The sequence below is a fragment of the Ruegeria sp. HKCCD7221 genome, assembly GCF_013031225.1.
Taxonomy (GTDB): Bacteria; Pseudomonadota; Alphaproteobacteria; order Rhodobacterales; family Rhodobacteraceae; genus Ruegeria.
Genome location: NZ_WPZE01000004.1, coordinates 228,060 through 284,873 on the forward strand (window position 1 = coordinate 228,060; position 56,814 = coordinate 284,873).

Here is a 56,814-nt window from a genome sequence, read left to right on the forward strand (position 1 = left end):
CCCGAAGCCCAGCAAGGTCAGGCCGCCGTCGAATACCAGCAAGAGCCCAACCAGTCTGAGCAGGAGCGAGATGCTGCCTGTAGGCCAGAACAACGCGGCGATACCAAGCACCCCGGCCAGAATGCCGCGCAGCAGGAAGGTCCACCACAGGTCTGCCAATTGATCGCCAAGCGCGTCTCGGCCATCCGGTCCCTGATCGTCCAGAATTTCGCCTTGTTGGGTATTGGGATCGGTCATGGGAGCCCCTTTGAGAATGGTTACGCCTAAAGCCTGGCCTGCCCGAATTGCAGAAAACCGCATTTAACCCTTTGATACAAATGTGAAATCATGTGAGATCGCCGAGGGGTGAAAGGGGCCGGGGTATTCCAGACTTACCCCAGAATATATCACATTTTCTCACCCGTAATCACCTGTTTCTGGAAAATTCTGGAAAGTTTCATATGCTATAAAGGCGGTCCGGCGCGCTGTGTGCGCAGCAACGCCAGACCTTGAGCCACCATGACCTACGCAAAGGAAACATAATGGCCCGACGATTAAAGAAACACGAAACCGAAGCCGTGGAAAGCCTGTGGCGGGTCCATGACGATCTGAAACGTCACAAGGGAACGGCCCCCGCTCGGGTTGCTATTGAAGGCGTGATTTCCCTTTTGCAGTCCGACAGCACACCAGAACTGACGGGCTTGCAATATGACGCCCTGCCAGTTGGGGCCGCCCCGATGCGTGACCCAAACCGCAAAGGGCTGATCATGCGCCACGGTTCGACCAAGGGCATGTATTGGCTGTTCCGTACTGAGTGCCCAGAAAGCCGGAAACAGGTTGAGGTGGAATTGGGTATCTATCGGCCCCGCAAAGGCGGCGACGTGATCACCAGCTTGACGGATGCGCGCTCGATTTGGGAAGTGCTGGACGCACGGCGCAAGCAGGGGCTTCCCTTCACCAAGGAAGGCAAAAAGCTGGACCTGTCCGACCTGGTAACTGTTGGTGCAGCCGCCAAAGCAGAACGCATGACCGTTGGCGATCTGGCCGCGCGTTATCTTGCCGAATACGCCTTTGCGCTGAACGTGAACGGCGAACCAGTCAAACGCAGCGCTGACTTGGATCAATACCTGCTGGACAAGTACATCTTGCCGGAACACGCCGACACGCCGTTGTCGCAGTTCACCGCGCAGGTGATTGACGATCTGATTGATGAGGTAAGTCACGCGCCCCGCACACAGCAAAAACTGTATAGCCTGCTTTCGATCATGAACCGCGTTGCGCGCAAAAAGGTTCCAACCCGCGCCAAGATCAGGATCACGAAACGCTGGATTGATCGCAGTATTCCGAACCCTATGCCGGACGTGACGCCGCCGATTGTGCCAGACGCAAAACGCTATGCCAGCACAAACGACGAAATCCGCGACTATATCGCCAACCTGCATAAGCTGGGCGATCCTTGGTCCGACCTGCTGACCTTGCAGTCGCAAACCCTGTGCCGCATCAATGAGGCCGCCGCGCTGCCGTGGTCTGAACTGGACCTGCAAGCCGGAACGTGGACGCTTCCCGCTTCAAGGTCGAAGAACAAGCGCTGTTTCACCTTGCAGCTTTCCAAGCAATCGCTGGACCTGCTGAACCGTCGCCGCGAAGCTGACCCAGATGGAACCTGGGTGTTTCCGTCCAATCGGTTTCCGACTGAGCATGTCCACCTGAATTCTGTAAGTTCTATGGTCCGCGAAAACCGGGAAGCGCTGGGGGTGTCCGATGAGTTCGCCACACATGCCGCAAGACGGCGGGCGCTGACATGGATGCGTGAACAGGGGATCGCCAAGGAAGTCAGGGACGCCTGCAGCAACCACTTTGACGGCGCGTCAGTGGATGGGCGCTACACAGAAAGCGCGAATATGGCCGAACATGCCGCCAATGCTGTGCAGGCTTGGTGCAACTTCCTGCACCGCCTTGAAGTTGAAAACGTGGTTTCGCTGACCGGATAAGTCCCGCGCGAAACTCGGCCGATGTTGAAAAAACCTCACTATGTTTGCCGACATGGTGAGATTTGTTCATGTTAAGTGTCTCATATGTTCTCAAATGGACTCAAAGTCAGAACCCGCAACTTGAGCGTGTGGAAACACAACATCTGATCTTCATCAACTATGTTTTAACCACATATGCCCCTGCGGTATTCCTTGAGCAGTAACGATTGCAAAGGAGTACGCAAGATGAATAAGCCAATCCTGCCCATTGCTGACCGTCTGATTTCGGTTGACGAAGCCGTTGAACTTGGACTTGGCGCACGGGCAACAATCCACCGCCGCATTGATGATGGAACCTATCCGGTTCTGAAAGTCGGTAAGCGCGTCATGCTGATCGGCAACGATATTCTGGACGTGCTGGAAGCCAACCGGAAACCCCCCAAGAACAGCGCGGCATGAGCGCCCAGCACCGCACCGCCTTGGCGAAAGACAAAGTGCGCTGCGCTCAAATGCTGGGGGCCGGGTCACCATCCGTTGCTCATCCAAGGCAGAACAGGACGCAATCAATGACGTCCTGCGCACCACAAATCCGCCAAAGGGAAGCCAGATCGCCGCGCTGTCCACAAGCGGAATGACCGCATGGGAACCGCCAAAGCATATCCAGCAGGTCACGTTGTTGGCTGACCTGGACGAAAGCCGCGCGGGAGAGATTGCCTGCCGCAAGACCGCCGAACGCCTCGAGGGGCTTGGCCTGACTGCAACGATTGTCCAGCCGAAAGCAGGCGGGGATTTCTGTGACGAACTGATGGGGGTGGGTGATGAGTGAGACGCCGAAAGATATCAAGTATGAGTTCAAAAAAATGGATGCCGATATTCTGGAAGGCCTGACCGAACGCACCAAGCAGGACGCAGGCGCGCCGTTTGAAGCTGACGTACTGGAAGCCTTGAAAGCCCTCCGCGTATCCGACCCGGCGAAGTGGCACCGCATCAGATCGGAACTGAAAGCCCTCCGCGTTCAGGTGACGGAACTTGATCGCCTGACAGCACCAGCCGCCAAAGATGAAGGGCCAGCCAATACGGTCAATGTTGAGTTCGTCGCGCCGTGGCATGAACCCGTCAGCGGTGCGGAGGTTGCGCACATCATCCGGGGTACGCTGGGGCAACACATCAAGTTCCAAGACGATGAGGAAGCCGACGCCGTGACACTTTGGATCATGGGCAGTTGGCTTATGGATCGCTGGGCGCTGTTCCCAAAGTGCCTGATCACCTCCCCTGAAAAGCGGTGCGGCAAGTCTACGCTTTTGGAGGCAATCGAAGCCTTTGCGTTCAAGCCGATTTACGCCGCGCAGGTTTCCCCCGCGTCCCTGTTCCGCATGATTGAAGCCGTCAAGCCAACTGTGATGATGGATGAAGCCGACCAGACGCTAAAGAACAATGACGATCTGATCGGCCTGATCAACGCAGGGCACCGCAAACGGCAGGCAAATGTGATCCGGGTTCAGGAAGTGAACGGGGACTTTATCCCGGTCATTTTTTCGGTCTGGTCGCCGCAGGTGATCGCCGGGATCGGGCGCATCAAGGACACGCTGGAAGATCGTTCTATTCGGATTGAGTTACGCCGCAGGCTGCCTGCCGAATACGTGGAAAAGATGCCAGCCGATTTGTTTGAGCGGCACAGCGTAACCCGCCAAAAGATCGCGCGGTGGGCGTCTGACTTCCCGCAAGCGCATATTGAAGCCGACGCCATGCCCGAGAACCTCGGAAACGATAGGGCGCAGGACAACTGGGAACCGCTGTGCAAGGTCGCGCTGAACATTGGCGGTGAATGGCCCGAACGGGCAGACCGAGCGTATCGCCTGATCGAACAGCGCCACGCTGACGATGATTTGCCAATTCCCGTGCAACTGGTTTGCGATATTTGGTCCCTGTTTGAGCCGCGCCCTTACACAAAGCATATCCCGACCTCATCCATAGTTGAGGATTTGAACGCAATGGAGGATCGGCCTTGGCGGGAAATAAACCACGGGCGCGCACTAACCCAATCGTCTTTGATGCGCCGTTTGACCAAGTTCGGGATCAAGTCCATTGCCATGACGCCGGAAAGCGGCGGCGGCAAGGTCAAGTGCATCCGGCGCAGAGATATTGAGGAAAGTTTCGACCGCTACGGAAACCCGAAATACGACCTTCCCGACCCGCCAAAGAAAGGCGACCCATATGACCCGTTTTAACCCTATACCCCGGGGTTTACCCCCGAAAACACCCCTCAAAGCGTTGCTATTCAATGATTGCAAAGGGTTAACCTATGACAGAGCGTTGCTCAAAGCGTTGTTTCGATACGCTGCAGCAACGCTTTTAGCAACGCTTTGAAGGGGGTCAAGTAATTGAAAAAAAAGGAAAGCAACGCTTTGAGGGGCAAAATCTACCCCCAAGCCCCGGATATAGGAGGATTTCGGATGAAACTACCACCAATCACACAGGAGGAAACATCATGATTAACGGGACCGTGACAGGCAGGCTGGACCGTGACGACGAACTGAGGGAACACAACGGCAAGCCCGTGCTGAATATGTCAATCGCTTTGCGGGTCGGGAAAGACCAGACCATCTGGGTTTCAGCATCGTTCTGGGGCGTGCGCGCCGAAAAGATCGCCCCGATGCTGACCAAGGGGGCAGCGGTTGCCGTGGTTGGCGCAATGGACCTGCTGGAACGGGACGGCAAGACCTATCTGCGCTGCGATGCACGCGACGTGGACATTTTGGCGACCGCCCCCGCACAGGATACAAAGGGCGCATACGCGCAGTGATCAGGTTACCAGGGGGCCGACACGTTGGCCCCCACAGCGATGTTTTACAAGTTTGGGAGGTTTACCCCATTACAGAAAAGAAACACCCCACAGCAGACGCCAACCATGAAGCGCGCATTCTGGCACTGGAAGCGCGGGTATCCCACGATCTGCGCAGAGGTCATCCTGAAGGAATGGATGTTTCTTGATTGCAGCATCCAATCGGTGACCCAAGAACTTAGTCTCGTTCCATGTTCTGATGAACTGGCTGGGGTGGTAGGAATCCTTGCCGTCCGATGATTATTATCGGCTTTTTGGCGAAGCTCGAGAAACTGGGGCGGTTTCGGGGGCATTTTGCGGAGCGAAGCGATGGCGGAACGAGGGCGAAGGACAAGTGAGCACGGGGTAATTCGAAGGTGAGTGCCGGCTAATTAGAGCCTCTATATCTAGTCCAACGTGCAATTGTCAGCGATGCCTTCGCACTACGACTTGGTTGCCGACAGCTCGAGCAATTTGCCAAGAGGCTGCATTTTCTCCGAGAAACGTATTTAGTGCGCGCACAACGCCATCGTCCCACCATCGTCCTAGAACGTGATCGTCGAGCATTATCATCCCCTTAATTCTGATTTTTGGCGATAAGAAATTAAGGTCCTCAAGAACACCATGAAAACGGTGGTCGCCGTCGATGTATGCGAAATCAAGTGCTCCATCAGGAATAGCCGCCGCGAGTTCTTTTGACGTGCCTCGCAGCACCTCGACCTGCCCAGCCTCAATTTGTTCCTCGAAACGCCCGCAAACGCCTTCGTATATCGCCGGCATATCGTTCGATGACTCAGCGTGATACCAACTGTTCTTTACACCAGTGTCATCGAGGTTCTGCCATGGATCCACCAAGAATAACTTTTTGGGATTAGTAAGCTTAAGAAGCTTCTCGGAAAATGCTCCTTTGAAAACCCCTATTTCTGCAATTGTCCCCTCCTTTGGAGCCATTTTCTCTATTATCTTTTCTCGCAGTTGAGCCCTGGCCATAAAGCTCTATCCTTTTACTTGTGCTAATGTGATGGAACGTAGATATACCTATCTCAGGCTTCACTACTGTGCTTCGTACGCTCATTCCACACCATTCTGCAATGTTTCAGGGCAATGATTCAATTCATATTGCCGCAAGAAAAAAGAAAAATTTCCGTTCACTGTCAATTGGTTGTGCAAAGGTCAGAATTGAATTTTTTGTATTGTCCGACTTTATGTCCTTGAAGGATATGGGGGCCAGCTCATCCGCACGAGGGAAACTCTATCAGGCAGTTCAAAGGTCCACCTCCGTCCAAACCGAGCAACTTCCTGCATCTAAATAAAGAAGCAACTGCAGGAGTTTGATCCATGAAGTACCTGTCTGCCCTCGGCGTTCTCGTCGGGGGCTTTCTTTTGCACCCACCGCCCAAGGCCGTCCTGACGACGATGCTCTGGGTGGTCTGAGTGCAGGGGTTCAGAAAGACAGGAAAAGCTACGTCATTTGAGGTGGCTTTTTTTCGTTTGGGGATGTCCTGTCACAACGTCAGTGCAGTCGCCAAGGGGTGAAACGCTCAGAATTCCATGCGTGTTCCAGATTTGGCGGAAATAATAACATTCGGCCCATAACTTAGACGGTCCATAATATTAGACGCGCCCTAATATTATTCCGCAGCCTTTGCCGTGTTCGCCAGATAGTTTGCACGGTTACGGCAGGCGGCGCTGCAATACTTCGCCGTTGCACGCTTTGGCGTGAAGGCTTCACCGCAACAGGCGCAGGTCGCGTTGCGCGTACCGCTGACAATGCCTAATCCGTTGGCGGCACGGTAACGGGCTTTTTCCGCGCAGGCATGGCCGCAGGTAATGACACGGTTTTTCTTATCGTCCAGCCACGCAGGGTTTTGCACCCCTTCGCCTTCATGACCATACCCAGTTACATAGCCAGGATGGGCGCGCGGTAACGGTACGCCACGAAACGAAACCCCATCAGGCAGCGCTACGCCGCAGACACCGCAGGCTGCATCGTCCTTTGCTTTCCAACGACGCCCCGGCCCACGGGGTTTACGCCCGATAATCGGCAGCCATGCAGACGATGAATGTTTAAACCCACACAAAGAAGGGCTATCGCCCCAACTGTCACGATGCGCGCAGACAATGCCGTTGTAGCCATGCAGAAACCACGGGGTATCGGTGACACGTTCCGCGATGTATTCCGCATGACGGTCTGCGTGCCCTTCCTCAACACCACGGGCGTTGATGCGAACGCTGTAAGGGTCAACGTCATGGAAACGGTAATAGACACCAGCAGGCAATTCAGCGGTGATACGCGCGAAGAATTCACGGTCAGGGCCAATCGTGAAGTAGCAACGAACCGGGTCAACGGTCAGGTCCATAAACGATACGGCGACAGGGTTATGTGCGGTTTTTTCCATACCTTCCACATGGAGGCTGATTGCTGGGTTTCAACGGTTGTTTTGGCAGAATAACCCTAAAGGTCTTTTTGCCAAGGTATCCGCTTAATGGGGTGCCCCGCCCACGTTGAGGATGGGCATGACTTTGAGGTTTTTCCTAATTCGCAGGTTTACTTGCTTTCAGGGAACTTCATGGGCGTGTCATCGACGCTTCCACTTTTCCAATCGAACTGTTGAAAAAACCAAAAATCCAAAGAAACACCCAGCAAACAAAAGCGGAAAGGCAATTTTTCCAAAAATAATAATCAGCATGCCAAAAAAACCCAATGGGAGCGACCCGAAGTGCTGTGTCCAAATATGCCAACACATCCACGCCCAAAAAAATGACAAAACAAAAAAACCAACCGCCCCAACCCAATCTTGTTCACGCTCATGCTCCACGGTTTCACGAAACGCGACACCAAATCCGAATAGCACCAAGAGATAAACAATTGAAACGGGGACGCTAATCCAAAGCGGCCAATCCCAAAAACTTTGTGAAGCCACTGTTTGAAATCCTTCAGAAATGGAATGTCCGATTGTTCTAAGCGTCATGAGTTCCTCTCTGCCCACACAAGCGGGCTCGTACTGGCGATTGCGGTAGACCAGGCAGGCGCGGCCAACTCAGATATTGACGGGCAAACCTTGAGCGGCGGCGGGGGAATTTGAGGGTGAAGGTCTTCATGTCAGGACATTTTTAGCTATAGGGCGGAGGGTCTTGGATGTCTGCCATTGTCGCCCAAACGTCATGCAGGGCGTTGATGTATTCGGGGCTGTGCCCCTGTTCGCTGGACGCGTCTTTAAAGTTCGTGTGCGTCATGGAATTGGCATAACGCGCGATCCATTGCGCAAACGCCCAGCGCGGCATTTCCAGCCGATACGCATAGTCAGCACCGGGGATTTGCTTAATCTCAGGTTCAATGTTCCCGGCAATGTCCACGAATGACTTGCGCAGATGGTCTGCATCACGGGCACGCACAATCACGGTTTCGTAATTGTCTTTATGGGTTACGACGGACAGAAAGCCGCCGTGCGGTGTAAAAAGCCACATGTTCAGGTTCCTTTCGATCAGTTGGTGAAGGCGCGGCGAAGTGAGCCGAAGCCGCGTCCAAGCCAATACAGCCCGCCGTGAAAACAGATGTCCCAAGCGGTTTTGATGACCACCGCGATGGCCAAGCCGCCTAGCCAGATAGCCGCGATAGCCAGAAATCCACCAATGATGATCAGCAAAACGCCGCCAGCCATTCCTGCAAAGGCAGTGAACATTTCCCACTCAAGCGCTGGCGAGCGATAGGCGTTTTCGACAGCGCGCAGTGCGAGCCATTCAGCGTATTGCGCGGCAATGAAGTCCGTAAGGGATTTCATAGTCTAGTTCCTTTCGTTTGGAAAATCAGCGCGCCAAGGAAAAGCCCGGCGAAAAACCACAAGACGCAGCTTCCTTGATTTGACGCGCGCTTTGGTGGTTGCGGTTTGAGCGGGTCGTTCCACACTCCACGGCTATCAGGCACTTTTGCACCTTTGTGTTTGTTAATCAGGCCTTTATTGCGCCGATGATTGCTACAACGGCTACGCAAACCAAAAGGATGGCTTGGGGGTTTTTGAATAACTCAAGCATGTCAGTCGCCTTTACAAAGCATGACCGTAAAGCCGACTTTCCTGCTACTTGTCGGCCATACTTTCGGTTAGCAGATCAGCTACTTCTAATGGGGTGAATTGGGTTGGACTTCACGTAATCGCTAAGGTCGCGTTTTTCTTGTGATTTCACGCCAATCTGTTGTGAGATGCAGCACAAAAAGTGCAGAAGTATCGCTTTCGTATAGCCGCAAAGTTGGAAAAACATGGCAACAAACAAAGAAGTCTCATCGAAAGAACGATGCGGATCGCGTCCATGTTTACGCTTCGCTTCGCTGTAAACGGGCCTGAACGCGATTTGATCGGACGTTTCCAGTTTAGATACCTGAAATTGTGTCATAGTCTTTGGTCTCAATTGACCGAAAGTCACACTTGTTTGGCAGGCAATCGCAAAAAAGCCCCTTAGTATTTTGTTAAATCGCTGCGCGAAAGGAACCCTTTGATGTGTGCGGGTTAAGGAACGTGATGAATACAAAGCTAATTTTTGCAGTGCTTTCGGGGTTAGTTTTGGTTGCTTGTGGAAGCACTGGGAACAATTCACGGGCTAATTTGGAAGATGCCGGTTGGCTTCTTGTCGACAAAACAGTCGATGACGCGGAGTTTTATTTGCGCAAGTCAAATGAGCCGGGAACAATTTATTGGATTGCTCGTCGTTCGCAAACTAGGGAATTCGTAACCAAGACGGAATATGATTGTCGGAATAGTCGTTTTCGCGATCTGACGGCAACACTGGATCGTATGTCGGGAATGCAAGTGCCAAACAGATACAAAGACTGGACCCCTTTTTCAAATCTGGTGCCCGATAGCGTGCCTGCTTACATAGCTGAGATGGTTTGCAGTGGTCGAATTGTGCGTTACACGGGAGTTTAGATTTCGCGCGAACTGTTCCCTGTATTTCCGATGTTGGCTTTGAAAAAGAAACGAACGGTTCTTGGCTTTTCCCTGGGGTTTGAGGGTCACACAGCCTCACGCAAGCCATGCAACAAAGGCCCATGCGCCAAGCAATCCAGTTGTGTTCCAGATTGGCTGGGTTGGCGGCCTGTATCTGATGGGGGCTTTTGTTTGTAGATGCCAGTTGACGCGAGCTGGAACAAAAATAGAACTCATAGCTATGCAAAAATGGCCACGCACAATCCCCTTTGATCTACGGTGCAAACTGGAACGCCTCCGCGAGTATCGCAGCGCACCGAGTTTGCAGGATGATTGGGGGGCAATCTTCGAGTGGCTTAACGAGCACGGCGTCGAACCACCTGATCATGTCCTGCCGACAGAACCAGAACTACGCGAGCCGATCGGTCATACATAAAGCCCGCGCTGCCTGTTTCGCTGGAGGGGATCTCGACAGCGCGGGGCGTCCGTGAGTGGTAACATGTGAAAGGTAGTGCACGCGGATTACTCATCACCGTGCCACAACGCCGCAAGAAAAACTCGCGCCGTCTACCCCGCGCTCATGCGAGACTTTTTCCTCGGTGAAGAAAACCATGTCATACCTTCCATGTATTCTTGAGAGGGGCACATCATGGTAACGAATTTTCGGGCAACTATAGAAGTTGCTGAACGGCTGATTGTAATAGCCGCCGCAGCTATTGCGGTGTTCCCGCTTTACCAATGGTATAGCGAGGCAGAGGATCGAAGACTTGATAGGGTAACGGGGTTCATATCCGCAGGCGCAGAGTGTCAAAACTTTACTGATCACGCAGAACTGGTGAAATTGATCGAATACGAAACGCAGGTTCCGCAGAAAAGAAATACAATTTGGTACAGACTGAACATGGCAAACATGTGCAGCGAATTGCTCGACAGTTTGTGGGACGAGTTTGGAGGCGGTGACATGGATACTTATCTCAATAAGGCGCTGTCTTGGGGCACGGACAAGGACTTCGGACAAAGTTTGAAGTAAGAACGCCAAGATTTGAAAGTTACTTACAACTCGGGCCATTTTTTCTGGCTCGGTTGAACTGGATTGACCAAAAAAGAACCCCGCGCTGAGGCGGGGCTAGTCAGTCCACGTAGGGTTTCAGTGGGAAGCTGAACCCATAGTAGATACGCGTCATGTTGATGATTGGATGACCAAATAAAAGCACCCCGCGCAAAGGCGGGTGAAGTTGGTCCAAAAAACCGGGTGTCTCGGGGAAGAGACATAAAACAATACGAAGCAACATGAGCCGTGGATCAGATTGCCCATGGGTGTTTGTGTCTCATTTGATGCTGAAGTACCCCCAGTGATTGGATTGAGCTTGTTCGTGAAGGGTTACGAAGCAGCACCAATGGGTGAACCAGCGTTTCCAAAGATTTATGTTTCAATTGGTGGACACGCATCTTCATTCTCCGCTATTGATAAGCATCGACCAACCGGTAAGGTATTGAATGCAGAGAATTATTGACTTCCTAAGGGAATACATCTTACCAATAACAACTATCGCCTCATTTTTCCCGGTTTACTGGTGGTCTTTCGGGTTTATGATGCCAGCAGAGGTCAGACGGACTCTCAGTCCAGCTTTTTACACAAGCTTAAGTTTTGAACTTACGATAGCTATAGTTGCATTCGGTTTTCTGGCTAGGCTAACAGCCTATCAGACTGTCCCCATTATTCGAACTTTAGTTAATGTTCAACGCCGAACACGCAAGTACAAATTGGCTACTGGTTCTCACGACTTTTTAACCAAATTTTTAGCTAAATTTGATACCAAACTGGCGAGTGAAGTAGTTCTCCCTGTAGTATACTTTGGGTTATTTGTACTACTCTACTTCGTCGGGCTTTGGGGGATTTTTTATTTTCTTGTGAGCGTTCTCATTTTGGGTTCGGCATTTGCAATGAATGAGAGATCAAAGCAAGTAGACGAGGGTGACGAAGACGCAATTTTTAAGAGTCAGTGGCGCATCTTGGCAGAATATTTTTCGGGAAGTCACGACGCTTCTGCTTTTGTAAAACGTCACCTTGTGTTCATTTCCTTGGCTGTGCTGTGGATACCCTTTATCTTGGGTCCTGCTTATTTCATGGGCCTTACTCGGGCAAATGACGTGGTTCCATCTAGCAAGCTCAGGCCCTTTCAAACAAAACTAATTGCTCCCACTGACAACGGCTTGCTGCTTCTAATGAGTGAAGATGCAACTTTATGGAAATTGACCTTCCGTAAATCCAATTTTGTGATCGTTCCGGAGAATGGCGAAATCATCTGTTTTGGGCCCGAAAAAGCTCCGTGCCAATGATCGTGAGCTTATCTGTCATGTTCCTGCCATTGGATTTGTTACTTCGGCAAGCTTGAACCGTAGTTACTATACGACAAGTCGAAAGTTGCACTGAAAAATTATATGCACCCCGCACGAAGGCGAGGTGCAGTCACTCATGAGACGATCCCGGCTGGGTGTTCGGGATCATACATATTACGGCAAGTGTTTAATATTGGATCAGATTGCCCGTACCGCAGTTCAGAGGCTGCGAACTAAAGTACGGGCATTGTCCGGTCGAAAAAAACAGACGATACGATATACGGCTTAAAGTCGTTGGCGGATGATAATCGCAATGGGCGAGTGAACACTACGTCAAGCCCAATCGCCGCCCAATTGAACGAGTTGCGGACCGTGCTGGACGCTAGGACATTTCAGCGATCTTGGAGATTGCGAAAAAGTAAAACGGCGCAACCAGTACACCGGAGGTTAAGCCATTAGAATGCTTGATCTAATGAAAAAATCGGGGAAGACTAGGTTAATGGTCCTTCGACTTTGGGAAAATAGTGGATATGGCTTCCTTAGATTTCACGTCTTCCTTTATATACGAAGAGGCGGGTTTTAGCGCGAATTACAAACAGGGTTCAACTGATCCAACAGACGGAGTTCTTTCCGACGATGGCTCAAACAATGCCTTTGAGTTTGGTGAGCAATTGTTTGAAAACGGGAGTCTTATCGGAACATTTGCTGGTACCTTCACAGTCGGTGGTAGCACTTGGATAGTGGTTGAAACCGTTCCGAGCACGGGTCCTAACACTGGGCAATGGAAAGTTTATACTCCGGAAGGAGTGGTAGACATTCCGCCAGGAACTATCAATGAAGGCGACCTTGACAGGGGAGATTATATTGTACCGTGCTTTGTCGCTGGTACGCTCATCCAAACAGACGTTAACAAACGGCCAGTTGAGGAATTAAATCCTGGAGATTTGGTTCTCACAGCGGACCACGGACTCCAACCAATTCGGTGGATAGGTTCGCGAAAACTCGACGCTATTGATCTAGCCTTGAATCCGAAACTACTTCCAATATGCATCTCTCAAGGAGCATTGGGCAATAACGTGCCGTCGAGAGACCTGTTTGTTTCCCCGCAACATCGAATGGTAATTAGCGGGTGGCAGGAAGAATTACTTTTCGGCGATCATTGTTTTTTGGCGGCGGCAAAACACTTGGTGAACGGTGATACGATTTACAAATGCAGTATTACTGAAGTGAAATACTATCACATACTATTCGACCAACACGAGATCATTGTAGCCGAAGATGCGCTCTCAGAGAGTTTTCATCCAGGGGATTATGTTGTCGATGGAATGGCAGAAGAAACCCGCAATGAGATTTTTGAAATATTTCCCGACTTACGAAACAATGTTGGAAAATTTGGTCAAACAAGTCGGCCTACTCTTAAACGATTTGAATGCATGCTACTCCAAGCCACAAAGAGTCGGCTGCACTAAGGCATAGAAAGCCTAGTTTTCCACAAGCAACAGTTTTAGATTTTTAGCCGTTTTGGTATAGAATTTTTTCGGCAAACGGCTTCTGCTAGAACGACCTTTGAACACAACTGCGTTTTCAGTTAGGCGCCATTGTTCAGTTTTGCTTCCTTGGAACGCCCAATTAGTTTCGCAATTGGCCTAATGCGACCCACAATACTACGCGCGGATGCATCTTATCATCTTTTGTGTCGGGCAAAGAATTGACCATTGCATCAATTCGACACAACAGGTCTTCAATCTTTTGTTTATCAAAATCCAATTTTGTTTTCCTCAAGAAGTGTAATTTTCATACGGCTGGAACCAATCTGACTTTGATGTTGATGGGATCGCGCTTGTTCTTATCTTTTTCGGAGCAGCAATAGTATTTTTTCTGGGCCGGTGGACCGTTCAATGGATGGTTCGACAGTTGCCTTCTCTGGCGCGCCACTTCTCGATCCAACATAGGTCTGCACGAGAAAATCCGTAGCTATTCGAACTTAATTGGTTGAATTCAAGGGCTCTATGAGAATTGCTGCGTTCTATGGCAGTTTCCTACGATTTTCTGCCAATTTCGACTTTCTTTGCCATAGCTTTGTTCTTCGACTATATACCGTCACGGTTTTGGCGTTGTGGTTATGCTATTTCCAAACGTTTACATATGTTTATGTGGTATTTTGTTGCGCAAGTTACCCCACGCCGATATCGGGGATGAGATTGGCGTGGGGTTGCAGGATAGCCCAAGCGGTAAATTAACCTGGTTTCCTCCACTCAGACGGAAACTACTTGAGCTCACTACGAAATTTGACGCTATACGAACTTAAGAACCAAACATGAGTCCAGTTTACACCTTATTTAGCGCCACCACTGATTTGCACGTTTACTGCTGTCGCCACGCCTTGCTTCTGCAACTCCCACTGCAATAGCGGGCAGTGCGTTTGGCCAACGGAAACAACACCTCCCCACATTCCGCGCAAATTCGCGTACCGATGGGAAGTGTTTGTCCTTCACTTTGGACACGTAACAAACGGCAGTGCTCCTCAAAAGCCGCTTCGTGTTTCGCCTGCGTCTTACGCCATCGGTATTCCGCGCTGCGGCAGGCATCAGAACAAAATCGCCTTGAACTACGCCATGTGAAAACCATTGTGCCGCAACTTTCGCACACGATTAGCCGATGTCGTTTTCTACGAAACTGTAAAGGCACCGGATTACCTCCACATCCTTATATTCCGCATAACACACAGCGCTCCATCTATATCTTGGCTGCCCATAAACCGCCTTTCAGTCGAATGCAGCCGTTCCTTTGCTGCCCTTTGGTATAGCCCGAAATTGGCGTTTTTTCTGAAAATTTCTGGAAAGTCTGTAACAAAATCCCTTTTTTTAAGCCGTTGCGCTTGGTTGGTTACTACTTAAATGTTAACGATAATTCGGGCTCTTGTCTGCCGGTTATCGTGGCCCCAGCAGGTCGTCCACCCAGCGAGGCACGGTTTCTGACGCCGGGCCAAGTATCACATCATCGAAGCTGGACGCCCCGGTCGACGGCTCAAGGTTAAGCTCAACGGTGCGCGCCCCGGACATGGCGGCTTCGTGCACGAACGCGGCGGCGGGGTAGACCTGGCCCGAAGTACCAATGGATGCAAAGACCGAAGCCCCGGCCAGGTGGTCGTAAATCGTGTCCATGTGGTAGGGCATTTCACCGAACCATACCACGTCCGGCCGTGCGTTGAGGGCGGCGCAAGCTGGGCAGGGTTCACCCACGGACATCTCTGGCGGCGCGGTCCAGCGATGGCCGCACGCAGCACAGAGCGCGCCGGCGAGTATACCGTGCATATGGATTACATACTGAGCTCCACCCGCTTCGTGCAAGCCGTCGACGTTCTGGGTTACGATCACGACTTCGCCCGGCCAATCGCGCTGAAGGCGTGCAAGCGCGCGATGGGCTAGGTTCGGTTCCGCTTTTGCCGCCTGCGCGCGTCGGGCATTGTAGAACCCCTGCACCAGTGCAGGATCGCGGGCAAACCCTTCTGGTGTTGCCACGTCTTCGATCCGGTATTGTGACCACAAGCCCCCTTCGTCGCGAAACGTGCCCAGTCCGCTTTCCGCAGAAATCCCGGCCCCAGTGAGAATGACGATCTTTTCCATCTTTGTCCTTCGCGCTACACCTTGGCCTATGAGCCACCGTATCCTGTTTGTCTCCCTAGGCAATATCTGCCGTTCCCCTGCCGCCGAGGGCGTTTTTCGGGCGCGTGCGCCGCACCACTCCAGCGACAGTGCCGGGACGGCGGGCTGGCATGTTGGCAATCCCCCTTACGGCCCGATGCAAGAGGCCGCTCTTGCGCGTGGGATCGCCTTAAGCAATCTGCGCGCCCGTCAGTTTGCGGCCGAGGATTTCCGCAGGTTCGACCTGATTATCGGAATGGATGCGAATAACATCGCGGATATTGAGGACCTGCGCCCTGAAGGAAACGACACTCCCGTGCGCCTGCTAACCGATTTCGCACACCACTTGGGGGCCGATCACGTGCCCGACCCGTATTACACGCGCGATTTCGACGGTGCGTTGGACTTGATAGAGGCCGCCGTTGATGGCTTGAATGAGTACTTGGGCGGTTAACCCATGACCTTGAGCCGGTCACTGAGCCATGGCAATTGCTCCAAGGTTGGATCGACGATCTGAGTGCGCATGAGGCGGCGCATCATGCCAGCGACCTCTTGCGGTACCTGATCGGACCAGTCGGTGCGGGTGAACAGCGAGATCATGCGCGCGTATTCCCCGAACGGGACCGGATGTGCTTCGAGCCCGTCGTGGAAACGTGCCGCACGCATGTACCCCAGCGGGGTCGTAATCGCCCAGCCCAATCCGCGTGCAACCATCGCCATCAGTGCAAGGTGAGATCCGATTTCAAACCGTTCCTCAAATTCAAGCTGCTGCCGGGACATGTGCGCTTCAATCTGGCGGCTTATCAACTGTTCCCGCGCATAGCGCAAAAAGGGCAGGTCCTGCATCGCGTTTGAGGCCCCTTTGGGGGTCACAAGAATAAATGGGTCCTGAACCAACGGGTATTCCACAACGCCTTCAAGCACCTCACCGGAATGTGCGGATACGGCCATGTGCAGGCGCTGGGCCTCGAGGTCCGCAAACAGGTCAAGGCTGGGCAGCGTGATCAGTTTGAACTTTGACCGGGTCAGGCTGTCAGCCAGTAACGTTGCCAACCGCGGCGTCAGGTCGTTGTCGAAGTCGTCGATCAACCCGATGGACAACGTGGTCAGATGGCCAAGGTCCATCACTGTCAGTTCGCTTTGGGCCATCTGGAGTTCGGCCAGAATGGCCTCGGTACGGGTCAGGAAACTGCGCCCGGCCTGCGTCAGCCGCATAGGGCGACGTCCATGGTCGACCAGTTCGGTGCCCAAGGCATTTTCCAGATTGCGCAATTGTTGCGAGACCGATGGCTGGCTGAGGCCTGTAATCTCGGCAGCCTGAGCTACCGAACCTGTCCGCGCCAGCGCTTCGAACACTTCGAGGCCGCGCAGGGTAAGCCCTTTCATAACCATAGAGTACACCTTTCGATGCGCCTTTTCTGGGGCGCAGGGCGTGTCAGGTCAAGGCGTAGGGCTGGCTTAGCTGCAAATCGCCTGAGCCATCTGGCCAAAGGCCCGATACCTGTCCCACAGGGCATCGTCCCGCGCAGTCTGAGACATCTTTAGCTCTTGCGCTTGGTGTGGGTCGGTGAACCATTTGGCGACAGTTTTCTGGTCGCTGCGTGTAAGGGCTTGATTGGCCACGCGCTGAATGCAACTGCACCGGTCTCGTGTGGCAGCCGAACGGTCGGACGCCAGACATGCCTGTTTGATCTGAGCCGCATCTGCCACCGGAGCCACCGCCATCAGCGACGCGGCGCATATTGCGATCAAGAGGAACTGTTTCATACTCGAGCCTCGTTTTTGCCTGCTCGGAGGGGTCTTGCGCCCCTCTCGATATGCGCGTGAGTATGAATCAAAGTGGATTCGGGATCAATCTCACGATGCAGAAATGTGATTTCTTTTATTATGGCGAAAAGAATGGCCAAATTAGGGCCACAGGTGGCTGCGCGCGACCCGACGGGTTATTCCAAGGAAATAAGGATCGCAGGCGGCTTTGTCCCACCTTGACCAGCGCCCCTTTTCGAACCATATCCCGACGCTATGACAGACCTAGCTCATATCCGCAATTTCTCCATCGTCGCGCATATCGACCATGGCAAATCCACCCTTGCTGACCGGCTCATCCAAGAGACCGGAACGGTCAAGGATCGCGACATGAAAGAACAGCTGCTTGACAGCATGGATATCGAGCGGGAACGTGGCATCACCATCAAGGCCAACACGGTGCGCATCGACTATACCGCCGACAATGGCGAGCAATACGTGCTGAACCTGATCGACACACCCGGCCACGTAGACTTTGCCTATGAGGTCAGCCGGTCCATGCGCGCGGTCGAAGGCTCTCTGCTGGTTGTGGACTCGACCCAAGGGGTCGAGGCACAGACGCTGGCGAATGTGTATCAGGCCATCGACGCTGATCATGAGATCGTGCCGGTGCTGAACAAGATCGACCTGCCCGCCTCCGATTGCGACCGCGTGGCCGAGCAGATCGAGGATGTGATCGGCATTGACGCGACCGACGCAATCCAGGTTTCGGCCAAGACGGGGCAGGGCATCCACGAAACGCTTGAGGCCATCGTGCAGCAACTGCCCGCGCCGCAGGGCAATCTGGACGCGCCGCTTAAGGCGATGCTGGTGGATTCGTGGTACGATGCCTATTTGGGCGTGATCGTTCTGGTCCGCATCATGGACGGCACGCTGAAAAAGGGGATGCGGGTCAAGTTCATGTCGAACGGCACACTGCATCATGTGGACCGCGTTGGCGTCTTCCGGCCTGAGATGGAGATGGTCGACAGCCTCGGCCCCGGTGAGATCGGCTTTCTCACCGCGTCCATCAAACAGGTCCGCGACACCCGCGTCGGCGACACGATCACCAATGACCGCAACGGGACTGAGGACGCGCTGGACGGCTTCAAACCAGCGCAGCCAGTGGTGTTTTGTGGTCTCTTCCCCGTGGACTCGGCGGAATTCGAAGACCTGCGCGATGCGATCGACAAGCTGGCGCTGAACGACGCGTCGTTCTCGTTCGAAATGGAAACCTCGGCTGCGCTGGGCTTTGGCTTCCGCTGCGGCTTCCTCGGCCTTCTGCATCTTGAGGTCATCCGCGACCGGATCGAACGCGAATATGATATCGAGCTCATCACCACCGCACCGTCGGTGATCTATCACGTCTACATGAAAGACGGCGAAATGATCGAGCTGCACAACCCCGCCGACATGCCCGATCCGTCCAAGGTCGACCATATCGAGGAACCGCGCATCAAGGCGACCATTCTGGTTCCCGACGAATACCTGGGCGACGTGCTGAAACTGTGTCAGGACCGTCGCGGCATTCAGTTGGACCTGACCTATGCCGGGTCACGCGCGATGGTTGTGTATGACCTGCCCCTCAACGAAGTTGTGTTCGACTTCTATGATCGCCTGAAATCGGTAACAAAAGGATACGCTTCGTTCGACTACCAGATGACCGGCTATACCGAGGATAATCTGGTCAAGATGTCGGTGCTGGTGAATGACGAACCCGTTGACGCGCTGTCGACCATGGTTCACCGCGACCGGGCCGAGATGCGGGGCCGGGCGATGTGCGAAAAGCTCAAAGATCTTATCCCGCGCCACATGTTCAAAATCCCGATCCAGGCCGCCATCGGAGGCAAGGTCATCGCCCGCGAGACCCTCTCGGCGCTGCGCAAGGATGTGACCGCGAAGTGTTATGGCGGCGACGCCACGCGGAAACGCAAACTGCTGGATAAGCAGAAGGCGGGTAAGAAAAAGATGCGCCAGTTCGGGAAAGTGGATATCCCGCAGGAGGCGTTTATTTCGGCACTCAAAATGGACAGCTAAGGCTGTCCATTTTTTCGACTTCGGATTGACCGCTTCTATGAGGTTTCTGGATCGGCGTCCGATTTCCCTAGGTCAGCGAGTTCGGTCCAGGCTGTCTCTGGAATGTCCCAATCCGCCCATTCAAATGTCTGGTTCACGTGCTGCGGCCAAGTCACCCCGCACACTGTAGAGGCAATGTTTTCGTCTTGCAGTGAAAACTGTAGCGCCAGCGCGCCCATGGGAACGTCATGGCGTGCACAGATATCCTCGACAGCGCGCACTGGGGCGAGCGTTTCTTCTGTTGCTGTTTGATAAACGTAGAATTTGTGGACTGCGCTGCCTCTTGCCAGAATTCCTCCCGCGTAGGGCGCGGCATTTAACACAGTGATGCCCTTAGAGGCGGCTAGTTCGATTAAGGGCGATGCATTCACGTTTACAAGCGTGTGCCGATTGTGCGTCATTACCACGTCGAAGTCCCAGTCGCGTAGCATAGGCACCAAGACGTCCAGCCGCCCGCCGGCCAAACCGACGGCCGTTGCGAGGCCCTCCTCTTTGATTTTGAACAATTCGTCCAGCGCCCCTCCGCTGCGGGTGATCTCCGACACGTCCTCAGCGTATTCTGGATCATGCAAGTGAAGGATATCGACGCTGTCTACGCCAAGCGCCTTCAGGCTTTGTTCGAGGGACCGCCTTGCTTGGGCAGCGTCAAACACGTTTGTCTCCATGTTACGGTCGATTTTTGTAGATAGTACGCGACCCTCTGGCAGGCCGCCGAGTTCGCGTATTACGCTCCCAATGCGTTCCTCACTGCGGCCCATGGCATAGCCGCGAGCGGTGTCGATAAACCCGTCGGGGCGTGCACATATTGTGCGCAAGGTTTCTCGCGCCCTGTTCTCATCAACTTCATAACCGTAAATCTGAGGAATGCTGCCGATTCCGGTTGATCCAAAACCAATTCGTGGAATTCGTACTCCGGTTCTACCGATTTCGTAAAAAGATGTCATTGTTTCCATTCTCCACGTCACATTTGAATGTGTGAATTTTTTCACGGATCAGCCATTCACTGCAAGATTGGGATCTCAATAAACACACGAGGAGAACCGAGTGTGCGAGTCGAAACTGTGACCAATCTCACAGCCGCAAAACCTCCAATCTGCAATAATTGACCTAATGGCAACCTCAGGAGGAGGCCTCTATGTCAACATCGCTCGTCCCTCTCATCGCATTCGGATCAGCAGGACTCTATTCCGCAGCCATGATCGCGATGAAGTTCTGGTGGAAAATCCCCGGGATCGGCCTCAGCCTGTTAATCGTGGCAACCCTGCTGGCCGCCGCAACGCTAGAGCTTGCCGCCCTGCGCGAGGAGCGGTTGGGTATTATCTATACCGGCATTCTCGGGGGCGAGGCTATTTTGATCGCCATCGCATCCTACTTTCTGTTCGGCGAGAATTTTTCGCACCGCGAGGTTGCGGGGATCGGCCTTGTCTTGGTTGGAACGGTACTAGCATGGGCCTGATCGGGTTGCGCATCCTGACCCAGATCAAGGACCACCCGCAGCCTCAGTTCTAGTCTCCACCAAAACACTCAGAACACACGAGGCCCCTATGTCACCGCTGACGCTGATCCTTCACATTTTTCTTGGCTCCACCCTTGCCGGGTTCGCTGTGATTGCGGTTTTGGTCTTGGGCTATGTCTCGTGGACGGCCATGTTGATCGCTGCGGTTGCGGGCTTTGTTGCGGCCTTCCCTGCCTCGTTCATGGTGGCGCGCAGGCTGGAAGGCTAAGGCCCGGTTTAGACGCAAAGTTCGGAATGTGTTATCCTCCGCCCCAGGGGGACCGCGTTCAGGCGGCCTTTTTGATTATATGCTTGCAACGCCAAACCCTCAGAAATGAGAGGTTATTATGCACAAGTTCTTAACAGCGACCGCAATCACAGCTCTAGCCATCGGCCTGTCCAGCACATTTGCTATGGCCGAAAGTTATGACGCCGCCGGCAAGGGGTCGGGTGTCAGTTCGAACCAGGTCTTCGGCATCTCAGACGGGCATGCGGTGATCAAATCTCAGACCGACTATGACAGTTTCGAGGTTTCCGCCGGTCACCCGTTGGAAGGGGCGACGGGGTCGTGTTTTGGTTCGATGCTGATCAATGGGGCCGAGGTGTCGGGCGCGGGCAATTGCGTCTTTGACACAACCTCCGGCGACAAGGCGGTGATGAGCTGGACCGCCACGGGGATCGGTTCGGACGGCGCATTGACCGGCGACTGGTCGGTATCCGGCGGCACGGGCGGTTGGGCCAACGCCACGGGGGGCGGCACGTTCTCGTCCTTTACCGATCCGGACACGCAGAAATTCGTCAATACGATTTCGGGTAGCTTTGAGCTGAACTGAATCACTATTTTTAACAGGTGCTTAGGAAAGGGCGCTTTGGTAAGAGCGCCCTTTGCGCTGCGTGGCAGGTAAGCGTCACCTAAACCCTTTATGAAGTTTCCCTTAGGTTAGTTGCAACCGGCCCTCTCTCTTCCAATTTGTTCAGCAGGCCGGAAACGGCCCAGACCTTTGGGAGGAGAGCCCATGACCAGATATATGACTGCCGGAGCAGCCGCTTTGGCCACGACACTCACCCTTGGAACGGCTGCGATGGCCGATACCACGCCCGATCTGCGCGGCACATGGGTAGGGACTTATACGACCGTACAACCCACGCATATGCAGCGCGGGACTGAGCCGCGGTTCAACAAGGCCGAATGGATGCTGGATGTTCAGGTGCAGGAAGACAACGTCTTTTGGGGGCCGAGCCTGTGGCGCCGGGACGGTGACACGGACTGGAACCAGAACGAGGCCACCGGGACAATAAGCCTGGATGGATCCGGCAAGATCGGGATTGTCGATACCTCACCCATGGTGATTGGTGCAAATGCGCTGATCGACGCCCGGTGTGAAGACGGAAAGATCTTTGCGGATTTCCGTAGCCTGAGAAACGGAACGACCTACAGCACCGTTCTGGAACGTCAGGTGAACTGAAGCGTTTCCGGCCCGGTTGGGCTGTAGGGGGTACTGGCTGCGATTGTTTGCAGTACGTAATAAGTAACTCCGACCGGGCTGGACGCTTCTCAAAAATGGAACCAATGTCTCCACAGGGAGGAGACGGGTCGGGCGGCAATTCCACCGTCAGCGGCAGGGTTCGGTTCAATCCATGCTGGAATGCGGCGTTTCTTGGTTTGGGTTAATCGGATCTGGTGAGCTTCAGCGCAGCATCGCAGACGGTTGCAGAAGTGTCGCCCGGCCCCGGTGCCTTTTGTGTGGCTCCCCATTTGAGGCGAATCCGCAGGTGTCGATTCGACGGATCGCGCGTCCGAAAGTTGAACGTCCCGCTCCACTTTCACGTTTCCAGATGTTTGCACATGCAGAAACAGCAGCAAATTCGGGGGCTGCCTAAAGTCTGGACTTTTCCTTGATCAAACCTACGTCTGGGCGCGTTTTCTGGAGTTGTCCACAAAACGCTCCCTGCGGATATCAACACGTTATCCACGGCTAATTTTCATGCTGCAGTGCTATTTTCTTGTCGGGTTACGGTCTGAATGTAACAGTCGCCTTACCGCAGCGGTTCTTAGGGGCCACGGCGGGACGCAAAGGCCAAGGGGGTCTGAGTGAAAGGTGGTAAATCTTAGGATATACCAGCGTTCACAGAGGCTTACCGGTAGGTGATTGATCGAGTTGAGCCGAGGCTCGGATCGTTTGATCAACTTCTCAGAAGGTCAATGCGTGCTGTAAGGCGTCCGCAGGCGCCAAGCAGCAGTCGCGGCTCTTGACTGGGTTGTGACAACTGGATCGGGGCGTCCCTCGGGCGTGTCGACCCGGCAAGGCGTCAGGGGTGTCCGTTCGGGCACATGCAAAGACCGCGTCTGCGCACCTGACGCCTTTTCCTTTTGCCGGTTCCCGGGATTTTAAAGGCTGCCACTCTATCCCCCTTTATGATGGGATCGGGGTTCTTGCTATTGTGCAAGAACCCCGAAGTCGTGTCAGAAATGCAATGCCGCGTCTATGCACCTGTAAGGCAACGATAACGCGGAAGGCTCAGACGATCAACCATATGTAGGGGGTGCGTGTCGCCTTTGCGCAACATAAGGGTTGCGGTCAAAGGGCTTGCTGTACGTCGCTGGCCGTATCCGAAATCGCATCGCCCGCTTTTTCAATATCGCGTCCAACGCCTTTTGCCGTTTCGCAGGCAGTCAGTGCAAACAAGGTCAATCCAAGCAGAATTGTGCGGATCATTGCTTTCTCCATAGGTGTTTATGTCGACGTGCGTAGCAGTTTTCCAATGTTGAAACCAGCGTTTTGCTGACGGTTGATGAGCCGCTCAAGCCGACGCGAAACGGGCGGGTAGTCGAGAATTCGGCATGTCGAAACAGGCGGTCCCCGAAGCGGGTCAGAGGTGCTGGTCAAAAGGAAACCCAGCAACCCATGAACCGCGTTCGAACTGCCGATTAACAGAGGTCGAGATTCTTGCGCCGGTTGAATGGATGTATCAAAACGCCCGGGGCGTGCGACTGCGTCAGGCAGTCTCTTCGCGGCAGAAAATCTCGTAGACAACTTCCAACATGCGGCGGGGACGGTCATCTGCCAAACGGTAGAAAATAGCTTTCCCTTCGCGGCGGGGCGTTACCAACCCTTCAAGGCGCAGGCGCGACAATTGCTGCGAGACCGCCGCTTGGCGGGCGGATAGCAGTTCCTCTAGTTGCGTAACCGATTTTTCACCCGACACCAGATGACACAGGATCAAAAGCCGCCCTTCATGGCTGATCGCCTTCAGAAAGTTGGATGCGCGTGCGGCGTTTCCTGCAACGCGCTCGAGGTTTTCAGAAAATGAATCCTGTGAAAGCTCTGATAGTGCCATATGCGTTTTCCTTTTGGGCCGGGCATGTGCGTGGTTGGCGGATTCCAAATCGCCGCCAAGAGCGGACGCTTTATCTATTTTGGCGACGAATTTCTATATGTAAGAATCAAAATGACGTGATGAGAAAAACTCAGCCTGCCCGCATGACGGGTCGCGGCTTTCAAGGTTCAGGTCATGCCTGGGAACCGGACAGTTGCGAAGTGCGCTTGGTGGGGGAAACGCCGCGTTCACGGCATAAGTATTCAGCCCCCCTTGCAGCCCCCCGGTGCCGACACTAAGACTCGGGTAATGTTTCTTCGGGTAGTATCCCGATCCATAGCAAGACAGGCAGGTTCCTAATGTTCGATCCCGTTGATACCTATATGAATACGCTCGTCCCGATGGTTGTTGAGCAGACCAGCCGTGGCGAACGCGCGTATGACATTTTCTCGCGCCTTCTGAAAGAGCGGATCATTTTCATCAATGGCCCGATCCACGACGGGATGAGCCATCTGGTCGTGGCGCAATTGTTGCATCTTGAGGCTGAAAACCCGAACAAGGAAATCTCGATCTACATCAACTCACCTGGCGGTGTTGTGACCAGCGGATTGTCGATTTACGACACAATGCAGTATATCAAGCCGAAATGTTCGACTTTGGTGATCGGTCAGGCGGCCTCGATGGGGTCTGTTTTGCTGGCTGGTGGCGAGAAGGGGATGCGCTTTTCACTACCAAACAGCCGGATCATGGTTCACCAGCCCAGTGGCGGTTATCAGGGTCAGGCGAGTGATATCATGATTCACGCGGCCGAGACGCAAAAACTCAAGGATCGCCTGTATGATATATACGTGCGCCACACCGGGCAGACGAAAAAGGCGGTTGAAAAAGCCTTGGATCGCGACAACTTCATGAGCCCGGAAGAGGCGAAAGACTGGGGTCATATCGACGAAATCGTCGAAAATCGCGCCAAAATGGATGGCGATGAGGCCTAAAAAATAGTCCCCGCGTTAAGGGCGCGGGGTACATTTTTGACATTGTAGCGGCCCCGGCGGTGGCCTAAGCTGCAGGCAAGAGCGGCCCAAAGCGGGCCGCAGGGACGAAGCCCGAAAGGTAGAACATGGCGACGAATTCAGGCGGTGACGGCAAGAACACGCTCTACTGTAGCTTCTGCGGCAAGAGCCAGCATGAGGTGCGCAAGCTGATTGCCGGCCCCACAGTTTTCATCTGTGATGAATGCGTCGAGCTGTGCATGGACATCATCCGCGAGGAAACCAAGGCCAGCGGTCTGAAATCCACGGATGGGGTGCCGACGCCCAAGGATATTTGCGAGGTTCTGGACGATTACGTGATCGGCCAGGCGACGGCCAAGCGGGTTCTGTCGGTGGCGGTGCACAACCACTACAAACGCCTGAACCATGCCCAGAAAGCGGGCGGCGACATCGAATTGGCCAAGTCCAACATTCTGTTGATCGGTCCCACCGGTTGCGGCAAGACCCTGCTGGCGCAGACCTTGGCGCGGATTCTGGACGTGCCGTTCACAATGGCGGATGCAACCACGCTGACCGAAGCCGGTTATGTGGGTGAGGATGTCGAGAATATCATCCTCAAACTGCTGCAGGCGTCGGAGTATAATGTCGAGCGTGCGCAGCGCGGCATCGTCTATATTGACGAGGTCGACAAGATTACCCGCAAATCCGAGAACCCCTCGATCACCCGTGACGTATCGGGCGAGGGCGTGCAGCAGGCGCTGCTGAAACTGATGGAAGGCACCGTGGCCAGCGTGCCGCCACAGGGCGGCCGCAAGCATCCGCAGCAGGAATTCCTGCAGGTGGACACCACGAATATCCTGTTCATCTGCGGCGGTGCGTTTGCCGGTTTGGACAAGATCATCGCACAGCGAGGCAAGGGCTCGGCGATGGGCTTTGGCGCTGACGTTCGCGACAATGATGAGCGTGGCGTCGGTGAAATCTTCAAGGATCTGGAGCCCGAAGATCTGCTGAAATTTGGCTTGATCCCAGAATTTGTTGGCCGTCTGCCGGTTCTAGCAACGCTGGAAGACCTGGACGAAGATGCGCTGGTGACGATCCTGACCAAGCCCAAGAACGCTCTGGTCAAGCAATACCAGCGTCTGTTCGAACTTGAAGACGCAGAGCTGGCCTTCACCGATGATGCGCTGAAAGCGATCGCCAAGAAAGCGATTGAGCGTAAGACAGGTGCGCGTGGTCTGCGATCAATTCTGGAAGATATCCTGCTGGACACGATGTTCGAACTTCCGGGTCTGAAAAACGTGACCGAGGTTGTTGTGAACGAAGAAGCGGTGTCTTCGGACTCGCAACCGCTGATCATCTACGCGGATGCGGCTGAGTCTGCCTCGGCTGGGTAAATTCAAAGTCTCCTGACATATTCGGCGCGGTTCCTCCGCGCCGTTTTCTTTTGAGGGCACTATGGCAATTAGACGTATTTCTTCAGGCGGGGAATTTGAGGCCAAAGTCGGATATTGCCGTGCCGTGGTGGCGAATGGATTTGTCTTTGTTGCCGGAACCTGCGCTCAGGGCGACGACATTCCCAAAGATATTGTTGGTCAGTGCAGGTCCTCTCTTGATGCAATTGGAAAAGCACTGGCTGAGGCTGGGACGGATTTCGCGCATGTGGTCCGTGTAAACTATTACTTGCCGGACATGAGTGAGTTTGAACTGTGTTGGCCTTTGTTGGTTGAGGCATTCGGAGCCAACCCGCCAGCGGCAACAGTTACCGAATGCAATCTCATCACGCCTGAAGATCGCATTGAAATCGAAGTGACCGCAGTTTTGCCGGAATAGGGGCTGCGGTCTTAGTGACACTGGACCTTGGCGAGCCTTTGGTCCATATCTGCAGGAGCAGAAATACCGGAGGCAGACGATGGGAATCCTGAATAATCTTTTGCGAGCCGTAACCTGGTGGAATGGGGCCACTCTGAATACGCAGCTCTACACGGCGCGTAAGGGAACCAAGGTTGGCGAAGATAACGAAGGTAATGTTTTCTATCGCAATGCCGACGACAGCAAGCGCTGGGTTATTTTTAATGGTGAGGCCGAGGCCAGCCGGATCGACCCTGACTGGCATGGATGGTTGCATCGGACTTGGGACGAGCCGCCGACAGACAAGCCGTTGCAGCATAAAACCTGGGAAAAACCACATCAGGAAAATTTAACAGGTACGGCTTTGGCCTATGCTCCTGCAGGTTCGTTGCGCCGACCCAATCCGGTCGAACGTTCGGACTACGAGGCTTGGACCCCAGAATAAGCGAGGCGAGCAATGTCGAGCTATAATGTAACCGAAGTCCTGGTGGGCGGGGCCGTGTTGGCCTGTGCTGTGGCATTTGGCGTTTATGCCAGCCAATCGACTGGCCTGTCGCAAAGCGGACCGGGATATGAATTGGGCGCATCATTCAGATCGCTGGAAGGTGTTGGCGTTGGCACTGACGTTCGTCTTGCTGGTGTCAAGATCGGGACCGTGACAGGCGTTGCGCTGAACCCCGACACGTATCGCGCGGATACAACGTTTTCGATTTCTGATGGAATATTGGTGCCCGACGACAGCGCGATCGTCATCTCATCCGAAGGATTGCTGGGCGGAAACTTTGTCGAAGTGATGCCCGGTGGATCGCCCTTCTTTTTCGAACCTGGTGATCAGGTTGAGGATACGCAGGGTGCGGTCAGTCTGATTTCGCTGCTGGTCAAATTTGTGGCTGGGGATGGTGGCGAATGAAGCGCCTGTTTCTGATAGCAGCGCTGCTTGCATCCACCGGCGCAGCGGCCCAGCAAAAGGTTCAATCCGGCCCGGGCGCGATGCTGCGTGGTTTGGACAAGGTGAACGGCCACACCGTTGACGTCGAATTGCAAAGCGGTCAGACCGAGGCGATTTTTGGATTGGATGTGGCTTTGGGCGATTGCCGTTATCCGGCTGATAATCCGACCGGGGACGCCTTTGCCTATCTCACGATTTGGGAAAAAGGCAAGACAGATCAATTGTTTGATGGATGGATGATCGCCACATCCCCGGCGCTGAACGCGCTGGATCATTCACGTTACGATGTCTGGGTAATCCGCTGTATGACACCGTCCGGCAACTGATCCAATTCTGCGGTGAAGTCTGCGCTGGCCTCGATCGCGTCTTCCAAAGCCTGTCTGTACTGAGCGCGCGGAACTTCGATCGCGCCTAATGACGCCAGATGAGCGGTCAGAAATTGCGTGTCAAATAACTGAAATCCGGTGCGGCTTAGCCGATCAACCAGATAGGCCAACGCAATTTTAGAGGCATCCGTTCGCCGTGAAAACATGCTTTCTCCGAAGAACGCAGCACCCAAGGATACTCCGTAGACGCCGCCGACCAGTGCCTGTCCATCCCAGATTTCTAATGAATGGGCATGGCCGGATTGGTGCAGGCGTTGATACAGATTTCTCAGCTCTGCGTTGATCCAGGTGTCTGCGCGATCGGCGCAGCCGTCGACGACGCCAGAGAAGTTCTGATTGATCGTAACTGAGAAACCGCAGTTTCGGATTCGCCGCGCAAGGCTGCGGGATATGTGGAACCCGTTCAGAGGGATAACGCCCCGAAACTTTGGGTCGACCCAGAACAAATCCGGGTCGTCGCGGTGCTCTGCCATCGGGAAAATACCGATGGAATACCCATGCAGTAGGAGTTCGGGAGAAAGGCTCATACAGACAGTCCGACGTTCGAAGGGCCGAAGCCCTTCGAAGTGGTGGTGTTACTCGGCCATGTTCTCCGCAAGCCAATGCTCCAGCCAGTGAATGTTGTAGTCGCCGCTGTGAATGTCGGCTTCTTGGAGCAGAGCATGGAACAGCGGCACCGTGGTGTCGATTCCATCCACGATCAATTCACCCAGGGCTCGGTCCAGACGCGCCAACGCCTCGGCCCGGTCGCGGCCTTGCACGATCAGCTTGGCAATCAGCGAGTCGTAATAGGGCGGGATCGAGTATCCGTCATAGAGCGCCGAATCCATCCGCACACCCAGACCGCCGGGCGCGTGATAGGCGCTGATCTTTCCGGGGCAGGGCGAGAAGTTAGGCAGCTTTTCCGCGTTGATCCGAACCTCGATGGCGTGGCCGTTGATTTCCAGATCGTCCTGACCGAACGACATGTCCTCGCCTGCTGCCACACGGATTTGTTCGCGCACCAAATCGACGCCGAAAATGCCCTCGGTCACCGGGTGTTCCACCTGCAAGCGGGTGTTCATTTCGATGAAATAGAACTCGCCATTCTCATACAGAAATTCGATTGTGCCCGCGCCGATATAATTGATCTTCGCCACAGCGTCGGCGCAGATTTTACCAATCTTGGCACGTTCTTCGGGGGTGATGCTGGGGCCGGGGGCCTCTTCAAACACCTTCTGATGGCGGCGCTGAAGCGAGCAGTCACGTTCGCCCAAATGGACAGCCTTGCCTTTGCCGTCGCCAAAGACCTGAATCTCGATATGGCGCGGTGTGGTCAGGTATTTCTCGATATAGACCTCGTCATTGCCAAAGGCGGCTTTGCCTTCGGCGCGTGCGGTCATGAACGCGCTTTCCATCTCATCCGCGGTCTGCGCAACCTTCATGCCGCGTCCGCCGCCACCGGCAGTTGCTTTGATGATGACGGGATAGCCGAATTCCTCACCAATGCGCTTGGCGTCTTCCAAAGTCGGAACGCCGCCGTCTGAACCGGGTACGCATGGCACGCCAAGGGCTTTCATCGTGTCCTTGGCGGTAATCTTGTCACCCATCACGCGGATATGTTCGGCGGTGGGGCCGATAAAGGTGATGTCGTGATCTTCGACGATCTGCACAAACTCAGCGTTTTCGGACAGAAAGCCATAGCCGGGGTGGATCGCCTGCGCCCCTGTGATTTCACAGGCCGAGATGATGGCTGGCACGGACAGATAGCTTTGCGGGCTGGGCGGGGGGCCGATGCAGACAGATTCGTCTGCCATGCGGACGTGCATTGCGTCGCTGTCGGCGGTGGAATGGACGGCAACCGTCTTTATCCCCATCTCGCGCGCGGCGCGGATGACGCGCAGGGCGATCTCGCCTCGGTTGGCAATCAGGATCTTGTCGAACATGGGCCTGCCTTACTCAACAATGACCAGGGGTGTGCCGAATTCCACAGCGTCGCCGTCACCCACCAGAATGCGCTTGATGGTGCCCGATTTGGGCGCGTGGATGTGGTTCATGGTTTTCATCGCTTCGACGATCAGCAGCGTGTCGCCTTCGGACACGGATGCGCCGACCGAGATGAACGCAGGCGCGCCGGGTTCGGGCTGCATGTAGACGGTTCCCACCATGGGAGAGGTCACTGCACCGGGATGGCTGGCCGGGTCTTCGACGGCAGCCGGTGCTTCGGCCGCAGCAGCCGGTGCCGGAGCCGCAGCGGGTGCTGCAGGGGCCGCAGCCGGAACTGCCACCTGAACCGGAGCTACGGCGGCGGTTTGGGACAAGCGGCTGACGCGTACATTCAGGCTGTCTTCCTCGCCATATTCGCGTTTGACCTGCAATTCGGTCAGGTCGTTCTCGCGCAGCAGTTCAGCCAATGCCTTGATGAATGCCACATCCGCTTCGTGTTTGGTGTCTGTCATGAGTGTCCTCGACGGTTCCCCTTTGGCCCGTCTGTGTCTTGCGGGCTTTGGTCTGATTACGCAGCGTTATAAGCCATGAGCCTTGCCATGAAAAGCGCGTCTCGGCCTGTCAGATGGGGGTTTTAACTAAGTTTTCGAGGGGGGGAAGAGGTTACAGCGGCATTCCGGAAAGTTTTGCAACCAATTCCGGTAGTTTTCGCGCGCCGAATTTCTCAAGCAGCCGGGCGCGATAAGCTTCGATGGTGCGGTAGCTCAGGCCCAGTTCGACGCCGATTTCCTTGGCGGACAGGCCCCTGCATGACAAAATCGCCACTTCGCGTTCCCGCGCGGTTAGCTCGACCAACGGGCGTTCCTCCGAGATGTCGGAAAAGCTCCAGATGCCGTGGCGGAAAGGGTCATCGGGGGTCAAGGACCGACCGCGTGCGCGGCACCAGAACAAATCCCCATTTCGCCGCCGCATGACGCGCTCGTCCGTGTAATATCCGGTGTCGCGCATGACCTGTAGACTACGGGCACCGATACGCTCCCAATCTGCGACCGAGGGGTAAAGATGTAGCAAAGGCATGTTGCGATAGTCAGCCTCGTCCCCTCCGAAGGTCCGTGCGAACTGCAGATTGCAGCGTCGGATGATGCGGTTTTCCAACTCGACCAATCCGATAGGAGCATATTCGAAGGCGGCGTCACTCATTTCGGTATCGTGCAGGGAATTGTCTGGAAATAGAAGGGGTGCGGCCGAGAATGTGGTGTTGAAAGGCGTCAACACTGGTCTGATGATCGTGCAATCCGTTTGTTAAGGGTGTAAACTCGGTTTGAAAATGAACTCCTAAAAGATAGAAAAACCTTGAGAGTTTAGAAAACTGAACGTTTACAAAGGTTGGCTCCGCTTGGGGAGGGGCGAGAACATGCGCGACACGTTGACAGGCAGCCGTATTCGAGAGAGGCGGCAAATTGCAGGACTGCGGCAGGCAGAACTGGCGCGTCGGGTCGGGATCTCAGCCTCCTATCTGAACCTGATTGAACACAATCGCCGCAGGATTGGTGGCAAGCTGCTTGTGGATATTGCCGCGGCTTTGGCCGTTGAACCTTCGCTGCTGACACAGGGGCTAGAGGCAACGCTGATATCCGCCCTGCGCGAGGCAGCGGCGGACGCGGTGGGGCAACAGGCCGAAGTCGACAGTCTGGAAGAGTTTGCGGGACGTTTCCCGGGGTGGGCTGCTGTGCTGGCGCAGATGCACAGGCGCGTTGTCTCGCTTGAGCGAACGGTTGAAACCCTATCCGACCGTTTGACCCATGATCCACATCTGGCTGCTTCGATGCATGAGGTTCTGTCCACCGCCGCCGCGATTCGTTCGACCGCAGCGATTCTGGCGGAAACACAGGAGATCGAACCCGAGTGGCAGGATCGCTTTCATCGAAACCTGCATCAGGATGCTGAACGCCTTGCTGACAGTTCGAAATCCTTGGTTGCTTATCTGGATGATTCTGACGCGGCGGACGACCGTCGCGGCGTTCCGCTTGAAGATGCCGAGGCGTTCTTTGAGCAGCGCGGACATCATTTTCCTGAGATGGAGGGCAGCGAAGACAGCTCTGCGATAGACCTGAGCGAGATTGACTCGGCGGCAGCAAAGACCGTCGCTCGCGGTCTTTTGGATGTCTATGCAAGCGACGCCAAGGCCATGCCACTGGAGGCGGTGAAAGCTGCGCTGGCTGGCACAGAACCGGACCCGATCAAGCTGGCTGCACAGTTTTCGGTGGACATCGCGACGGTCCTGCGCCGTTTGGCGGCACTGCCAGACGGGGTGCTTTCGCGACCTACGGGACTGGTTGTGTGCGATGCATCGGGAAGTATCTTGTTTGCCAAGTCGGTGCCGGGCTTTGCGATGCCGCGCTTTGGCGAGGCGTGCCCGCTGTGGCCATTGTTTCAGGCTTTGAACCGGCCTTTGGTGCCAATTCGCAAACGTATCGTACAGCTTGGCCGGTCGGCGGCTGAGTTTGATTGCTATGCCTATGCATGGCCACAAGCGATGTCCGGATATGACGACGCACCTGTTTATCGCTCGGTCATGTTGGTTCGGTCCGTCGAAGAAGGCGGGCAGGGTGGCCAGCCGGTTGCCAGGGTCGGGCCAAGTTGCAGGGTTTGCCCAAATGCCGACTGCGAGTCGCGCCGAGAGCCGTCGATTCTGAGCGAAGGTTTTTGACACTTTCCTGACAGACAGCGTAAGCTGATACAGACAGGACTGCGGATGGGTATCCTGTCACGGGGAGGAATGAAACATATGAGCCGTAAGGTTCTGCTAATTGAGGATGAGCCGAACATCGCCGAGGCCATTCGGTTCCTGCTGACGCGTGAGGGTTGGCAGGTTGAAACGCACGCCGAAGGAACGGACGCTGTCGAGGTCATTCAGGGCGCAAATCCTGATCTAGTCATTCTGGATGTTATGCTGCCGGGCAAAAGCGGCATGGATATCCTGCGCGATCTGCGCGAGTTGGATGACCTTCGGGGTCTGCCGGTCTTGATGTTGACGGCACGCGGCCAGCTTCGTGATCGCGAAATGGCCGAAAGCGCGGGTGTCAGCCGCTTTATGACCAAGCCGTTTTCCAATGCCGAGGTCCTGACCGCAGTGCGCGATCTGCACGCGCAGGCCACGCAATCATGAGCAATGGCGAAGATCGGCAGCCTCAGGGTGTTCGGCCTTCGCTGTTTCTTGAACGCCAAAGCTATCGTCGGCGTCGGTTGACAGACGCTGCACGGCTGTTGCCAATTCTCGGGGCTGCATTGATCGCGATTCCGTTGCTCTGGCCTGAACCGGGGGAAACCGGGGCAGTCACTTTATCGTCGGCCATCCTCTATATCTTCACCTGCTGGGGGCTATTGATACTGATTAGCCTGATCTTTGGCTTTGCCGCCCGTCGCACGGCGGCGCGGGATGACACCGACCCGGACACGGATCGATGGCAACGCTGAACCTTCTGATCCTTGTCTGTCTGGGCTATGTGGTTCTTTTGTTCGGCGTGGCCTTTGCCGCTGACCGAATGGCTGCTGCCGGACGTGGGGCGTGGCTGCGATCCCCGTTGTTTTATACTCTGTCGCTGTCGATCTATTGCACCGCCTGGACATTCTACGGCGCGGTTGGAAATGCCGCCCGGTCGGGGCTGGAGTTTGTGACGATCTATCTGGGCCCCACGCTGGTCATGATCAGTTGGTGGTGGGGTCTCAGGAAACTGGTCAGGGTTGGGCGCAGCCAAAGGGTAACCTCGATCGCGGACCTGATTTCGTCGCGCTACGGCAAGTCGAATACGCTGGCAATCTGTGTGACCATTCTGGCGGTTCTGGGCGGTACACCTTATATCGCGCTGCAACTGCAGTCTATCACCTTATCGTTCTCGATCTTTGCAGAGGCTGACCCGTCTGGCCTTTACCGCGAGGGGTCAAGCGTGTTTTGGGTGGCTGCAGGGCTGGCGGTGTTCGCCATCCTGTTCGGGACACGAAACCTGGACGCGAACGAGCGTCACCATGGTGTTGTGACTGCTATCGCATTGGAATCCGTGGTTAAACTGTTCGCTTTGCTGGCGGTTGGCATCTTCGTCGTTTGGGGAATTGCAGGCGGCGTTGGGCCGATGATGGACCGCATAGACGCATCAGAGATCGGTCAGTGGAATGTGGACGCGGGCCGCTGGACGACGTTCATCTTCTTGTCTGCTGCGGCGTTTGTCTGCTTGCCGCGCATGTTTCAGGTGATGGTGGTTGAAAACGCGGATGAAGGACACCTGAGAACAGCGGCCTGGGCGTTTCCGTTATACCTGCTTTTGATGAGCCTGTTTGTGGTGCCAATCGCCGTGGTGGGTCTAGACCTGTTGCCAGAGGGGTCGAACCCAGACCTGTTTGTTCTGACTGTGCCCCTGTCACAGGGCAATGAGTGGCTGGCCATGTTGTCCTTCATTGGGGGCTTCTCGTCTGCAACGTCGATGGTGATCGTTACGGCTATGGCTTTGTCCACCATGGTTTCGAACCATCTTGTGATGCCAATCTGGCTAAGCACTCAGGAAGGGTCCGGGTCCTTGTCGGGCGATGTTCGACACGTTGTGTTGGTTGCGCGCCGTGTCTCAATCGCAGCGATCATGGCGTTGGGCTTTTTTTATTACCGGTTATCTGGTGGCGGCGCTGCGCTTGCCTCAATCGGGCTTGTGGCCTTCGCCGGTATTTCTCAGATTCTGCCTGCTCTGGTCGGCGGATTGTTCTGGCGCGGGGCAACGCGGACAGGGGCGCTTGTCGGGTTGTCAGTGGGGTTCCTTCTGTGGATCTATACGCTGCTTCTGCCGGGAATGGGTGGCGCGCTGATGTCCAGCTCGGTTCTGCAGGACGGCCCGTTCGGGATCGGCTGGCTGCGGCCGCAGGCATTGTTCGGGATCGAAGGGATGGACCCCATGGTCCACACGGTCATGTGGTCGCTGTCTTTGAATACCGTGGCTTTCTGCGTGGCGTCGCTGCTGAGTTTTCCCAGCCCGCTGGAACGCTTGCAGGGGGCGCAGTTCGTCAATGTCTTTGACCATTCCGTCGCCCCGCGTGGGTGGAACGGGTCTGTTGCGCAAAGCGAGGACCTGATGATCATGACCCAGCGCATACTGGGGGCCGGTCCCGCGCAGGAGTTCTTTCAGGCCGAAGCTGAACAACAAGGCGGACGATCCAGTCTGCCCGAACCAACCCCCGCCTTTCTGGAACGGCTTGAACGGGAATTGAGCGGCTCGGTCGGGGCCGCGACGGCGCACGCCATGATCGGCCAGATTGTCGGCGGGTCTTCGGTGTCGGTCGAGGACCTTTTGGCCGTGGCCGACGAATCCGCGCAATTGCTGGAATACTCCAGCCAGCTAGAAGTGAAATCTGCCGAACTTAGCCGCACAGCCCGGCAACTGCGCGAAGCGAATACCAAGTTGACCCAGATATCGCAGCAGAAAGACAACTTCCTTAGTCAGGTCAGTCATGAACTTCGTACACCGATGACCTCGATCCGGGCGTTTTCCGAGATCATGCGGGACACAGACGGTTTAACTGATGAAGAACAGACGCGCTATGCCGCAATCATCCACGACGAGGCGCTGCGGCTGACGCGATTGCTGGATGACCTGCTGGACTTGAGCGTTTTGGAAAGCGGACAGGTCAGCCTGAATATGGGAGGCGATACCCTGCGCTCGGTTCTGGATCGGGCGGTATCGAGCGCGTTGGCGGGCACCAGCAAAACCCTCACTGTTCGGCGCTCGAAGGCGTCCGAACGCATTCCGCTTCACACCGATCTGGATCGTTTGGGGCAAGTCTTCATCAACTTGATTTCCAACGCGCAGAAATACTGCGATGCGGTTGACCCGGTCCTGACCATTTCAGCGCATGATGTAGGCGGCCAAGTCGTTATAGATTTTGCGGATAACGGCAGCGGTATTCCAGCCGAGGCGCGGTCCATGGTGTTCGAAAAATTCGCGCGTGTAGGCGGTGACAAGGCAGGCGGGGCCGGTTTGGGTTTGGCGATCTGCCGCGAGATCATGCAGCGTCTTGGGGGCGATATCAGCTATTTGCCAGGGCAGGGCGGAGCAGCCTTCCGCGTACAGGTGCCACTGGCTTATAGACAAGCAGCCCAATAAGACGGGCGTAAAGGCATTCGTAACCTTTGCCGGAGTAGACCGGAACATAGGCACATTTACGATTGACGGCTCCAGGCATGACACAACCGGTCACCACAGCTTTGGCAAAAAAAGTATCTGCAAGCCAGGATGAACGCGGCGGTCAGACGAATTCCATTCTTCGCGCTTTGCGGTTGGCACTTGCCCGTACCGCTGCGGATCGTGTGCAATTGCCGTTGTCGGTCATCGCGGCAAGACGGGCATCTCGATCAGCCGACGGGCTTGCGGGGTTTGCCGGTGACAATTGGTTGTTGCTGCATCTTCTGAACAACGAAGGGCTTTCGGCAGCGGTCTGTATGGATTTGGAAACCGTTTCGGCCATCGTTCAAGTGCAGACTATTGGTGAGGTGACGTCAACGACACCAACGCCACGGGCCTTTACCGATACGGATGCCGCGATGGTTGCGCCCATGATCGAAGACGCATGCACCCGCGCGGCACGGTTGGTGGAAACCGTCAGTGAACAGGCAAGCCTGACAGGGTATCAGTACAAGTTGCGGCTGCCTGATCTTCGGGCGCTGTCATTGGCTATGACGCAGGATGCGTATGTTTCATATGATCTAACGGTCGAGCTGGGCGGCGGTTTGCGACAGGGCCGGATTTCGGTTCTTCTTCCCGAAGTGGAGGATCCAGCAGATGCCGAACCTAGTGGGGATTCGGGGCCGCATATCGAACAGGCATCGGGCGTGCTGCGCGCAGAGTTGAATACTGTGATTTGCCAAATGGCTTTACCCCTGGCTTCTTTTTCGGCGCTTGCAGCGGGGGATGTAGTGCCTTTGACCGGAGCACGTCTTGACCGTGCGCAATTGCTGACGATCGACAGGACTCGGACAGCAGTTGGGCGTTTGGGGCAATCCGGTGGAATGCGGGCAATTCGCCTGAACGAATATGAGCCGCAGGATGTGCCGTCACAGGCCGAGACTCAGGATTTCCTTGAGGCACGAACGTCGGCAATTCAACCATCGACAGAGCTGTCCGTAGAACCCATTCACACAGACACACATGCGATCGACACCATCGACAGCACGTTGCAGTTCGGCGACTCAGATCAGATCGCCGCTGAAATTTCGAAGCTGGCTGGCCTGAACGATGACGCAGGTCAGGTGACCTGATCCATAGGGCTTACCCAGCCACGTTGCGAATCTGATCAAGCGTGGGGCGAAGGTTTTCCAGCGCGTAGCCTGCCTTGGTTGTTGCGTCCAGAATATCGTCCGTACTCATCCGGTCGCATTGTCCAAGGGCCCAGATAACTGAACACCGCGTGCCTGATGCGCAATACGCCAGCACCGGTCCGCTGCAACTTTCGGCCAACTCGCGCTGACGGGCGACGTTTTCGGGTGTCATGGTCTGATGCGTCAGTTCCAGAACCTCATAATCCAAACCCGCGGCACGGACGGCCTCGCCAATGGCGTCTGACTGCATGTCTGACGGAACTTCTGTGTTTGGCCGGTTGCAAATAACCTTGACGAATCCGGCTTCGGCTATGGCTGAAACATCCTCGACCGTAATTTGCGGCGAGACGGCGTAGCGGGGTGTAATGCGGCGAATCTCCATCCCAATTGATTAGGCTGCGTTTGCAGTTCTGTCCAGTTGCGCCCCCACAGTCGGCGCTGCGTACATTCCGGCGATCATTGCGGCCAGAAACACTAGCCCGCCAACGCCGCCATAGGTCACCGAGGCAATGGCAGGCCCCGGACACAGCCCGGACAATCCCCACCCCATGCCAAATAAAACGGAGCCTACGACAAGTCGCCGGTCCAACTCGGGCGGAGACATGGTCGGAAAGGTTCCCCCGACCAAGGGGCGACGATGTTCTGTCATCCGCCAGGCAAACAGCATTGGGATAATTGCCCCACCCATCACGAAGGCCAGTGTCGGGTCCCAGTTCCCGAACACGTCCAGCCACCCCTGAACCTTGGTGGTGTCCGTCATGCCCGAGATCAGCAGACCTGCGCCAAACAGGCATCCGGCGATCAAAGAGATCAGCAACCGCATCAGATCACCCCCCACATGTGGCGCAGAACCGCGAGTGTGATCGCGCCAGCAGCGATGTAGATAACCGTCGCCACAATTCCGCGCAGCGAGAAACGCGATATCCCGCAGACCCCATGTCCCGACGTGCATCCATTGGCGATCCGGGTGCCGATCCCAACCAGCAGTCCCGAGAAAATGATGACAGCAATATTGCCGGTCAGATGGGTCTGGGGTGTGGGTGACATCAACGGGCGAAGAAGCAAGGGCATTCCTACAAGCCCTGCAACAAAGACCAGGCGTTCCAAGGTGCGATCACTATTGTCGACCAAACCGCCCAAGATGCCGCTGGCCCCCATGATCCGGCCATTCCCAAGCAGATAAACGGCGGCACCCAGACCGATCAACAAGCCCCCGGCCAACCCCCAAATCCATTCCAGTTGCATGGTTCTTTTTTCTCCACGTATTGGTTGGCTTCACAGTTTATTCACTGGAATCTTTAGGAAAACATCGCCTTCTTCGTCGGCAGGAGGCATCTGCCCCGCGCGCATGTTGACCTGAAGAGAAGGCAGGATCAGACGAGGCATGCCAAGCGTCGCATCCCGTGCATCGCGCATTTTGACGAACTCCTCGACCGATCGTCCCTGGCCGATATGAACATTGAGCGCCTTCTGCTCTCCGACTGTTGTTTCCCACGCATACTCGTCGCGGCCCGGTGCCTTGTAGTCGTGCCCGACGAAGATGCGTGTCTGATCAGGCAGCGAAAGGATTTTCTGGATCGACGCAAACAGCATTTCCGATGACCCGCCCGGAAAATCGCATCGTGCCGTCCCGAAATCGGGCATGAACAACGTGTCCCCCACAAAGGCCGCATCTCCGATGACATAGGTCAAACAGGCCGGGGTGTGGCCGGGCGTATGCAGAACATCACCCCGCATTTGGCCCACGTGAAAGCTGTCGCCCTCGCGGAACAAGGCGTCAAACTGACTGCCATCGCGTTGGAACTCGGTCCCTTCATTGAAGATTTTTCCAAATGTCTCCTGAATGGTGACGATTTGATCTCCGATCCCGATTTTACCGCCCAGTTTCTGTTGCAGGTAGGGGGCTGCTGACAGATGGTCGGCATGGACATGACTTTCCAGAATCCATTCGACTTTCAAACTGTTAGCCTGAACATGCTCGATTATTTTGTCTGCTGAACTGGTGTCTGTCCGGCCGGATGCATGGTCAAAGTCCAGGACACTGTCGATAATTGCGCAGGCCGTCCCCTCGGGTTCCTGCACAAGGTAGGACACAGTAAATGTATCGGTGTCAAAAAACGCTTTCACCTTTGGTGTCATTTTGCCCTCCGTCAGACTGCTTTATTCGTATATCAATTTCGGAATGTATAGTGATAAAGAATCCGTGAATTGATGTTTGTCAAGGCAGGGTAATTCAGATCGGCCTAGAATTTAACCATTCCGCAGGTGACTGCCGAAACCGTATTTCAGACAGGCGGGTTTTCGCGTGTCCTCGGGTTAAGGTCAGCAGGTCTTAAAACGGTTACCTATATGTGGGTAGATAACGCACCATTTGGGAGGATGGAGATGTCTACAATTAATTTATATTTCGAAGCCGAGCAGCTTGAAGAAAAGTTGCAGGGTGCGTGTCTTGAAACCCGCCTGGCGCTTCAGCCAAGCGTGACAAGGGTAATTGAACGGATGCGTCAGCAGGGTGTGCATATCCCCTCGCGCCTGCGTCGTCTGGATGCAGCCTTGTGCGAGGACGCGATGGAGGCTCAGTTCGATAATTTGCCGGTTTAGGCCGTGGGATTAACTGAATGAGATACCCAGAATAACTAGCATCAGCCCGATCACGGACAGAAAGAGTGAGGCCAGGTTCCAAGGCAATACTCCCTGAACTGTTGCTCGCAGTTCGTCGTCGGACAGGCCGGATTTGCGCGCTTTCATCACGTGCAGGATGCACCAGACGAGTCCCAACAGTCCGGCAAGCGACAGGGCGGCTCCGCCCCAGGTGATGATTTCGAACATGGTTTTCCGCATCAGGCCAAAGAGTTTCTTTGCGCTTATCGGATACCTGTGCATCGCACAAGTCCGATGCCCGATTGTGCGCTTGCGGCGGGTGCTGCGGCCATGTATCCGGCTTAGTGCCGACTTGCGGCAGCAGACTTCAGCCTCTGGGAGAGAATAAATGGAAGACATGACCGAAGATCAGGCCGCCGCCAACTATCGCGTTACCGCCGGAGAGCTGCGTCAGTTTATCGAACGGTTTGAACGTCTGGACGCCGAGAAGAAAGATATCGCAGAGCAGCAGAAAGAAGTCATGGCCGAAGCCAAGGCACGCGGCTACGACACCAAGGTCATGCGCAAGGTGGTTGCTCTTCGCAAACGCGACAAAGACGATATCGCAGAAGAAGAGGCGGTTTTGGAGATGTACAAAGAAGCGTTGGGTATGAGCTGACGGTTTCGAATTTGCGGTGTCGTTCAGGCTTTGCCTTCTAGGACACCGCGATCCGGGTGGGCAGCCGAACCGCGACTGGTGGATTTTCTATCTCGGGTCAAGAAAGGCTGATTGATCGCAGGTCGCAGCGCTTGGGCGGGTCAATTTTTCTGGGCTCAGGGCCTTAACAACTGGACCTCTGGCATTGATTCCAGCCTTTCAAGATCCTGTTCATAAAGCTCGGAAAACGCATCCACGATGTCTGTGCTCCAGCCCGGAAGTTCGAGTTCTTCCTCTACAAGCTCCGGTTGGGCGTGATCTTCCAAGATGTCCGCCAGAGCATAGCGTATGCCCGTTTGTTCCCCGTCAGGTCTGGCATTCAAAAGCGCATTTGCCTTTTCTTTTCCCGCTTCATCCAGAAGGGAAAGCAGAAAGTTGTACTCTTTTTCTAGTGTCACATCCTCTGGCAGGCCGCACATTTTTCGCAAAATGTCACCCCAAATCAGAGGCGATTCCTCGTTGCTCCACAAGGTGATGTTTACGCCCGGAGCCATGTCGCGGATGTCGTCGACCATTCCGATCCAATTCAGGCAGCTCAGGTCTGTATTGCGGATGATATTTTCCCTGTCTTCGTCCGGCAGAGACATTAGTAGTTTAGGAATAAACGTGCCTGGGTTTCTTAAGCCAAAGAAGAAGTCGATCCGAATGTCTTCGAGCGCCTGATCCAAAACGGACATTAGCTTTCCGGCGCGTGGGTAGAATTGCCCGTCCTGAATAGCCGCTTTTGAGTCTGCAATCAGTGCATTGCTTTGGAACACAGCCCGGCGAATGCTCGGGTCTGATGTCAGGCCGGCGCGAACCTGACTGGTTTCTTCTGGAGTCAGGAACTGCGGCTCGGATGTTGCGAAGGTCGGCTTGAAGGCTTGTTTGTATTGGCGCGGGCCAAAAGCGGCGACACCATGCTCGGTCAGCACAGATTTGTGGGCTCTTAGAGCTTTTAACAATCTGCCTTCGCCGGTGAATGCGGCTCCTGCGTGGATAGCAACCTGCATATTCGCTTTTTGCCCCTGCTTCTTCTGCCTCGTCCGCCGGGTTACAGGCTGTGTAGCTGACAGTCAAACCAGTGCACTGATGTGGCGCGGCAGGGGCGCCTGACGTTGGGATTCAAAAATCATCGACAAAAGAAAAAAATGAGTCTTGCAGTCCAGAACCAGAGGCAGTAATCGACGTCCAGTGCCCCTATAGCTCAGCTGGTAGAGCAACTGATTTGTAATCAGTAGGTCCGCGGTTCGAGTCCGTGTGGGGGCACCACTAAAATTCTCCATAAAAACAAAATGTTATCATTAAAGCTGCAAAGTGCTTGGGTGGGCTGCCACGGGTCAAAGTAGTGATGCCTGCCTATCATTAGTGATGAATTTGTGGGTGAACTCTGGAAAAATATGGCTTTGATACGTAGCTTTTAGATCGAACCAGATAGAAGATTCGACATGACCAAGATCACCCAAGCCCAGCGCGACCGGGAAATTCTCGCGCATATCGAAGCTGCATTAAACCTGAACCCCCGGGACGGAAAGCGCGGTCCCCTTCGCTCTACACTGGAACAAGCCCGCGATATTCTGAACGCTAAGGCCCGCGTCGAACTAACCGACGCTGAATACCGCGCCGTCGCCCCGGGCGGTGTCCTTCTCGACCCAAACCGTTCCGGTCTTCTGATGCGGCACGGCAAGCGCACAGGCCGCAAGTGGCTCTATCGCACGACCGACCCTACTACGACCAAACAGATTGAAATAGCCTTCGGCACATTTCCTGACCTGTCCGTTTCCGAGGCGCGGGACGTATGGAACGATCTCAGCACTGCCCGGAACAGCGGTAGACACCCCAACACCGTCCTAAAGGACCGCGCAGGCATAGATAGCAAAGTGTCGAGCCTGACCATGGCAGAACTGGTCCGGCGCTACTTGATGGAATACGCCCGCTCCCACAAGCGTCCGCGTTCCGCAACCGAAGACGAACGCATCCTGACGGCCTACGTCTTGACCCACTATGCGGACCTGCCCGCAGAGAAGTTCGGGCCGGAACAGGTGGAAGCCATTATCCAGCCGTTCATGGACGCAGGGAAAACCAACACTGCATCCAAAATCGTTATTGTGCTGCGCACTGTCTTCAAGACCGCGACTGGCAAAAACAAGAAGCTTAAGACAGCCAACGCAACAAAGACATGGCTGCGGCCTGATCTTCCCGACCCGACGCGCGCGGCAAATGTCGGGCACCAGAACAAGACATACGTCCCCACGGCTGCGGATAAGGAATGGGTGGTCACGTCCCTGTTTCCGTCCCTGCCGAAGGAACTGTGCGACCTGTTCCGCCTGAAGGCTATGACCTTCACTCGCATCCAAGAAGTAACCCACATGCGATGGGCGGAACTGGACCTGAAGCGCGCCACATGGACTGTCCCCAGCGACAGAGCCAAGAACGGGAAAGCGCACTTTATCCTTTTGCCCAAACAAGCCATGTCGATCCTGACAGCCCGCAGGGACGCGCAGGACAGCGCGGGCATCGAAACAGATTACGTCTTCCCGCAGGTTAAAAACCCAACCCAGCCCCGCACCATAAACAGCGCAGAAGCGGCCTTCCGTAAGCAGCGGGTAAAAGACAACCGCGCCCACGGTCTAACCCCGCATTCCATGCGTCACATGGCGGAAACTTGGCTGGCGGAAAGTAAAGCGCGGCAAGACGTTCGGGACCGAATGCTTAACCATACACCGAACAACGGAGCAGGAGATACATACAACCACGCTACCCTGAATGATGAAGCCAAGGACTGGTGGCAGTCGCACGCGGATCATCTGGACGCGATTGCATCTGAGAACGTGGTATCGCTGCAGGACACCCGCCAAGATTTAGTGGGCGCGTGAAGGCGTTTATACGAGGAAAGTACAATGACGGATGAGACAAGACGGTCCCGACAGGTTTCTTTTGGCGGCCCAGATCACGTCACAAACTCCGGGGCAACGCTCGCGCTCGGCTTTCAAGTGGTAACTTCCATGGATATTCTGGCCGACCTGTCAAATTGGCAAGTTGCGCAGGGGTACGAGATGCCCAATTCAGAATTTGACAAGTTGGCCAAGCGACGGCTGTCTTCATACTTCTGGGAATATCTTTCAGAACTTTCTGACTATCGGTTTTCCCAGCGCCCGTTGCGGCGTCGCGACGATCTGTCTTTTGAAATGCTATTAACAGACCTCGAGCGCACACAAATAGCAGGAGCTTTGAAACGCGATTTAAGAATTGCGTTGGATCGTTTCTTTCGCAAGCGTCGCGACGAGTGGTTGAAATCAGGTGAGTTTCCACGTCGCGTTATCGCGGATGGTATCAAAAGAGCGGTAGACGAGAAATGGTGCATCAAAATGCACTGTACAACTTGTGCAAGTTATCGGTTTAGGTTGCTGTTTTTGGGAGAACCCGACAGCAGACGGGTCGTTAGACCTCAAACTCAACTAACCATCGAACGGGCGAAAGAGGTTGTCGGCGAATTGGCGAAACTAAGCGAATTTGACGGTAAGACCAAACAACTGCATGAGCCCGTAATGGTCATGCTGTATTGGATTTGGTGCGAGTTCGGCGATCGCGCTCACTTAGAGGTGTTCACCATGCTTCAAGACACTTGGGCTGGAGAGGTGTTAGACCACATGAAAGAGCACTACGATCACCAGGAAACACGTAGAGCAAGGCATCGGATCAGGCAAAGGGAGGCAAATCGTTGATATCGCGCTCAGCATGAGCACTGAGGAGGCCATGAACTGTCAAGGGTGTTCCGGTAACAAATTGGTAAAAAACGATTTTTCTTGTTTTTGTATTGACAACAGACCACCGACGTTTTTATCTGAACCACATCATACATCGCGAATGACTTGTGCCGGCGGGGGAACGCACCGACCACCAAACGAGCCCGCGCGGAAGGCGCCCGCGCGCACCAGCTTGGCAACTGCTGGGAACATAAACTACCTTACGCGAAGGACGTTCGCCCCAAAATTGGAGCGAAACCTTGAAAACCAATACAAACAACCCGCTGAACCTGCGGCACCCGCACATGAAATTGGCGCAGTGGTGCAAGCACTTCGGTTTGAGCCGCGCGATGGCCCACAAGCTGATCCGCAACGGCCAACTTAAATCTTTCAAAATTGGTGGTGCGACCATCATACATGGAAATTCCATAGCTGACCTTTTGGAGGTGGGTGGATACGACGACGCTACAGCCGCGCGGGCGTTCCAGACACCACATCAATCTATCTAAGGCAGGAAGCTGAAGCTATGGCACAAATTGACAATCCTCAAGAACAGTCGCAGGCGAATGCCACTGACTGGAAAGAAGCCGCACGCAAAGCAACTGGAATGCGCCTGTCGGTGTTTCCCATTCTTATTTCGGCCAAACCTGGCGGTGGCCACGCGAAACGTCCGTTGACGCGCAATGGGCATCTGAACGCGTCTTTGCAGGTTGAGGATTTCGACAACTGGCACGAAGCCAACGGCTTCGGCATCGCAATGGGCGGTGACCTGTTTGCCTTCGATCTGGACCGCTATAAGACGCAAGACGGGGGCGTTGCAGCGGAGCAGTGGCTAAAGGACAATGGGCTGGATAAGCCCACCCGGAAGCACGAAACGATTTCAGGCGGTGAGCACTGGATTATGAAACTGCCCGCTGGGCGAGAGGACACACCGGGTGGGGTCGAGATTGTCGAAGGGTTGGACAGCCGGGGCGATGGTGGCTGGATTGCCTTTGGTGAAGGTTACAAGCTGTTGGATGACAGCCCGCTGGCAGAGATCCCGGATACGATCTGCCAAGATCTGATGGACCGCTGGAAGGTCAAGAACGGCGGTCTGGGGACTGGCCCCCTGCGAGACTGGAAACAGCCTGACAACGCAGAGCAGGTTTTGGTTGATTTGCTGGCAAGAGACGCGCCGTTGGCAAAACGCTGGGCGGGGGATGTGAATGGTCTGGACGACTTATCTGCCAGTGCCTTGCAGTTCTCCGTAGCCCGCCGGTTATCCCTCCATGAGCGTGAAATACTGGACAGGACTGGGGACGCCACGACCTACGACTTCATCGCTTGGGCTTTGCACGACCAGTTCGAACACGGGACGATGTATAAAGATGGTGGACCGCGTTCCTGCCGCCGGGACGCTGCCCGGGTGCAGAAGCCCGAAGCGGCACAGGAGTTCGACGCCATTGAAATGGACGACGCGAAATGGGCAGAACAGGCGAAAGCGCGGGCTGCAAACGGGAACCGGCCCTTGCCGGACTTCGATGAACTGGAATACGACACCACGGACGATGGATTTGCTCACATCGCGGGGTTGGATTGCCCGGCGGGCGGACTTAGCGTTGGGGTGTTCGACCCGCTCAAGGACGTTCCTGGGCTTGTCGGTTCATTTGCCCGCTGGGGGTACGACACAGCATGGCGTCCCGACCCGGCTCCAGCTTTAGTGGGCGCGTTGACTTCGGTTTCTCTGGCCGTGGGAATGGCCTTCAAGTTCGACCGGGCGGACGACAATTACGGCAACCTCTACGCAAACATCATTATGCCCAGCACCAGCGGGAAACAGGACGCAGTGCGCATGTTGAAGCTGGCTTCTGCGCTAACGCCATATGACGTGCTTTGGCGGCGTGTTCGGTCCCAGCCCGCGCTACATAACTGTTTTCTTGATGTGAAAAACGCCCCTATCGGCCCGCGTGGTGTCCTCCTGTTCGATGAACTCGGGCGTCACCTGCAAAACTTAAAATCTGGAAAAAATACGACGCTTGCAGAAGTCTCGGACCAGATGATTATCACCTATTCTGATTACCATATCGCAGGGCAAAAGCTGGCGACCAAGCCAAGGCCCGAGGTTGATGAAGCATATCTGGTCGTTCTCGGAGACGCGCAACCGAAGGTTTTGGCAAAGGGGCTGCCCGCTGACGCGGTTGACGATGGATCTGTGGCCCGGGCGCTATGGTTCTTTGGGGACTGGCACCGCAAACGCGCAAATGGTCCGGTGAACAAGAACGGGACGGTCTTACCAAAGGAAGTTGAGGATGCATTGACTTGGCTGTTTGACCGGAAAGGGATGTTGCCGTTCGTAGGGACCGGGCACGGCGTCATAGACCTTGCCCTGACGCCCGAGGCGGAAGCTGTCATGCTCGCCTTTGACGATGAATGCGAAAACGCTGCGGCTGAAGCCAACGCAGAGGCAGACGACAAGGCCCGGACCATCTACAGCCGCGCCTACCAGAACTCGCGCCGGGTTGCGCTGGTCATCGCGGCGGGCGAAGCGGCAATGACGGGCGACGCCGCTCTGGACATGTCAGACCCGGACAAGCCCACTATTGCTTTGACTGAGGTCGCAGCGAATGCGGCGGTCGCTGTGACACGACAGTCGGTTCTCGACCTCATCAAATATGCTTCAGAACACATCGGGATTACAGAGGAAGACAAGGTTGAACTACGTGTTCTGCGGACGCTGGGCAAACGCCGCCAAGATGGCCAAAAGGTCGTAAAACACAAGTCGCTGGTGGACGCGTGTCGGAACTCTGCGTCCAGCGGATCCGAACCCGTTTCAGGGGACGCAGTTCGCAAAGCCATCGAAAACCTTTTGGACCGTGGACACATCGACAAGGGGAGCGTCGATGGCGGAACCGCGACTGGTTACAAGCTGTCATCGGAAGGGTTGACCGTTCTTGCCAAACGCAAACTGAAGTAGGCTGTGCCGCCCATTTAAGGGGGATGTGGGCGGGAAGATGGAATTTCTTCGCCCGGTTTTTAAGTAGGTGGCGCCGACCGCCGGTTTGTCATTTCCCCTATCTTCCCCCCTCTGAACAACGCAAGAGACCCCAGTAAAATAGGGAAAAGAGAAACAAGAAGGGAGATAAAGGGGGGAAGGGAGAAGCAACCCACACACATGTGTTTTCATGTCGTTTAGGGGGTACATGTATGACATGCTTGCCCTTCCCCCTACCGGGCGTTTTTAGTCGAAATCTGTCACCTGCGCCTGTGGCCGAGACTAGCACCGGGCATTTTTGACCGGTCGCACATCCCGAGCTATCCTGACGAACCAAACCAGATGCACTAAAGCAAAAAAGGTCAAATCAGGTATCAATCTCGCTCGTCAGCTAATGCTTTTCACGGCGGCGCAAAAGGATCAATCACGGTGTCTATCCACTCCCCAGCCGCGCTCAAGCAGAAGCCTCACCCAAATCAATTGCGGGCACTTGCTGAACACAGGCACAAAACGCAATTCGGCGGTCCTGATGCACCCCCGACCTGCGCCCGGCCATCCTGCGGTCGAACAGCATGGAAGAAGTCCCCGAATGGCTTCTGCTGGTTCCACTCAGGCGCTGCGGAAAAGAACGCTCCACGGCCCACCGAATACGGAAAGCGAAAGCGCGAACTAAACCGCGCCCGCACAATGGCTCGCAAATCCCTAGACTGTGACCCACCATCCCCAGAGGAATTGCGGGTCGCAGCGGCCATGGTCCATGCGCTCAACGACCCACACGATCGGCCCAGACTGGAGTTAGTTGTGCGTGACCTGCTCCGAGGGCAAATCGACCATCGCGCCTATCGCGCCTTGCTACAGGCCCTGCTGGTTCATGCATGAACTCCCCGCCGTTACATCGCTTTGCAAGCGCGATTGGTGGAGAACTAAGCCGCAGACCCACCAAAATTAGTGGACTTAGTCTGGAAAATACCTCGCAAAATCGTTGATCGCCTCATAAAACACAGATTTCCAGGCTTTTAATCCACTGATATACAATCAGTAGCTCATCCGCTGGTGAAACCTCGCGGCCGGTATTTGGGTTGCACACCATAAGCCCAGTACAATCTCCCAGGGCCACCCCCTGGCTACCCGCCGCTCTCGATTGACGCACGCGCGTGCGGTATGTCAATCAAATTTCGGCTTGGAGACTTGCTCACAATCTGTGTCTGATCAAGATGACCCGCGTGATCAATACGGCTTCACCAAAGAACAGTGAGATTTGAGCCGGAGCTACGTCACTAAGATAGCATATTCTCACTTGAGCACCTGTGTTTACTGCTGCCTTGAAATTTTCTTGGTGGCGCTTCCACTTCAGCGTGAACCGTCTTAAGATCTAAGCAAAAAGTTTGCCAAGCGAGCACACACTGGAGGCACTTTGCAGTTTTTTGAGCAACCGATACTCAATTCTCCATATCAGCACCCAGATCAGCATTGGGAGCTCGATCCTAACGGAAGACCAAACGACATTATCATAAATCGAAGAAGGTCGTCTGATCTCTGGTCCGCGTTGCCGGGAGCCGCTGCAACAGTGTCATCGGACCAAGGCAGCATGGTCTTCGAAGAAACCCTTTCCACCAGTACCACCGAGTTCAATCCAACGGCCGTTGTAAACGAGCTTCGCCAAGAGCTTGATACCTGGCGGGCGCTGCCTAATCCTACACAATGGAAAGTTACGCCGATAACTCAACGATTGCTGCAACATTGGCGCAAGCTGCAGCTAGACGAAACGCAGCAAATCCGTCCATTTTTCTGCCAGCTAGAAGCTGTCGAAGCAGCGATCTGGTTGGCAGAAGTTGCTCCGCAAGTTGGCAAGCGAGGGCGTCGTTTCTTAAGTGCGTTGAATGTGGCAAACAATACTGCGCTGCAGGCGGATGGAAAGCCGCAAAACTTGTCACGCCCTGATCTGTTGCGAGTTGCGTTCAAACTTGCGACCGGTGCTGGCAAAACAACTGTTATGGCGATGCTGATCGCTTGGCAGGCGCTAAATGCTGTTCGCAGCCCGAACTCAAAAAGGTTTTCAAAAGGTTTTTTGATCGTTGCACCCGGTATAACGATCCGAGATCGGCTAAGGGTTTTGCAACCTAATGACACTGACAGTTATTACACGAAACTCAGTCTCGTACCGCGGGATCTATTGACTGATTTGAACCGCGCCAAGATCGTGATTACGAACTATCACGCGTTCAAGTTGCGTGAAACAGTGCAGGTGGCAAAGGGAACTCGCGCAGCGCTGGAAGGTCATGGCGAAGGTATCTCAACCATTGAAACTGAAGGTCAGATGGTCCAGCGAGTAATGGGCGATTTGATGGGCATGAAGGACATCGTTGTAATAAATGACGAGGCGCATCATTGTTATCGTGAGCGCCCCATACAAGGCGATGAACAACTAAGCCGTGAGGAAAAAGAGGAACGACAGGAAGCCCGATTGTGGCTATCGGGGATTGAGGCTCTAAATCGCGTCCAAGGCGTTCAGATTGTTTATGATCTTTCCGCAACGCCGTTCTTTCTGCAGGGATCAAATTGGCCGGAAGGAACGCTGTTTCCATGGGTGATGACAGATTTCTCCCTTATGGATGCTATCGAATGTGGAATTGTTAAGCTTCCGCGCGTTCCGGTTTCCGACAATAGACCTGATGGGCAACAGGTGATTTACCGAGATCTTTGGAAGACTATTGGCAAGCGAATGCCAAAAAAAGCCAAAGGCGAAACGCGCCCCGACCCCCAGAAACTACCCATTGAAGTAAAGACTGCCCTAGATGCGCTGTATGGCCACTATGAAGAAACATATCGCCTCTGGGAGCGTGATGGTGTCGGCGTCCCACCCGTTTTCATTGTCGTGTGCAACAACACAACAAACTCCGAAATGCTACGCGACTACATCGCGGGTTACACGCGCACGGACGAAAACGATCAAGAGACGGTCGTGCAAGGCGCGTTGGACCTGTTCCGAAATTTTGATGACCATGACCAGAAACTCGACCGACCACGCTCCATCTTGATCGATAGCGAGGCGCTCGAAAGCGGTGACGAAATCGATAAGTCATTTCGCGAGGCGCACGGTGAGGAAATTGAAGCGTTCCGGCGCGAACGACTGCAACGCGAAGGTGCAGCTGCGGGCGATATCTCCGACGCTGAAATCCTTCGCGAAGTCATGAACACGGTCGGGCGCAAAGGTAAACTTGGCGAACAAGTGCGTTGCGTCGTCTCTGTCTCGATGCTGACCGAAGGCTGGGATGCCAACAACGTCACACATATATTCGGCCTTCGCGCCTTTGGCTCTCGCTTGATATGCGAACAGGTCATTGGGCGTGCCCTTCGGCGCTTGTCCTACGACATCGACCCTGAGAGCGGGCTGTTTCAAGTCGAGTACGCTGACATCATGGGAATCGACGGACTGAACTTCTCGGACCAGCCGAGACCCGCTCCGCCATCACCGCCACGCCCCGTTGTACAGGTGCATGCCGTGACACCGGATCGGGACGCTCTTGAAATGATATTTCCTCGCGTCGAGGGGTATCGCGTGGACTTCCCGAAAGAGCGGATTGCCGTCGATTTCTCGGCAATGGAGCCGTACGTGATGACGCCAGAGCGCGTGGGCGCAACAGAAGTGCGAATGTCAGGCATCATCGGTGAACCACACGACGTTACACTAGAATACCTTCAGCAAAAACGCATGTCGGAGATTGGCTACAAGATTGCCAGCTACTGGGTCACCGAAAAACTGCGCGACCCCAATCAAGCGCCCAAAATGCACCTCTTCAACGACGCAAAACGCATCGTGCTGCAATGGCTTAAATCCGGATTGCTGGAATGCAAAGACGGGACCGAGCCAGCACAGCTTCTATACCGGCAACTAACGGATGAAGTCTGCGATCTCTTGATGGCGGCGTTGGTCGATCGCCCGGGTGGTGATCCAATCATCCGTGCAGTGCTCGATCCGTTCGAGCCCGAAGGCAGTACAATGGGAGTGAACTTCACCACGTCCAGCGATAGCCGCCACTGGGCCGATGAACGTCGCAGCCACGTCAACTGGATCGTAACGGACAGCAACTGGGAAACCCGCTTCGCTCAAATCCTGGACACGCACCCGGATGTCGAAGCTTACGCACGCAATCACAACCTCGGGTTTGAAGTGCCGTACCTTATGGAAGGCGAAGCGCGCCGTTATTGGCCGGACTTTTTGATCCGCTTGCGCTGCGACACGCCGACAACTCTGATAGTTGAGGTTAAGGGCTATCGTGGACATGATGCGATGCTTAAGGCCCAGACAACGCAGAACAAATGGATACCTGCAGTAAACCGCCTTGGCACGTATGGCCGCTGGGCCTTCGCTGAACTGCGCGCGGTGGAAGACTTCCGCCCCGATCTTGACGCCGCAATTGCCGCGCTCCTGCGCGAGGAGGAGACAGCATGACCGACAAGACCACTCCGGTTGAAACGCACATCCACGACAACACCCGCACCAACATCCCTACGGCGGAACTCGAAGGCGTCGTTCCACCCGAAGACGTCGCGCCGATCAAAGTCGCATACGAGCGCCGCAATCGCGACCTTGATCCGCAGCTGATTTGGCGCGGCAAAGACCTCGATCAGGAAGAGTTGATAGCCGACGCACCGCCAATTTACCTTCAAGAACAAATTCACCCCAAGGCGCTGATTGAAGACCTGCGCTCGGGGCGCAAGCAGGCGGACGACCTTTTTGGCCACTTTGGATTGGACGAGGAAGACTTGGAAGCGGAGGTCGAGTTTTACCGCCACAACCGCAAATGGTCGAACCGGATGATCCTTGGAGACGGGTTGCAGGTGATGAGCAGCCTGTCTGCGCGTGAAGACCTGCGTGGCAAGGTGCAAATGATCTACATTGACCCGCCATACGGGATCAAGTTCAACTCCAACTTCCAGTGGTCCACGACCTCACGTGATGTGAAAGACGGCAAACTCAATCACCTGACCCGCGAACCAGAACAGGTAAAAGCTTTCCGAGACACATGGCGCGACGGTATACATTCCTATCTCAGCTATTTGCGTGACAGGTTAGTGGTGGCCCGAGATCTGCTAACTGAGAGCGGAAGCTGTTTTGTCCAGATCGGAGATGAGAACGTACACCGGGTGCGAGCTCTGATGGACGAAGTTTTCGGGGAGGAGAATTTTGTAAGCCAAATCTATTTTAAGAAAACTTCTGGTGCGGGCAGCCCAGGGGAATTGACAAGCTTGGCTGCAGTTAGCGACTATCTCATCTGGTTTGCGAAAGACTTTTCAAAGAAAAAATTTCGCCCAGTTTTGGGACTCAAGCAAGTGGGCGGAGATGGGTCTTCAGCCTACAGATTGATTAAGAAGAACGATGGTGAAATTGTAAGCGGGTTTAACGGCGACTTAGATAATCTGCACAAAGATCTTCATGATCGCATTTGCCGGGTAGACAATATCACTTCGCAATCGGGTGTCGACAAAACTCGCTACCCGGTTTGGGTATCAGGGCAAGTGTTTCGTCCAAACCGAGGTGTCTGGAAGACTGGTGAAACTGGTATGAAAAGGCTGCTTGCGGCGGATAGAGTTCATCCGGGAAAAACGTCTATTGGGTACATCCGATTTTTTAACGATTTTGCCGCAATTAGGAAAACCAACTCTTGGGACGACACCTCGATTAGCGGATCCAGTTCTAAGACTTACGTGGTGCAAACTTCTGAAAAAGTAGTTCAGCGTTGTCTTCTCATGACCACTGACCCAGGTGACTTGGTACTTGACCCGACCTGCGGGTCCGGCACAACTGCATACGTCGCTGAGCAATGGGGCCGCCGCTGGATTACAATTGACACCTCACGGGTGGCACTCGCACTTGCTCGTGCGCGGATCATGGGGGCGAAATATCCTTACTATTTGCTGGCAGACAGCGAAGCAGGGCAGAAAAAAGAAGGCGAAATCACCCGCACACCGCCGCGTGACGCACCGACCCATAGCGATATTCGTGCAGGTTTCGTCTACCAGCGCGTGCCGCATATCACGCTCAAATCCATCGCTAATAACGCCGAGATTGACGAGATTTGGGAGCAGCGCCAACCCGCTGTCGAAGCAGCGCGTGCGGCTCTGAACGCCGCGTTGAAAGGTAACCCAACCCCCTTCACCGTTGAAACGGGTGGTCGTAAAGGGCAGAAAATTGATTTCACCGCCACAGGTGAGGTCGAATTGCCCTCCGGCGAAATGACGCCTGCCAACGGCTTCATGGAATGGGAAATACCGCGCGATTCCGTGGAAGGCTGGCCCGACGCTGCCAAAGACGCGTTGGCGGATTTCTGGACTGCCCGGGTCGAAAGACAGAACGAAATCGATGCTTCTATTGCCGCCAAGGCTGCCTTCGAATACCTCTACGACAGACCCTATGAGGACAAGAAACGCATTCGTGTGGCAGGTCCCTTTACGGTTGAGAGCCTGTCGCCGCATCGCACGGCGGCGGTGGACCAAAACGGCGAGCTGATCGACGAAGTTATAGCGGCCAAAGGTGATCGCCTACCAGAAGAGCAAGAGGTAGAGAATTTCCAAAAATCTGTTATGGAAAACCTCGCCAAGGCTGGCGTTCATCAGGCAGGGAAAGAGGACCGCATTGCCTTTGATGCGCTGACCGCTTGGCCAGGCGAATGGATCGCGGCAGAAGGCACCTATATGGAGGGCGACATACAGCGCCGCGCGGGCATCTTCCTTGGTCCTGAATACGGCACTGTCGCACGCGCAGATCTGGTCGCTGCTGCCCGCGAGGCCTCAGACGCAGGCTTTGACGTCCTCATTGCATGCGCATTCAACTTCGAGGCCCATGCGCAAGACTTCCGAAAGCTTGGTCGCATACCAATCCTTCAAGCGCGCATGAACCCCGATTTGCATATGGCCGACGATCTCAAAGCAGGTGGTGGAAACCTGTTCGTCGTCTTCGGCGAACCCGATATTGAAGTGATCGAAGAAGGCGATCGCGTTCGGGTCAATCTGCTTGGTGTGGACATTTTTAAACCTGCCAAGGGAATCGTCGAAAGCTCTGATGCCAAAGACATCGCCTGCTGGTTCATCGACACGGATTACTCAGGCGAAAGCTTCTTTGTACGGCAGGCATACTTCCCTGGAGCGGATGTGCCTTACAAACAGCTGAAATCGACTTTGAAAGGCGAGATCGACGAAGAGGCGTGGGAGAGCCTCAAGTTGACAAAATCACGCCCCTTTGCGCGTCCGAAATCCGGTCGGATTGCTGTGAAGGTGATCAACCACCTCGGCGACGAAGTCATGAAAGTGTTCGGGGTATGATGTTGGCAGCCGGAAACGCAAATATGTTGGTTGCGCAATGACAGTTGTTATTTCGGACAGCTTCACAAAGGCTCTTTCTCGCCTCTCGGGCGATGAACAGAAACAGATCAAAATCACTACCTTCGACATTCAGACTAATCCGGAAAACCCCGGGCTGTCGCTGCATCGCGTGGACCGCGCTCGCGATCCAAACTTCTGGACCGCACGCGTCAGCCGCGACATCAGAATTGTTCTGCACAAGAAAGACGGTTCCACGCTGTTGGCATGGGTTGGGCATCATGATGATGCTTACGCTTGGGCAGAGCGACGGCGTGTCGAAGCGCATCCGAAGACCGGTGCTGCCCAAATCGTCGAACTGCGAGAACGCGTCGAAGACGTCGTGATCCAGCGGTATGTTGAAGAAGCTGTCAAGAAGCCTCCCATCTTTGCAAGGGAAAGCGACGAGAAACTCCTAAGCTGGGGTGTCCCTGAAGATTGGTTGGAAACCGTCAGAACGGCGACTGAGGACACAGTGCTCGACATCGCAGGTCATTTGCCCTCAGAAGCATCTGAGGCATTGTTGTGCGCGGCTGTTGGTGAACCACCTGTCGTGCGCCTTGTTGAACAGGGTAGTGATCCATATGCGCATCCGGATGCCCAAAGACGTTTCCGAGTTTTGGACGGAGAGAACGAACTGGAGGCTGCGCTTGAAGCGCCATGGGACGATTGGGCTGTCTTTCTTCACCCAGCGCAGCAGGAATTTGTTGATAGGGACTTCAATGGCCCTGCGCGCGTCATTGGTTCCGCTGGTACTGGCAAAACCGTAGTCGCGATCCATCGTGCAGTACGTCTGGCGCGGGAAAACGAAGAAGCCCGGGTTCTTGTCGCAACTTTCAACGAAAACCTCGCCAAGGACCTTAGACAGAAGATCAAGCGATTGACGCGTGGCCGCAGGGATATTGATGAGCGAATAGATGTCGCAACGGTCGAGGAAGTAGCCAAACGGCTTGGCATAGCACGCCTTGGAGACATGAGTATTGCCTCGGAGCAAGAAGTTGAGGCACAAATCGGCAGGGCGATTGAGCAGACCGGCTGCACTATCGATCGTGGGTTCTTGCAGGAAGAGTGGCGTCTTATCGTTGATGCATGGAACGTAACAGACGCAGAGACGTATCAGGATTTACCACGTCTTGGGCGCAAAATTCGTATGGCGCAAGGCAGGCGGGATGAAGCCTGGCAGGTGTTTGGCAAGGTTAGGGAATGGCTGTCCAGTACGAACAAGTTAACTGTCTCGGGACTGCTTTACGAACTCTCCCAGAACATGGCATCGCCGCCGTACGACAATATCGTGATAGATGAAGCCCAAGACATTTCGGTTCCCGAATTGAGATTGATTGCGGCGATTGCAGGGAACAAGCCGAATGGATTATTTTTCGCAGGTGACATTGGTCAGCGTATCTTTAGGTCGCCGTTCCCGTGGAAGGCTGCTGGTGTCGACATTCGCGGTAGATCACGGAGCTTGAAGGTTAACTATAGGACATCACATCAAATTCGATCAAAGTCTGACCTTTTGCTGCCCTCTAGACTTTTGGAAGCTGACGGTGGTGAAGACCGTAGACTGGGCGTCACTTCAGTCTTCCACGGCCCAAAACCTGCTTTGCAGAGATTTGATGAAATTGAAGCGGAAACCAAAGCCGCAAACCAGTGGGTCAAAGAGTT

The 56,814-nt window shown here is 54.7% G+C and carries 58 protein-coding genes and 1 tRNA gene (2 of these 59 running past the window's edge); 37 read left to right on the plus strand and 22 right to left on the minus strand.

All coding sequences use genetic code 11. The annotated features are described in order from the left end of the window. Positions 1-237: the start of an HdeD family acid-resistance protein gene (locus GOX73_RS12215; RefSeq protein ID WP_171125557.1), read on the minus strand. Its footprint begins 372 nt before the window's first position; the window shows 237 of its 609 coding nt (coding positions 1-237); it begins with the start codon at positions 235-237; the stop codon falls past the left edge of the window. A 284-nt stretch (positions 238-521) separates the two neighbouring features. On the opposite strand from GOX73_RS12215, the gene GOX73_RS12220 reads away from it, so the two are divergent. From GOX73_RS12220 to GOX73_RS12240, 5 genes are all read left to right on the plus strand, one after another. Further along, a complete protein-coding gene (locus GOX73_RS12220) occupies positions 522-1,970 on the plus strand; it encodes a tyrosine-type recombinase/integrase (protein ID WP_171134909.1) in 1,449 nt (482 codons plus the stop codon). A gap of 225 nt (positions 1,971-2,195) precedes the next feature. Beyond that, on the plus strand, positions 2,196-2,408 hold the full coding sequence (locus tag GOX73_RS12225) for a hypothetical protein (protein ID WP_171125553.1): 213 nt from the start codon (positions 2,196-2,198) through the stop codon (positions 2,406-2,408). Positions 2,409-2,523: 115 nt separating this feature from the next. Further along, positions 2,524-2,775, plus strand: coding sequence for a toprim domain-containing protein (locus GOX73_RS20750; protein WP_256368005.1), 252 nt, complete (start codon positions 2,524-2,526; stop codon positions 2,773-2,775). Further along, positions 2,768-4,177, plus strand: a complete 1,410-nt coding sequence (locus GOX73_RS12235) for a DUF3631 domain-containing protein (RefSeq protein WP_171134910.1) — start codon at positions 2,768-2,770, stop codon at positions 4,175-4,177. The genes GOX73_RS20750 and GOX73_RS12235 overlap by 8 nt, the downstream gene beginning before the upstream one ends. Positions 4,178-4,437: 260 nt before the next feature. After that, positions 4,438-4,752 (plus strand): single-stranded DNA-binding protein, encoded by a 315-nt coding sequence (locus GOX73_RS12240; protein WP_171134911.1) that lies wholly within the window; start codon positions 4,438-4,440, stop codon positions 4,750-4,752. Positions 4,753-5,196: 444 nt separating this feature from the next. Here GOX73_RS12240 and GOX73_RS12245 read toward each other — a convergent pair whose 3' ends face one another. The 5 genes from GOX73_RS12245 to GOX73_RS12265 form a co-directional block, all read right to left on the minus strand. Next, entirely contained in the window at positions 5,197-5,760 is a 564-nt protein-coding gene (locus GOX73_RS12245; protein WP_171134912.1) for a class I SAM-dependent methyltransferase, read from the minus strand. A 641-nt stretch (positions 5,761-6,401) separates the two neighbouring features. Beyond that, positions 6,402-7,169 (minus strand): hypothetical protein, encoded by a 768-nt coding sequence (locus GOX73_RS12250; protein WP_171134913.1) that lies wholly within the window; start codon positions 7,167-7,169, stop codon positions 6,402-6,404. A 180-nt stretch (positions 7,170-7,349) separates the two neighbouring features. Then, positions 7,350-7,742 carry a hypothetical protein gene (locus GOX73_RS12255; protein WP_171134914.1) on the minus strand — a complete coding sequence of 131 codons (393 nt, stop codon included), beginning with the start codon at positions 7,740-7,742 and terminating at the stop codon, positions 7,350-7,352. A gap of 142 nt (positions 7,743-7,884) precedes the next feature. Then, on the minus strand, positions 7,885-8,238 hold the full coding sequence (locus tag GOX73_RS12260) for a hypothetical protein (protein ID WP_171134915.1): 354 nt from the start codon (positions 8,236-8,238) through the stop codon (positions 7,885-7,887). 17 nt (positions 8,239-8,255) lie between these two features. Beyond that, on the minus strand, positions 8,256-8,552 hold the full coding sequence (locus GOX73_RS12265) for a hypothetical protein (protein WP_171134916.1): 297 nt from the start codon (positions 8,550-8,552) through the stop codon (positions 8,256-8,258). A gap of 732 nt (positions 8,553-9,284) precedes the next feature. Here GOX73_RS12265 and GOX73_RS12270 point away from each other — a divergent pair. The 4 genes from GOX73_RS12270 (at position 9,285) to GOX73_RS12285 (ending at position 13,498) form a co-directional block, all read left to right on the plus strand. Continuing rightward, complete coding sequence (locus GOX73_RS12270; RefSeq protein WP_171134917.1) at positions 9,285-9,689, plus strand: hypothetical protein; 405 nt, start codon at positions 9,285-9,287, stop codon at positions 9,687-9,689. Between the two features lie 649 nt (positions 9,690-10,338). Further along, positions 10,339-10,719 carry a hypothetical protein gene (locus GOX73_RS12275; RefSeq protein ID WP_171134918.1) on the plus strand — a complete coding sequence of 127 codons (381 nt, stop codon included), beginning with the start codon at positions 10,339-10,341 and terminating at the stop codon, positions 10,717-10,719. Between the two features lie 467 nt (positions 10,720-11,186). Next, positions 11,187-12,029, plus strand: a complete 843-nt coding sequence (locus GOX73_RS12280) for a hypothetical protein (protein ID WP_171134919.1) — start codon at positions 11,187-11,189, stop codon at positions 12,027-12,029. Between the two features lie 530 nt (positions 12,030-12,559). Then, positions 12,560-13,498, plus strand: a complete 939-nt coding sequence (locus GOX73_RS12285; RefSeq protein ID WP_171134920.1) for a Hint domain-containing protein — start codon at positions 12,560-12,562, stop codon at positions 13,496-13,498. A 1,461-nt stretch (positions 13,499-14,959) separates the two neighbouring features. Here GOX73_RS12285 and GOX73_RS12290 read toward each other — a convergent pair. Then, positions 14,960-15,655, minus strand: a complete 696-nt coding sequence (locus tag GOX73_RS12290) for an NAD-dependent deacylase (RefSeq protein ID WP_171125525.1) — start codon at positions 15,653-15,655, stop codon at positions 14,960-14,962. Between the two features lie 28 nt (positions 15,656-15,683). Between GOX73_RS12290 and GOX73_RS12295 the strand changes: the two genes are divergently transcribed. After that, positions 15,684-16,127 (plus strand): low molecular weight protein-tyrosine-phosphatase, encoded by a 444-nt coding sequence (locus GOX73_RS12295; RefSeq protein ID WP_171125907.1) that lies wholly within the window; start codon positions 15,684-15,686, stop codon positions 16,125-16,127. Here the strand turns inward: GOX73_RS12295 and GOX73_RS12300 are convergent. Both GOX73_RS12300 and GOX73_RS12305 read right to left on the minus strand, forming a co-directional pair. Further along, on the minus strand, positions 16,124-17,065 hold the full coding sequence (locus GOX73_RS12300; RefSeq protein WP_171125523.1) for a LysR family transcriptional regulator: 942 nt from the start codon (positions 17,063-17,065) through the stop codon (positions 16,124-16,126). The genes GOX73_RS12295 and GOX73_RS12300 overlap by 4 nt on opposite strands. A 66-nt stretch (positions 17,066-17,131) precedes the next feature. Further along, positions 17,132-17,440, minus strand: coding sequence for a hypothetical protein (locus GOX73_RS12305; RefSeq protein ID WP_171121922.1), 309 nt, complete (start codon positions 17,438-17,440; stop codon positions 17,132-17,134). 255 nt (positions 17,441-17,695) lie between these two features. Here GOX73_RS12305 and lepA point away from each other — a divergent pair, with 255 nt between their 5' ends. After that, the gene (lepA, locus tag GOX73_RS12310; RefSeq protein WP_170707663.1) at positions 17,696-19,495 is read left to right on the plus strand and encodes a translation elongation factor 4; all 1,800 of its coding nucleotides are present in this window, start codon (positions 17,696-17,698) and stop codon (positions 19,493-19,495) included. 35 nt (positions 19,496-19,530) lie between these two features. Here lepA and GOX73_RS12315 read toward each other — a convergent pair whose 3' ends face one another. Then, on the minus strand, positions 19,531-20,523 hold the full coding sequence (locus GOX73_RS12315; protein WP_371808594.1) for an aldo/keto reductase: 993 nt from the start codon (positions 20,521-20,523) through the stop codon (positions 19,531-19,533). Between the two features lie 146 nt (positions 20,524-20,669). Between GOX73_RS12315 and GOX73_RS12320 the strand changes: the two genes are divergently transcribed. The 4 genes from GOX73_RS12320 to GOX73_RS12335 all read left to right on the plus strand — a co-directional run bounded on the left by GOX73_RS12320 (position 20,670) and on the right by GOX73_RS12335 (position 22,495). Next, positions 20,670-20,990 carry a hypothetical protein gene (locus GOX73_RS12320; protein WP_171125522.1) on the plus strand — a complete coding sequence of 107 codons (321 nt, stop codon included), beginning with the start codon at positions 20,670-20,672 and terminating at the stop codon, positions 20,988-20,990. 88 nt (positions 20,991-21,078) lie between these two features. Further along, the gene (locus GOX73_RS12325) at positions 21,079-21,258 is read left to right on the plus strand and encodes a CTP synthetase (protein ID WP_171121925.1); all 180 of its coding nucleotides are present in this window, start codon (positions 21,079-21,081) and stop codon (positions 21,256-21,258) included. 118 nt (positions 21,259-21,376) lie between these two features. After that, a complete protein-coding gene (locus tag GOX73_RS12330) occupies positions 21,377-21,862 on the plus strand; it encodes a hypothetical protein (protein ID WP_171125520.1) in 486 nt (161 codons plus the stop codon). A 183-nt stretch (positions 21,863-22,045) separates the two neighbouring features. Next, positions 22,046-22,495 (plus strand): hypothetical protein, encoded by a 450-nt coding sequence (locus GOX73_RS12335; RefSeq protein WP_171125518.1) that lies wholly within the window; start codon positions 22,046-22,048, stop codon positions 22,493-22,495. A gap of 1,113 nt (positions 22,496-23,608) precedes the next feature. On the opposite strand, the gene GOX73_RS12340 is transcribed toward GOX73_RS12335, so the two are convergent. Then, on the minus strand, positions 23,609-23,746 hold the full coding sequence (locus tag GOX73_RS12340) for an entericidin A/B family lipoprotein (protein ID WP_171125517.1): 138 nt from the start codon (positions 23,744-23,746) through the stop codon (positions 23,609-23,611). 280 nt (positions 23,747-24,026) lie between these two features. After that, positions 24,027-24,368: a metalloregulator ArsR/SmtB family transcription factor gene (locus GOX73_RS12345; RefSeq protein ID WP_171121929.1), complete on the minus strand. Its 342-nt coding sequence runs from the start codon at positions 24,366-24,368 to the stop codon at positions 24,027-24,029. 338 nt (positions 24,369-24,706) lie between these two features. On the opposite strand from GOX73_RS12345, the gene GOX73_RS12350 reads away from it, so the two are divergent. From GOX73_RS12350 to GOX73_RS12375, 6 genes are all read left to right on the plus strand, one after another. Then, positions 24,707-25,339 carry an ATP-dependent Clp protease proteolytic subunit gene (locus tag GOX73_RS12350; RefSeq protein WP_039970058.1) on the plus strand — a complete coding sequence of 211 codons (633 nt, stop codon included), beginning with the start codon at positions 24,707-24,709 and terminating at the stop codon, positions 25,337-25,339. Positions 25,340-25,464: 125 nt separating this feature from the next. Continuing rightward, positions 25,465-26,730, plus strand: coding sequence for an ATP-dependent Clp protease ATP-binding subunit ClpX (gene clpX / locus GOX73_RS12355; RefSeq protein WP_171121930.1), 1,266 nt, complete (start codon positions 25,465-25,467; stop codon positions 26,728-26,730). A gap of 61 nt (positions 26,731-26,791) precedes the next feature. Further along, on the plus strand, positions 26,792-27,166 hold the full coding sequence (locus GOX73_RS12360) for a Rid family hydrolase (RefSeq protein WP_171125515.1): 375 nt from the start codon (positions 26,792-26,794) through the stop codon (positions 27,164-27,166). Between the two features lie 79 nt (positions 27,167-27,245). Beyond that, on the plus strand, positions 27,246-27,629 hold the full coding sequence (locus GOX73_RS12365) for an NADH:ubiquinone oxidoreductase subunit NDUFA12 (RefSeq protein WP_171121932.1): 384 nt from the start codon (positions 27,246-27,248) through the stop codon (positions 27,627-27,629). A gap of 12 nt (positions 27,630-27,641) precedes the next feature. Continuing rightward, on the plus strand, positions 27,642-28,094 hold the full coding sequence (gene mlaD / locus GOX73_RS12370; RefSeq protein WP_171121933.1) for an outer membrane lipid asymmetry maintenance protein MlaD: 453 nt from the start codon (positions 27,642-27,644) through the stop codon (positions 28,092-28,094). After that, entirely contained in the window at positions 28,091-28,459 is a 369-nt protein-coding gene (locus GOX73_RS12375; protein ID WP_171121934.1) for a DUF2155 domain-containing protein, read from the plus strand. Before mlaD ends, GOX73_RS12375 begins: the two co-directional genes overlap by 4 nt. Here GOX73_RS12375 and aat read toward each other — a convergent pair. From aat to GOX73_RS12395, 4 genes are all read right to left on the minus strand, one after another. Further along, positions 28,414-29,046 (minus strand): leucyl/phenylalanyl-tRNA--protein transferase, encoded by a 633-nt coding sequence (gene aat / locus GOX73_RS12380; RefSeq protein ID WP_171125514.1) that lies wholly within the window; start codon positions 29,044-29,046, stop codon positions 28,414-28,416. The genes GOX73_RS12375 and aat overlap by 46 nt on opposite strands. A 48-nt stretch (positions 29,047-29,094) precedes the next feature. After that, complete coding sequence (gene accC, locus GOX73_RS12385; protein WP_171121936.1) at positions 29,095-30,444, minus strand: acetyl-CoA carboxylase biotin carboxylase subunit; 1,350 nt, start codon at positions 30,442-30,444, stop codon at positions 29,095-29,097. A 9-nt stretch (positions 30,445-30,453) separates the two neighbouring features. Then, the gene (gene accB / locus GOX73_RS12390) at positions 30,454-30,957 is read right to left on the minus strand and encodes an acetyl-CoA carboxylase biotin carboxyl carrier protein (protein ID WP_171121937.1); all 504 of its coding nucleotides are present in this window, start codon (positions 30,955-30,957) and stop codon (positions 30,454-30,456) included. Between the two features lie 151 nt (positions 30,958-31,108). Further along, positions 31,109-31,645 carry a helix-turn-helix transcriptional regulator gene (locus GOX73_RS12395; RefSeq protein ID WP_171121938.1) on the minus strand — a complete coding sequence of 179 codons (537 nt, stop codon included), beginning with the start codon at positions 31,643-31,645 and terminating at the stop codon, positions 31,109-31,111. A gap of 214 nt (positions 31,646-31,859) precedes the next feature. Here GOX73_RS12395 and GOX73_RS12400 point away from each other — a divergent pair, with 214 nt between their 5' ends. The 5 genes from GOX73_RS12400 (at position 31,860) to GOX73_RS12420 (ending at position 37,739) form a co-directional block, all read left to right on the plus strand. Further along, complete coding sequence (locus tag GOX73_RS12400; RefSeq protein WP_171125512.1) at positions 31,860-33,155, plus strand: helix-turn-helix transcriptional regulator; 1,296 nt, start codon at positions 31,860-31,862, stop codon at positions 33,153-33,155. Positions 33,156-33,233: 78 nt separating this feature from the next. Next, on the plus strand, positions 33,234-33,614 hold the full coding sequence (locus GOX73_RS12405; RefSeq protein ID WP_171121940.1) for a response regulator transcription factor: 381 nt from the start codon (positions 33,234-33,236) through the stop codon (positions 33,612-33,614). Next, positions 33,611-33,922 (plus strand): hypothetical protein, encoded by a 312-nt coding sequence (locus GOX73_RS12410; protein ID WP_170386563.1) that lies wholly within the window; start codon positions 33,611-33,613, stop codon positions 33,920-33,922. Before GOX73_RS12405 ends, GOX73_RS12410 begins: the two co-directional genes overlap by 4 nt. Further along, positions 33,910-36,588, plus strand: a complete 2,679-nt coding sequence (locus GOX73_RS12415) for an ATP-binding protein (RefSeq protein ID WP_171125510.1) — start codon at positions 33,910-33,912, stop codon at positions 36,586-36,588. The genes GOX73_RS12410 and GOX73_RS12415 overlap by 13 nt, the downstream gene beginning before the upstream one ends. A 77-nt stretch (positions 36,589-36,665) precedes the next feature. Continuing rightward, on the plus strand, positions 36,666-37,739 hold the full coding sequence (locus GOX73_RS12420; protein ID WP_171125508.1) for a FliM/FliN family flagellar motor C-terminal domain-containing protein: 1,074 nt from the start codon (positions 36,666-36,668) through the stop codon (positions 37,737-37,739). A gap of 10 nt (positions 37,740-37,749) precedes the next feature. On the opposite strand, the gene GOX73_RS12425 is transcribed toward GOX73_RS12420, so the two are convergent. The 4 genes from GOX73_RS12425 to GOX73_RS12440 are packed head-to-tail and all read right to left on the minus strand — an operon-like array spanning position 37,750 to position 39,938. Next, complete coding sequence (locus GOX73_RS12425) at positions 37,750-38,181, minus strand: TIGR01244 family sulfur transferase (RefSeq protein ID WP_171121944.1); 432 nt, start codon at positions 38,179-38,181, stop codon at positions 37,750-37,752. Between the two features lie 9 nt (positions 38,182-38,190). Beyond that, entirely contained in the window at positions 38,191-38,622 is a 432-nt protein-coding gene (locus GOX73_RS12430) for a DUF6691 family protein (RefSeq protein ID WP_171121945.1), read from the minus strand. Beyond that, entirely contained in the window at positions 38,622-39,044 is a 423-nt protein-coding gene (locus GOX73_RS12435) for a YeeE/YedE family protein (protein WP_171125505.1), read from the minus strand. Before GOX73_RS12435 ends, GOX73_RS12430 begins: the two co-directional genes overlap by 1 nt. A gap of 30 nt (positions 39,045-39,074) precedes the next feature. Beyond that, a complete protein-coding gene (locus GOX73_RS12440) occupies positions 39,075-39,938 on the minus strand; it encodes an MBL fold metallo-hydrolase (RefSeq protein WP_171125503.1) in 864 nt (287 codons plus the stop codon). A gap of 246 nt (positions 39,939-40,184) precedes the next feature. On the opposite strand from GOX73_RS12440, the gene GOX73_RS12445 reads away from it, so the two are divergent. After that, positions 40,185-40,400, plus strand: a complete 216-nt coding sequence (locus tag GOX73_RS12445; protein WP_171125502.1) for a hypothetical protein — start codon at positions 40,185-40,187, stop codon at positions 40,398-40,400. A gap of 9 nt (positions 40,401-40,409) precedes the next feature. On the opposite strand, the gene GOX73_RS12450 is transcribed toward GOX73_RS12445, so the two are convergent. Beyond that, complete coding sequence (locus GOX73_RS12450) at positions 40,410-40,628, minus strand: hypothetical protein (RefSeq protein ID WP_171122335.1); 219 nt, start codon at positions 40,626-40,628, stop codon at positions 40,410-40,412. A 160-nt stretch (positions 40,629-40,788) separates the two neighbouring features. Between GOX73_RS12450 and GOX73_RS12455 the strand changes: the two genes are divergently transcribed. Next, the gene (locus GOX73_RS12455; protein ID WP_171121949.1) at positions 40,789-41,058 is read left to right on the plus strand and encodes a DUF2312 domain-containing protein; all 270 of its coding nucleotides are present in this window, start codon (positions 40,789-40,791) and stop codon (positions 41,056-41,058) included. Positions 41,059-41,213: 155 nt separating this feature from the next. Here GOX73_RS12455 and GOX73_RS12460 read toward each other — a convergent pair whose 3' ends face one another. Continuing rightward, positions 41,214-42,089 carry a hypothetical protein gene (locus tag GOX73_RS12460; RefSeq protein ID WP_171125501.1) on the minus strand — a complete coding sequence of 292 codons (876 nt, stop codon included), beginning with the start codon at positions 42,087-42,089 and terminating at the stop codon, positions 41,214-41,216. A gap of 183 nt (positions 42,090-42,272) precedes the next feature. On the opposite strand from GOX73_RS12460, the gene GOX73_RS12465 reads away from it, so the two are divergent. From GOX73_RS12465 to GOX73_RS12505, 9 genes are all read left to right on the plus strand, one after another. Further along, positions 42,273-42,348: transfer RNA gene (locus GOX73_RS12465), tRNA-Thr, on the plus strand. A 176-nt stretch (positions 42,349-42,524) separates the two neighbouring features. After that, on the plus strand, positions 42,525-43,952 hold the full coding sequence (locus GOX73_RS12470; RefSeq protein WP_171134921.1) for a site-specific integrase: 1,428 nt from the start codon (positions 42,525-42,527) through the stop codon (positions 43,950-43,952). A 24-nt stretch (positions 43,953-43,976) separates the two neighbouring features. Beyond that, positions 43,977-44,801: a hypothetical protein gene (locus GOX73_RS12475; protein ID WP_171134922.1), complete on the plus strand. Its 825-nt coding sequence runs from the start codon at positions 43,977-43,979 to the stop codon at positions 44,799-44,801. 281 nt (positions 44,802-45,082) lie between these two features. Further along, positions 45,083-45,331 carry a helix-turn-helix domain-containing protein gene (locus tag GOX73_RS12480; RefSeq protein WP_171134923.1) on the plus strand — a complete coding sequence of 83 codons (249 nt, stop codon included), beginning with the start codon at positions 45,083-45,085 and terminating at the stop codon, positions 45,329-45,331. A gap of 17 nt (positions 45,332-45,348) precedes the next feature. Further along, positions 45,349-47,775, plus strand: coding sequence for a bifunctional DNA primase/polymerase (locus GOX73_RS12485; RefSeq protein WP_171134924.1), 2,427 nt, complete (start codon positions 45,349-45,351; stop codon positions 47,773-47,775). A 705-nt stretch (positions 47,776-48,480) separates the two neighbouring features. Then, the gene (locus GOX73_RS12490) at positions 48,481-48,672 is read left to right on the plus strand and encodes a hypothetical protein (RefSeq protein ID WP_171134925.1); all 192 of its coding nucleotides are present in this window, start codon (positions 48,481-48,483) and stop codon (positions 48,670-48,672) included. 535 nt (positions 48,673-49,207) lie between these two features. After that, a complete protein-coding gene (locus GOX73_RS12495; RefSeq protein ID WP_171134926.1) occupies positions 49,208-52,246 on the plus strand; it encodes a BPTD_3080 family restriction endonuclease in 3,039 nt (1,012 codons plus the stop codon). Continuing rightward, positions 52,243-55,116 (plus strand): site-specific DNA-methyltransferase, encoded by a 2,874-nt coding sequence (locus GOX73_RS12500; protein ID WP_171134927.1) that lies wholly within the window; start codon positions 52,243-52,245, stop codon positions 55,114-55,116. Before GOX73_RS12495 ends, GOX73_RS12500 begins: the two co-directional genes overlap by 4 nt. Positions 55,117-55,153: 37 nt before the next feature. After that, on the plus strand, positions 55,154-56,814 hold the 5' portion of the coding sequence (locus GOX73_RS12505) for a UvrD-helicase domain-containing protein (protein WP_171134928.1). The gene runs 343 nt beyond the window's last position; the window shows 1,661 of its 2,004 coding nt (coding positions 1-1,661); the start codon lies at positions 55,154-55,156; the stop codon falls past the right edge of the window.

Coding starts and splice junctions, on each gene's coding strand:
- GOX73_RS12220 (WP_171134909.1), top strand. CDS start 522: ATGGCCCGACGATTAAAGAAACACGAAACCGAAGCCGTGGAAAGCCTG.
- GOX73_RS12225 (WP_171125553.1), top strand. CDS start 2,196: ATGAATAAGCCAATCCTGCCCATTGCTGACCGTCTGATTTCGGTTGAC.
- GOX73_RS12235 (WP_171134910.1), top strand. CDS start 2,768: ATGAGTGAGACGCCGAAAGATATCAAGTATGAGTTCAAAAAAATGGAT.
- GOX73_RS12240 (WP_171134911.1), top strand. CDS start 4,438: ATGATTAACGGGACCGTGACAGGCAGGCTGGACCGTGACGACGAACTG.
- GOX73_RS12245 (WP_171134912.1), bottom strand. CDS start 5,760: ATGGCCAGGGCTCAACTGCGAGAAAAGATAATAGAGAAAATGGCTCCA.
- GOX73_RS12250 (WP_171134913.1), bottom strand. CDS start 7,169: ATGGAAAAAACCGCACATAACCCTGTCGCCGTATCGTTTATGGACCTG.
- GOX73_RS12255 (WP_171134914.1), bottom strand. CDS start 7,742: ATGACGCTTAGAACAATCGGACATTCCATTTCTGAAGGATTTCAAACA.
- GOX73_RS12260 (WP_171134915.1), bottom strand. CDS start 8,238: ATGTGGCTTTTTACACCGCACGGCGGCTTTCTGTCCGTCGTAACCCAT.
- GOX73_RS12265 (WP_171134916.1), bottom strand. CDS start 8,552: ATGAAATCCCTTACGGACTTCATTGCCGCGCAATACGCTGAATGGCTC.
- GOX73_RS12270 (WP_171134917.1), top strand. CDS start 9,285: ATGAATACAAAGCTAATTTTTGCAGTGCTTTCGGGGTTAGTTTTGGTT.
- GOX73_RS12275 (WP_171134918.1), top strand. CDS start 10,339: ATGGTAACGAATTTTCGGGCAACTATAGAAGTTGCTGAACGGCTGATT.
- GOX73_RS12280 (WP_171134919.1), top strand. CDS start 11,187: ATGCAGAGAATTATTGACTTCCTAAGGGAATACATCTTACCAATAACA.
- GOX73_RS12285 (WP_171134920.1), top strand. CDS start 12,560: ATGGCTTCCTTAGATTTCACGTCTTCCTTTATATACGAAGAGGCGGGT.
- GOX73_RS12290 (WP_171125525.1), bottom strand. CDS start 15,655: ATGGAAAAGATCGTCATTCTCACTGGGGCCGGGATTTCTGCGGAAAGC.
- GOX73_RS12295 (WP_171125907.1), top strand. CDS start 15,684: ATGAGCCACCGTATCCTGTTTGTCTCCCTAGGCAATATCTGCCGTTCC.
- GOX73_RS12300 (WP_171125523.1), bottom strand. CDS start 17,065: ATGGTTATGAAAGGGCTTACCCTGCGCGGCCTCGAAGTGTTCGAAGCG.
- GOX73_RS12305 (WP_171121922.1), bottom strand. CDS start 17,440: ATGAAACAGTTCCTCTTGATCGCAATATGCGCCGCGTCGCTGATGGCG.
- lepA (WP_170707663.1), top strand. CDS start 17,696: ATGACAGACCTAGCTCATATCCGCAATTTCTCCATCGTCGCGCATATC.
- GOX73_RS12320 (WP_171125522.1), top strand. CDS start 20,670: ATGTCAACATCGCTCGTCCCTCTCATCGCATTCGGATCAGCAGGACTC.
- GOX73_RS12325 (WP_171121925.1), top strand. CDS start 21,079: ATGTCACCGCTGACGCTGATCCTTCACATTTTTCTTGGCTCCACCCTT.
- GOX73_RS12330 (WP_171125520.1), top strand. CDS start 21,377: ATGCACAAGTTCTTAACAGCGACCGCAATCACAGCTCTAGCCATCGGC.
- GOX73_RS12335 (WP_171125518.1), top strand. CDS start 22,046: ATGACCAGATATATGACTGCCGGAGCAGCCGCTTTGGCCACGACACTC.
- GOX73_RS12340 (WP_171125517.1), bottom strand. CDS start 23,746: ATGATCCGCACAATTCTGCTTGGATTGACCTTGTTTGCACTGACTGCC.
- GOX73_RS12345 (WP_171121929.1), bottom strand. CDS start 24,368: ATGGCACTATCAGAGCTTTCACAGGATTCATTTTCTGAAAACCTCGAG.
- GOX73_RS12350 (WP_039970058.1), top strand. CDS start 24,707: ATGTTCGATCCCGTTGATACCTATATGAATACGCTCGTCCCGATGGTT.
- clpX (WP_171121930.1), top strand. CDS start 25,465: ATGGCGACGAATTCAGGCGGTGACGGCAAGAACACGCTCTACTGTAGC.
- GOX73_RS12360 (WP_171125515.1), top strand. CDS start 26,792: ATGGCAATTAGACGTATTTCTTCAGGCGGGGAATTTGAGGCCAAAGTC.
- GOX73_RS12365 (WP_171121932.1), top strand. CDS start 27,246: ATGGGAATCCTGAATAATCTTTTGCGAGCCGTAACCTGGTGGAATGGG.
- mlaD (WP_171121933.1), top strand. CDS start 27,642: ATGTCGAGCTATAATGTAACCGAAGTCCTGGTGGGCGGGGCCGTGTTG.
- GOX73_RS12375 (WP_171121934.1), top strand. CDS start 28,091: ATGAAGCGCCTGTTTCTGATAGCAGCGCTGCTTGCATCCACCGGCGCA.
- aat (WP_171125514.1), bottom strand. CDS start 29,046: ATGAGCCTTTCTCCCGAACTCCTACTGCATGGGTATTCCATCGGTATT.
- accC (WP_171121936.1), bottom strand. CDS start 30,444: ATGTTCGACAAGATCCTGATTGCCAACCGAGGCGAGATCGCCCTGCGC.
- accB (WP_171121937.1), bottom strand. CDS start 30,957: ATGACAGACACCAAACACGAAGCGGATGTGGCATTCATCAAGGCATTG.
- GOX73_RS12395 (WP_171121938.1), bottom strand. CDS start 31,645: ATGAGTGACGCCGCCTTCGAATATGCTCCTATCGGATTGGTCGAGTTG.
- GOX73_RS12400 (WP_171125512.1), top strand. CDS start 31,860: ATGCGCGACACGTTGACAGGCAGCCGTATTCGAGAGAGGCGGCAAATT.
- GOX73_RS12405 (WP_171121940.1), top strand. CDS start 33,234: ATGAGCCGTAAGGTTCTGCTAATTGAGGATGAGCCGAACATCGCCGAG.
- GOX73_RS12410 (WP_170386563.1), top strand. CDS start 33,611: ATGAGCAATGGCGAAGATCGGCAGCCTCAGGGTGTTCGGCCTTCGCTG.
- GOX73_RS12415 (WP_171125510.1), top strand. CDS start 33,910: ATGGCAACGCTGAACCTTCTGATCCTTGTCTGTCTGGGCTATGTGGTT.
- GOX73_RS12420 (WP_171125508.1), top strand. CDS start 36,666: ATGACACAACCGGTCACCACAGCTTTGGCAAAAAAAGTATCTGCAAGC.
- GOX73_RS12425 (WP_171121944.1), bottom strand. CDS start 38,181: ATGGAGATTCGCCGCATTACACCCCGCTACGCCGTCTCGCCGCAAATT.
- GOX73_RS12430 (WP_171121945.1), bottom strand. CDS start 38,622: ATGCGGTTGCTGATCTCTTTGATCGCCGGATGCCTGTTTGGCGCAGGT.
- GOX73_RS12435 (WP_171125505.1), bottom strand. CDS start 39,044: ATGCAACTGGAATGGATTTGGGGGTTGGCCGGGGGCTTGTTGATCGGT.
- GOX73_RS12440 (WP_171125503.1), bottom strand. CDS start 39,938: ATGACACCAAAGGTGAAAGCGTTTTTTGACACCGATACATTTACTGTG.
- GOX73_RS12445 (WP_171125502.1), top strand. CDS start 40,185: ATGTCTACAATTAATTTATATTTCGAAGCCGAGCAGCTTGAAGAAAAG.
- GOX73_RS12450 (WP_171122335.1), bottom strand. CDS start 40,628: ATGTTCGAAATCATCACCTGGGGCGGAGCCGCCCTGTCGCTTGCCGGA.
- GOX73_RS12455 (WP_171121949.1), top strand. CDS start 40,789: ATGGAAGACATGACCGAAGATCAGGCCGCCGCCAACTATCGCGTTACC.
- GOX73_RS12460 (WP_171125501.1), bottom strand. CDS start 42,089: ATGCAGGTTGCTATCCACGCAGGAGCCGCATTCACCGGCGAAGGCAGA.
- GOX73_RS12470 (WP_171134921.1), top strand. CDS start 42,525: ATGACCAAGATCACCCAAGCCCAGCGCGACCGGGAAATTCTCGCGCAT.
- GOX73_RS12475 (WP_171134922.1), top strand. CDS start 43,977: ATGACGGATGAGACAAGACGGTCCCGACAGGTTTCTTTTGGCGGCCCA.
- GOX73_RS12485 (WP_171134924.1), top strand. CDS start 45,349: ATGGCACAAATTGACAATCCTCAAGAACAGTCGCAGGCGAATGCCACT.
- GOX73_RS12490 (WP_171134925.1), top strand. CDS start 48,481: ATGGCTCGCAAATCCCTAGACTGTGACCCACCATCCCCAGAGGAATTG.
- GOX73_RS12500 (WP_171134927.1), top strand. CDS start 52,243: ATGACCGACAAGACCACTCCGGTTGAAACGCACATCCACGACAACACC.